This window comes from Stenotrophomonas sp. 1337 (genome assembly GCF_031455455.1).
Lineage (GTDB): Bacteria > Pseudomonadota > Gammaproteobacteria > Xanthomonadales > Xanthomonadaceae > Stenotrophomonas > Stenotrophomonas indicatrix.
Genome location: NZ_JAVDSR010000011.1, coordinates 112,879 through 159,256 on the forward strand (window position 1 = coordinate 112,879; position 46,378 = coordinate 159,256).

44 protein-coding genes (1 of these 44 cut by a window edge) are annotated in these 46,378 nt (G+C 66.4%); 21 read left to right on the forward strand and 23 right to left on the reverse strand.

Going from position 1 to position 46,378, the window contains the following annotated elements:
- The 6 genes from trpC to J2X70_RS15675 form a co-directional block, all read right to left on the reverse strand.
- Positions 1-42: the start of an indole-3-glycerol phosphate synthase TrpC gene (trpC, locus tag J2X70_RS15650; protein WP_309911130.1), read on the reverse strand. Its footprint begins 753 nt before the window's first position; only the first 42 of its 795 coding nucleotides appear in the window; it begins with the start codon at positions 40-42; the stop codon falls past the left edge of the window.
- A gap of 74 nt (positions 43-116) precedes the next feature.
- A complete protein-coding gene (gene trpD, locus J2X70_RS15655; protein ID WP_025874615.1) occupies positions 117-1,148 on the reverse strand; it encodes an anthranilate phosphoribosyltransferase in 1,032 nt (343 codons plus the stop codon).
- Between the two features lie 16 nt (positions 1,149-1,164).
- On the reverse strand, positions 1,165-1,752 hold the full coding sequence (locus J2X70_RS15660; protein WP_025874614.1) for an aminodeoxychorismate/anthranilate synthase component II: 588 nt from the start codon (positions 1,750-1,752) through the stop codon (positions 1,165-1,167).
- Between the two features lie 2 nt (positions 1,753-1,754).
- Positions 1,755-2,534, reverse strand: coding sequence for an SIMPL domain-containing protein (locus tag J2X70_RS15665; protein ID WP_059065382.1), 780 nt, complete (start codon positions 2,532-2,534; stop codon positions 1,755-1,757).
- Between the two features lie 67 nt (positions 2,535-2,601).
- On the reverse strand, positions 2,602-4,092 hold the full coding sequence (gene trpE, locus J2X70_RS15670) for an anthranilate synthase component I (protein ID WP_059065384.1): 1,491 nt from the start codon (positions 4,090-4,092) through the stop codon (positions 2,602-2,604).
- 176 nt (positions 4,093-4,268) lie between these two features.
- Positions 4,269-6,299, reverse strand: a complete 2,031-nt coding sequence (locus J2X70_RS15675) for an XVIPCD domain-containing protein (protein WP_309911135.1) — start codon at positions 6,297-6,299, stop codon at positions 4,269-4,271.
- Positions 6,300-6,530: 231 nt separating this feature from the next.
- On the opposite strand from J2X70_RS15675, the gene J2X70_RS15680 reads away from it, so the two are divergent.
- Positions 6,531-7,634 carry an ankyrin repeat domain-containing protein gene (locus tag J2X70_RS15680; protein ID WP_256993991.1) on the forward strand — a complete coding sequence of 368 codons (1,104 nt, stop codon included), beginning with the start codon at positions 6,531-6,533 and terminating at the stop codon, positions 7,632-7,634.
- An 11-nt stretch (positions 7,635-7,645) separates the two neighbouring features.
- Positions 7,646-8,503, forward strand: coding sequence for an ankyrin repeat domain-containing protein (locus J2X70_RS15685; protein WP_059065386.1), 858 nt, complete (start codon positions 7,646-7,648; stop codon positions 8,501-8,503).
- Positions 8,504-8,511: 8 nt separating this feature from the next.
- Here the strand turns inward: J2X70_RS15685 and yegS are convergent, their stop codons facing one another.
- From yegS to J2X70_RS15710, 5 genes are all read right to left on the reverse strand, one after another.
- A complete protein-coding gene (yegS, locus tag J2X70_RS15690) occupies positions 8,512-9,444 on the reverse strand; it encodes a lipid kinase YegS (RefSeq protein WP_059065388.1) in 933 nt (310 codons plus the stop codon).
- Between the two features lie 254 nt (positions 9,445-9,698).
- Positions 9,699-10,286, reverse strand: a complete 588-nt coding sequence (locus tag J2X70_RS15695; protein ID WP_309911139.1) for a hypothetical protein — start codon at positions 10,284-10,286, stop codon at positions 9,699-9,701.
- Positions 10,287-10,312: 26 nt separating this feature from the next.
- A complete protein-coding gene (locus J2X70_RS15700; protein WP_309911141.1) occupies positions 10,313-10,792 on the reverse strand; it encodes a GNAT family N-acetyltransferase in 480 nt (159 codons plus the stop codon).
- Between the two features lie 57 nt (positions 10,793-10,849).
- Positions 10,850-11,524, reverse strand: a complete 675-nt coding sequence (rpe, locus tag J2X70_RS15705; RefSeq protein WP_025874606.1) for a ribulose-phosphate 3-epimerase — start codon at positions 11,522-11,524, stop codon at positions 10,850-10,852.
- Positions 11,525-11,581: 57 nt separating this feature from the next.
- Complete coding sequence (locus tag J2X70_RS15710) at positions 11,582-11,911, reverse strand: DnaJ domain-containing protein (protein WP_025874605.1); 330 nt, start codon at positions 11,909-11,911, stop codon at positions 11,582-11,584.
- A gap of 144 nt (positions 11,912-12,055) precedes the next feature.
- Here J2X70_RS15710 and J2X70_RS15715 point away from each other — a divergent pair, with 144 nt between their 5' ends.
- From J2X70_RS15715 to J2X70_RS15750, 8 genes are all read left to right on the forward strand, one after another.
- The gene (locus tag J2X70_RS15715; protein WP_080149676.1) at positions 12,056-12,982 is read left to right on the forward strand and encodes a phosphoribosylaminoimidazolesuccinocarboxamide synthase; all 927 of its coding nucleotides are present in this window, start codon (positions 12,056-12,058) and stop codon (positions 12,980-12,982) included.
- Positions 12,983-13,612: 630 nt separating this feature from the next.
- The gene (locus J2X70_RS15720) at positions 13,613-14,098 is read left to right on the forward strand and encodes an Mpo1-like protein (protein ID WP_025874603.1); all 486 of its coding nucleotides are present in this window, start codon (positions 13,613-13,615) and stop codon (positions 14,096-14,098) included.
- Between the two features lie 332 nt (positions 14,099-14,430).
- Positions 14,431-17,259, forward strand: a complete 2,829-nt coding sequence (locus J2X70_RS15725; protein WP_032976643.1) for a monovalent cation/H+ antiporter subunit A — start codon at positions 14,431-14,433, stop codon at positions 17,257-17,259.
- Positions 17,259-17,636, forward strand: a complete 378-nt coding sequence (locus tag J2X70_RS15730; RefSeq protein WP_025874601.1) for a Na+/H+ antiporter subunit C — start codon at positions 17,259-17,261, stop codon at positions 17,634-17,636. Before J2X70_RS15725 ends, J2X70_RS15730 begins: the two co-directional genes overlap by 1 nt.
- Positions 17,633-19,168 (forward strand): monovalent cation/H+ antiporter subunit D, encoded by a 1,536-nt coding sequence (locus J2X70_RS15735; RefSeq protein ID WP_025874600.1) that lies wholly within the window; start codon positions 17,633-17,635, stop codon positions 19,166-19,168. Before J2X70_RS15730 ends, J2X70_RS15735 begins: the two co-directional genes overlap by 4 nt.
- Complete coding sequence (locus J2X70_RS15740; RefSeq protein ID WP_025874599.1) at positions 19,165-19,671, forward strand: Na+/H+ antiporter subunit E; 507 nt, start codon at positions 19,165-19,167, stop codon at positions 19,669-19,671. Before J2X70_RS15735 ends, J2X70_RS15740 begins: the two co-directional genes overlap by 4 nt.
- Positions 19,668-19,952 (forward strand): K+/H+ antiporter subunit F, encoded by a 285-nt coding sequence (locus J2X70_RS15745; protein ID WP_025874598.1) that lies wholly within the window; start codon positions 19,668-19,670, stop codon positions 19,950-19,952. Before J2X70_RS15740 ends, J2X70_RS15745 begins: the two co-directional genes overlap by 4 nt.
- Complete coding sequence (locus J2X70_RS15750) at positions 19,949-20,335, forward strand: Na+/H+ antiporter subunit G (RefSeq protein WP_025874597.1); 387 nt, start codon at positions 19,949-19,951, stop codon at positions 20,333-20,335. Before J2X70_RS15745 ends, J2X70_RS15750 begins: the two co-directional genes overlap by 4 nt.
- 108 nt (positions 20,336-20,443) lie before the next feature.
- Here the strand turns inward: J2X70_RS15750 and J2X70_RS15755 are convergent, their stop codons facing one another.
- Entirely contained in the window at positions 20,444-21,403 is a 960-nt protein-coding gene (locus tag J2X70_RS15755) for a sodium:calcium antiporter (protein WP_025874596.1), read from the reverse strand.
- Between the two features lie 73 nt (positions 21,404-21,476).
- Positions 21,477-22,121, reverse strand: coding sequence for a hypothetical protein (locus J2X70_RS15760; protein ID WP_025874595.1), 645 nt, complete (start codon positions 22,119-22,121; stop codon positions 21,477-21,479).
- Positions 22,122-22,245: 124 nt separating this feature from the next.
- On the opposite strand from J2X70_RS15760, the gene J2X70_RS15765 reads away from it, so the two are divergent.
- Positions 22,246-22,779 carry a hypothetical protein gene (locus J2X70_RS15765; protein WP_025874594.1) on the forward strand — a complete coding sequence of 178 codons (534 nt, stop codon included), beginning with the start codon at positions 22,246-22,248 and terminating at the stop codon, positions 22,777-22,779.
- Positions 22,780-23,108: 329 nt separating this feature from the next.
- Here the strand turns inward: J2X70_RS15765 and hmgA are convergent, their stop codons facing one another.
- Both hmgA and hppD read right to left on the reverse strand, forming a co-directional pair.
- Complete coding sequence (gene hmgA / locus J2X70_RS15770; protein WP_032976636.1) at positions 23,109-24,407, reverse strand: homogentisate 1,2-dioxygenase; 1,299 nt, start codon at positions 24,405-24,407, stop codon at positions 23,109-23,111.
- 78 nt (positions 24,408-24,485) lie between these two features.
- On the reverse strand, positions 24,486-25,598 hold the full coding sequence (gene hppD / locus J2X70_RS15775; RefSeq protein ID WP_170919610.1) for a 4-hydroxyphenylpyruvate dioxygenase: 1,113 nt from the start codon (positions 25,596-25,598) through the stop codon (positions 24,486-24,488).
- Between the two features lie 129 nt (positions 25,599-25,727).
- Between hppD and J2X70_RS15780 the strand changes: the two genes are divergently transcribed.
- From J2X70_RS15780 to J2X70_RS15790, 3 genes are all read left to right on the forward strand, one after another.
- Positions 25,728-26,222: a MarR family winged helix-turn-helix transcriptional regulator gene (locus J2X70_RS15780; protein WP_049467584.1), complete on the forward strand. Its 495-nt coding sequence runs from the start codon at positions 25,728-25,730 to the stop codon at positions 26,220-26,222.
- 539 nt (positions 26,223-26,761) lie between these two features.
- Positions 26,762-26,989 (forward strand): hypothetical protein, encoded by a 228-nt coding sequence (locus tag J2X70_RS15785; RefSeq protein ID WP_033832409.1) that lies wholly within the window; start codon positions 26,762-26,764, stop codon positions 26,987-26,989.
- Between the two features lie 19 nt (positions 26,990-27,008).
- Entirely contained in the window at positions 27,009-28,070 is a 1,062-nt protein-coding gene (locus J2X70_RS15790; protein ID WP_099785660.1) for a PDDEXK nuclease domain-containing protein, read from the forward strand.
- A 54-nt stretch (positions 28,071-28,124) separates the two neighbouring features.
- Here J2X70_RS15790 and J2X70_RS15795 read toward each other — a convergent pair whose 3' ends face one another.
- The 4 genes from J2X70_RS15795 to J2X70_RS15810 all read right to left on the reverse strand — a co-directional run bounded on the left by J2X70_RS15795 (position 28,125) and on the right by J2X70_RS15810 (position 32,569).
- Positions 28,125-29,264 (reverse strand): hypothetical protein, encoded by a 1,140-nt coding sequence (locus J2X70_RS15795; protein ID WP_309911149.1) that lies wholly within the window; start codon positions 29,262-29,264, stop codon positions 28,125-28,127.
- A 131-nt stretch (positions 29,265-29,395) separates the two neighbouring features.
- The gene (locus tag J2X70_RS15800; protein WP_025874588.1) at positions 29,396-29,998 is read right to left on the reverse strand and encodes a thioredoxin family protein; all 603 of its coding nucleotides are present in this window, start codon (positions 29,996-29,998) and stop codon (positions 29,396-29,398) included.
- Between the two features lie 16 nt (positions 29,999-30,014).
- Positions 30,015-31,514: an oligopeptide:H+ symporter gene (locus J2X70_RS15805; RefSeq protein ID WP_033832413.1), complete on the reverse strand. Its 1,500-nt coding sequence runs from the start codon at positions 31,512-31,514 to the stop codon at positions 30,015-30,017.
- A 179-nt stretch (positions 31,515-31,693) separates the two neighbouring features.
- The gene (locus tag J2X70_RS15810) at positions 31,694-32,569 is read right to left on the reverse strand and encodes a tryptophan 2,3-dioxygenase family protein (protein ID WP_025874586.1); all 876 of its coding nucleotides are present in this window, start codon (positions 32,567-32,569) and stop codon (positions 31,694-31,696) included.
- 325 nt (positions 32,570-32,894) lie between these two features.
- On the opposite strand from J2X70_RS15810, the gene pdhA reads away from it, so the two are divergent.
- From pdhA to J2X70_RS15830, 4 genes are read left to right on the forward strand one after another with little or no spacing between them, the layout of a single operon-like run.
- Positions 32,895-33,977, forward strand: a complete 1,083-nt coding sequence (pdhA, locus tag J2X70_RS15815) for a pyruvate dehydrogenase (acetyl-transferring) E1 component subunit alpha (RefSeq protein ID WP_032976633.1) — start codon at positions 32,895-32,897, stop codon at positions 33,975-33,977.
- Positions 33,970-35,037, forward strand: a complete 1,068-nt coding sequence (locus J2X70_RS15820; protein WP_025874584.1) for an alpha-ketoacid dehydrogenase subunit beta — start codon at positions 33,970-33,972, stop codon at positions 35,035-35,037. The genes pdhA and J2X70_RS15820 overlap by 8 nt, the downstream gene beginning before the upstream one ends.
- Position 35,038: 1 nt before the next feature.
- Positions 35,039-35,392 (forward strand): SH3 domain-containing protein, encoded by a 354-nt coding sequence (locus J2X70_RS15825; protein ID WP_025874583.1) that lies wholly within the window; start codon positions 35,039-35,041, stop codon positions 35,390-35,392.
- Complete coding sequence (locus J2X70_RS15830; protein WP_309911154.1) at positions 35,389-36,783, forward strand: dihydrolipoamide acetyltransferase family protein; 1,395 nt, start codon at positions 35,389-35,391, stop codon at positions 36,781-36,783. Before J2X70_RS15825 ends, J2X70_RS15830 begins: the two co-directional genes overlap by 4 nt.
- A gap of 184 nt (positions 36,784-36,967) precedes the next feature.
- Here the strand turns inward: J2X70_RS15830 and J2X70_RS15835 are convergent, their stop codons facing one another.
- From J2X70_RS15835 to J2X70_RS15845, 3 genes are all read right to left on the reverse strand, one after another.
- Entirely contained in the window at positions 36,968-37,354 is a 387-nt protein-coding gene (locus J2X70_RS15835; RefSeq protein WP_088101779.1) for a VOC family protein, read from the reverse strand.
- A 251-nt stretch (positions 37,355-37,605) separates the two neighbouring features.
- Complete coding sequence (locus tag J2X70_RS15840) at positions 37,606-38,313, reverse strand: YafY family protein (RefSeq protein WP_025874579.1); 708 nt, start codon at positions 38,311-38,313, stop codon at positions 37,606-37,608.
- Positions 38,313-38,948 carry an NAD-dependent epimerase/dehydratase family protein gene (locus tag J2X70_RS15845; protein ID WP_309911158.1) on the reverse strand — a complete coding sequence of 212 codons (636 nt, stop codon included), beginning with the start codon at positions 38,946-38,948 and terminating at the stop codon, positions 38,313-38,315. The genes J2X70_RS15840 and J2X70_RS15845 overlap by 1 nt, the downstream gene beginning before the upstream one ends.
- 106 nt (positions 38,949-39,054) lie before the next feature.
- Here J2X70_RS15845 and J2X70_RS15850 point away from each other — a divergent pair, with 106 nt between their 5' ends.
- Positions 39,055-40,593 carry a GGDEF domain-containing protein gene (locus tag J2X70_RS15850; protein WP_032976627.1) on the forward strand — a complete coding sequence of 513 codons (1,539 nt, stop codon included), beginning with the start codon at positions 39,055-39,057 and terminating at the stop codon, positions 40,591-40,593.
- Positions 40,594-41,016: 423 nt separating this feature from the next.
- Here the strand turns inward: J2X70_RS15850 and J2X70_RS15855 are convergent, their stop codons facing one another.
- Positions 41,017-41,943, reverse strand: a complete 927-nt coding sequence (locus J2X70_RS15855; RefSeq protein ID WP_025874576.1) for a DUF808 domain-containing protein — start codon at positions 41,941-41,943, stop codon at positions 41,017-41,019.
- 212 nt (positions 41,944-42,155) lie between these two features.
- On the opposite strand from J2X70_RS15855, the gene J2X70_RS15860 reads away from it, so the two are divergent.
- Both J2X70_RS15860 and J2X70_RS15865 read left to right on the forward strand, forming a co-directional pair.
- Positions 42,156-43,799 (forward strand): AarF/UbiB family protein, encoded by a 1,644-nt coding sequence (locus J2X70_RS15860; RefSeq protein WP_223483053.1) that lies wholly within the window; start codon positions 42,156-42,158, stop codon positions 43,797-43,799.
- A gap of 261 nt (positions 43,800-44,060) precedes the next feature.
- On the forward strand, positions 44,061-46,166 hold the full coding sequence (locus J2X70_RS15865) for a phosphoglycerol transferase I (protein ID WP_309911162.1): 2,106 nt from the start codon (positions 44,061-44,063) through the stop codon (positions 46,164-46,166).
- The last annotated feature ends 212 nt before the right edge of the window (positions 46,167-46,378 follow it).

Here is a 46,378-nt window from a genome sequence, read left to right on the forward strand (position 1 = left end):
TTCGGCCTTGCGGGCCAGGATCGTCTGCAAGATATCGCTCATCGTCGTCGGGTCGGTGCTGGGGCGGTGAGGACGACCATTATCGGCCATCGGGTGGGTCAGGCTGAACCGCGCGCTCAGGCAACCAGCGCGCGGGTGGTATCGACATACTGCTGCAGGCGGGCACGGGCGCTGCCATCGGCGATGACCGCGCGGGCACGGGCCAGGCCGTCGCCGATATCGCTGGCTACGCCGGCCACGTACAACGCTGCGCCCGCATTCAGGGCGACGATGTCCAGCGCCGGACCCGGCTCGTTGTCGAGCACCGCGCGCAGCATGGCAATGGATTGCTCCGGGCCGTCCACGCGCAGGTTGCGGCTGGCCGACATGGCGATGCCGAAGTCTTCCGGATGGATCTCGTACTCGCGCACCTTTCCGTCGCGCAGCTCACCCACCAGGGTGCCGGCGCCCAGCGAGATCTCGTCCATGTTGTCGCGGCCCCAGACCACCATCGCACGCTCGGTACCCAGCTCGCGCAGCACGCGCGCCTGGATGCCCACCAGGTCGGGATGGAACACGCCCATCAGCACCGACGGTGCGCTGGCCGGGTTGGTCAGCGGCCCGAGGATGTTGAAGATGGTGCGCACGCCCATCTCGCGACGCACCGGCGCCACCACCTTCATCGACGGATGGTGGATCGGCGCGAACATGAAACCGATGCCGGTCTGTTCGATGGCCGCCGCCACCTGCGCCGGCTGCAGCTCGATCGCTGCGCCCAATGCCTCGACCGCATCAGCGCTGCCGGACTTGGACGACACGCTGCGGTTGCCATGCTTGGCCACGCGCGCGCCGGCGGCAGCAGCAACGAACATCGCGCAGGTGGAGATGTTGAAGGTATGCGAGCCATCGCCACCGGTGCCGACGATGTCGACCAGGTGGGTGGTATCGGCGACCGGCACGGCCAGCGCGAATTCGCGCATCACTGTCGCCGCGGCGGCGATCTCGTCGATGGTCTCCTTCTTCACACGCAGGCCGGTGAGGATGGCGGCGGTCATCATCGGCGAGACGTCGCCGCGCATGATCTGCCGCATCAGGTCGACCATTTCGTCGAAGAAGATTTCGCGATGTTCGATGGTGCGTTGCAGGGCTTCCTGGGGGGAGAAGCTCATCGGAATACTCCTTGGATCAGGCAGCCGGGCGCTGCAGGAAATTGCGCAGCAGCGCATGACCGTGTTCGGTGAGGATAGATTCGGGATGGAACTGCACGCCCTCGACCGGGAACTGGCGGTGGCGCAGGCCCATGATCTCTTCGATCGAGCCATCCTCGTTCTCGGTCCACGCAGTCACTTCCAGCGCATCGGGCAGGCTGTTCTTGTCCACCACCAGCGAGTGGTAGCGGGTGGCCTGGTAACCGTCCGGCAGGCCGGCGAATACGCCCTTGCCCTCATGGCGGATCGGCGAGGTCTTGCCGTGCATGATGTTGCCGGCACGGATGACCGTGCCGCCGTAGACCTGGCCGATACCCTGGTGGCCCAGGCACACGCCGAGGATCGGCGTGGTCGGCCCCAGGCGCCGGATCAGCTCCAGCGACACGCCCGCTTCGTTGGGCGTGCACGGGCCGGGCGAGATGACGATGCGCTCGGGTTTCTGCGCGGCGATCTCGTCCACGCTCATCGCATCGTTGCGCACCACCTTCACCTCGGCACCCAGCGTCTGCAGGTACTGCACGAGGTTGTAGGTGAAGCTGTCGTAGTTGTCGATCATCCACAACATGGTCAGGTTCCGTCGCTTATCAGGAAAATGGCGTACACGTTTTCGGTGTAGGTGATGGGGCCGGCTTCGATGGATTCGGGCAGGCGCGAGCCCGTGGTCTCGATGCTGTTCATCGGCGCCTCGGGCGAGGGCGGCGAAGGCGGCGTCACCAGATCGCCGCTGCTGGGCCAGCTGCCTGCCTGGATGCCGTAGGCGAAGTTCGGCGCCACATCGGAAATGCTGTACAGACCGCGCAGCTGGGTGCCGTAGGCCTTGGCCAGGCCCTGCGCGGACTCGCGGGTCTTGGCTGCGGCCTCGCCCTTGAGTTCACGGCGCAGCGCCACCTCGCCCGAGTACGTCGGGGCCAGGCTGCTGACCTGTACGTTCTCGTTGGCCTTCAGCGCACCCAGCACATCCTGCATCGCCTTCACGCTGGCAAAGCTGGCGCGCAGCTGGCGTGACACGCGCGTACCGATGAAGACCTGCCGGTTCTGCTCATAGCGCGTGGCGGGGCCGATGCGCAGGTTGTCCGCGCGCACGCTGCCGTCCACCGCTTTTTGCTGCTTGAACAGCGCCAGCACGCGGGCGACGTTGTCCTGCACGCGGCGACGCGCGGCATCGGCATCCATATCGGTCTCTTCGATGTTCAATTGCAGGCCGAACCGGTCGGGCATCACCAGACGGCGCGCCTCGCCCTTCACCAGCAGGTGCGGCTGCGAGGGAATGGTGTTGGCCTGCGCCCAGGCAGACGGGGCCATCGTGGCCAGCAGCGACGACCACAGCAATGCGCTCAGCAGCTTCATGCGGTACTCCTTGTCTTGAATGGAAACAGCGAGGGGTGCTGCGGCGCAGGCCACAGCACGGGGAAACTCACAGGCCCTTGGCGGCCTGGGCGACGGCACGGAACAGCGCGCGGCCCTTGTTCATCGTCTCGTCCCATTCCTTGTCCGGGTCCGAGTCGTAGACGATGCCGGCGCCGGCCTGCACGTACAGGCGGCCATCCTTGATCACGGCGGTGCGGATCGCGATCGCGGTATCGGCATCGCCGTGCCAGCCGATGTAACCGATGCTGCCGGCGTAGACATTGCGCTTGATCGGTTCCAGTTCGCGGATCACTTCCAGCGCGCGGATCTTCGGCGCGCCGCTGACCGTACCGGCCGGGAAGGTGGCGCGCAGCACGTCGGCGTAGCTCAGGCCCGGCTGCAGCTGCCCGGTCACTTCGCTGACGATGTGCATGACGTGGCTGTAGCGTTCGATCACGAACTGCTCGCCCACTTCCACGGTACCGGCTTTGGACACGCGGCCGGCGTCGTTGCGGCCCAGGTCGATCAGCATCAAGTGCTCGGCGCGTTCCTTCGGATCGGCCAGCAGCTCGACTTCCAGCGCCTGGTCCAGTTCCGGCGTGGCGCCGCGCGGGCGGGTGCCGGCGATCGGGCGCACGGTCACTTCACCCACGCCTTCATGGGTATGTTGCAGACGCACCAGGATTTCCGGCGAGGAGCCGACCACCTGCAGGTCGCCGACATCGAGGAAATACATGTACGGCGACGGATTCAGTGCACGCAGCGCGCGATACACATCCACCGGGCGCGCCTTGAACGGCACGCTCAGGCGCTGGCTGAGCACCACCTGGAAGATGTCGCCGGCACGGATGTACTCCTTGCTGCGCTGGACCGCATCGACGAAGCCTTCGCGGGTGAAACCGGAAACGAAATCGGACTCGTCCAGCACGTCGCTGGTGAGTGGTGCCGGATAGCCGGCACCCGGCGCGCGCAGCTTGGCCGCCAATGCGTCCAGGCGCGCTTGGGCCTGTTCAAAGGCGCCCGCTTGGCGCGGATCGGCATGCACGATCAGGTACAGCCGGCCCTTCAGGTTGTCGAACACCGCCAGCTCATCGGAGTGCAGCAGCAGGATGTCCGGGGTGCCCAGTTCGTCGCGGCCGGCCGGCGATGCCAGGCGCGGCTCGATGTAGCCGATGCACTCGAACCCGAACCAGCCGACCAAGCCACCGGTGAAGCCCGGCAGGCCTTCCAGCTTCGGCACCGAGTGAGCACTGCGCAGCGCCTCGACCTCGGCAAACGGATCGGCCACCTCGCGGGTTTCCACCACCTGGCCGTCCTCGCGCACCGTCAGGGTGTGGCCGTGGAAGGCGTACAAGCGACGTGCCGGCAGGCCAATGATCGAGTAACGACCAAAGCGCTCGCCGCCTTCGACGGATTCAAACAGGTAGGTATTGGGGCCGTCGGCGAGCTTCAGATAGACCGAAAGCGGCGTGTCCAGGTCGGACAGCACTTCGCGGACAACGGGAATATGGGTGTGGCCTTCAGCGGCCTGCTGCTGAAACTGAGCGTGCGAGATCAAGACGACTTTCCTTCCGGGACACAGCGTTATGGGGACGGACGACGGCAACAGGCCACCATCGCCACCAACGGCGTGCGGAAGAAAGGGTATGCGGGGTCGTCAGGCTGGACACGCAATGACTGTATCGCAGCTTTGGCCGCAGGGAAACCCTTTGGCGACGGGCGGTTTGCGCCGCCCTAGCCCATCCGCCGTGCCTGTTCCTGGGTCTCGTGCACCTGCTGCTGGGCCAGCGACACCCCCTGCGCCTGCTCGCGAGTGGCATTGATCGCGTCCATCTGGGCGGTGCTCGCGCTCAACGGCTGGGCCATGCCCGCCGCCACTTCGACGTGGGCATGTCGACGGTGCGCGGCGTTCAGGTCGGGCGTATCCACCGCGAAGGCGCGGCTGTGGTCGTCGCTGAGCACCACGTGGGAAATGGACTCCAGCCCCTCGCGCCTGGCCTGCACGGCCAGTGCGCCGGCGAGCTGGTCGCTCTGCAGGTCAGGCACCCGGTTGTGGGCGCGGTCCAGCGCGTGGACCCCGGTCTGGGCACCCACAAACAGGGGGTTGCCGGCATGGGAGGGATGATCGATGCCGATCGCCTGCGCCGAGGGTTCGGCGGCACGGCTGGCCTGCCGGCTTTCGGCGGCAGCCTGGACGTGCGGGGGCCGCTCGACCAGTTTCCGGGCGGCGGCCTCCTGCTTGATCAGTTCCGAGTCCAGGCTGGGGATGACCGTCGGATCCATGCCATGGCGGGCGGTCGCCTCACTGAAGGCCGGCATCATTCCGCGGATGACGCGTTCGGACTTGTCGAGGTTGTGGAGCTTCGCTGCGTCCAACACCAGGTTGCCGGTCGGCAAGTGGGTCGCAGCGGCAGCCCCGATGCCCACCGCAGCACCACCTACCGCGGACAGGGTGATCGGCGCCTTGTCGGTAATGCCCTTCACATGGGAGGCCACCAGGTCATAGCCGCGGTCAACATGGGCGCCGGCGGTGGCGAACCCGTTCTGCAGCTTGCCAGCGACCCATTGGCCGTCGTAGTTGATGGCGGCGGCAACGCGCTCGCCCGCCGCGCGCGTGCCTGCTGCATCGGCAAGGGCCTGTTTCGTCGCATGCTGCGCATGTTGCTCGCCGTGGTCACGGACGTCTTCGGCCTGCTTGGCAAGCCTGCCGGCGACGTTGTCCGCGCCCACCCGGTCAGCGACCCACGATAGTGCGGACAGGCCATGGGAGCGGGTCTGCGATTCGACGCGGTGCAGGGTGGATTCGATGCTTCCGGTCAGTTCGCGCCCCGAAGCAACCACCGTGCTCGTCGCCCGGGTACCCAACTGCAGGCTGGCCGAGCCCATGTTCACTACCTGGCCGATGACCATGCCCTCGGTCTTCAGCACGCGCTCGACGCCATCGCCCGTTCTGTCCAGCACCTGGGCAGTGGCAGCGCCCGCCCGCTCGACCTGCTCGCCGGCCAGCCGACCGCTACGCATGCCGTAGGCCGTGGCGTGCAGCACAGTGGACAACGGCCCCGCCAGTTCCGCCACCTGGCTGGGCGGCGCCACGTGCGGGCGATCGACGAGCGCCCCTTGCGCATCGCGGGTCTTGGGCTCAAGCAACAATTCCAGGCGCCCTGCCGCGAGCGGAATATCGCGCAGCGCCTGCTGGCCCGGCTGGCTCGCCAGTTGTTCGATGAACTGTGCAGCGGAGGTCTGCGCCCCCGGGGGCAGCATCTCGCGCAGCTTTTCACCGACGACCTTCTGCATGGCCGGATCCTTCAGCACCATGCCCAGCTCGTTGGCAAGCACGCCGTAGCCACGACGCTGCTGCTCGCTCAGGCGGTGCATGCCGTTCTGCACATCGTTCAGCACTTCACCGGTGGTCTGGTAGGTGTGCACGGTCTGCTGCGTATCGAAGGTCGGCAGGCCGTTGTCCTTGGCGAAACGCGCCGGGGTAGCCGGATGCAGGCCGGCGGCGTTGAACGTGGTGGCACGTGCGCCGGTGACTGCGGACGCGGCGGACGCCATGCCGCCACCGAGGGAGTGACCGGCGATTTCGAAGCCACCGGGCAGGCGTCTGTTCATGGCTACGGCAAGTTCCATCGCGCGATCGTAGTAATCGCTGCGCATGCCGATGCCCTGCTGGCCGTTGTTGAGGAAATCCTCGCCGCCGGATTCACGTTTTCCATCGGGCGCCAGAGGGTCAACAATCTCACCCGTAGATCCCTTGTAGACCACGACAGGTTTCGCATCCTCGCCAAAGACGCGCTTGTCCGGGATGTAGATTTCGGCACGGAATCCGGACTCAGGTGGCTGCAGCAGCTTCCGGATTGCATCGTCCGCCAGGTCGATCCCTGCCGCGCGCAGTGCTGCAGGATCCGTGCTTGCACGCGTCCACCCCAAAGGCGGCTCGCCAGCATGCTTGGCTGATTGATACACATCGGAGGCGAGTCCGGACATCTCCCGCGCGTGGTACGTCTCCTGCAAGCGATCTGCTTCTTCACCGTGGCCACTGGCACGCAGCCGCTCGACAAGTTCACGCTGTTCCTGGATTGCGCGGGCCCGCGCCTCAATGTCGGAATCCGTCATGGCAAGCTCCATTCACCTGGTAGGCGCATTTGCGCCGCGACACTTATCGATTACCAGAACCATTTGCTAATGTCACGGCTTGAGCATCATCTGATGCAGCATCAAAGAATCGGCATGCCCATTCATATTATCGAGAATGTGAAGCGACTCCCAATAACGGCGCTTTTCGTCACACTTCTATCTGTAAGTGGGTGCGCCCTGCCGTCAAGCCATGGCGCCGAGCAGTACTTCGACGGGAAAAACCTTGAGCTTGCGATATCAACCGAGAATGGCGATTCGGACACCATTCGGCACCTGATAAAGGACGAAGGCGTCGATCCAGACAAGGTCTTCGCTCGGGATGCTGGCATCCCCTTGGTGGCGTGGCCCCTTCGGGCGAAGAATCTTGATGGGCTACGTGCACTTCTGGACAACGGCGCAAATCCAAACGCACGCGCATACAAGACAGTAGATGGACGCAAGCTTGGCTACAACAATGCAATGGTCTATGCCGCCAAGATGGACGATTCCCGGTTCATTGAGCTTCTGCTGAGACACGGCGGAGACCCCAACACCCGGAACTCGGCCAATGAAACCCTGCTGTTTCAGGCTTTCGTCAGTGGAAACCAGTGGAAGAACATCCAGGTACTGATTGAGAACGGAGCCAACATCAACGAATCGAACCGCGGCCTGGGGGATGACACCGTGCTGAGCTGGTACACGGGAAGAGGCGGATTCGACTACGCCTACTGGTTGCTGGAGCATGGCGCAGACCCGACCATATCCGAGCGCGTGCCCCAGAACTCTGGCAGGACGGCTCGGCAATTGATGGTCGAAGACATTTACTGGGAAATCACCACGCCGGACAACCTGCCGTGGCAGAAGAAATGCCAGCAATGGCTGGCTGAGCGCAACATCCCCCGCCCGCCGATGCCCGACCACATCCGCAGGAAGCGCGAGGCCTTCAAATTCCCGAGCAAGGAAGAAGACATTCCGCTGCTGTAAGGAGCTCTGACATGGACGTTCACCTGCGTCGCATCATTGCGTATCCCGCCCTTCTGGCAGCAGCGCTGTTTCTGATTCCGGGCTGCACGCCACAGTCAACGCATGGTGCCAGCGACTACTTCAAGGGCAAGGCGCTTGAGCTGGCCGTTGCCAGCGAGCAAGGGGATGCCGACAAGATCACGCGCCTGGTAAAGGACGAAGGCGTCGATCCCGACAAGGTCTTCGCTCGCGATGCTGGCATCCCCTTGGTGGCGTGGCCCCTCCTGGCGAAGAATCTTGATGGGCTACGTGCACTTCTGGACAACGGCGCAGATCCGAATGCACGCGTATACAAGACGGTGGACGGGCGCAGGCTTGGTTACAACAATGCGATGGTCTACGCGGCAAAGATGGACGACCCTCGCTTCCTGGAGCTGCTCCTGAAGCATGGCGGAGACCCCAACACCCGCAACTCAGCCAACGAGACTCTACTGCTGCAGGCATTCCTCAGCGGAAATCAGTGGAAGAACATCCAGGTACTGATTGAGAACGGGGCCAACATCAATGAATCAAGCCTGGACCTGGGCGATGACACGGTCCTGAGCTGGTACACGACGCGAGGCGGCTTCGACTACGCTTACTGGCTACTGGAACATGGTGCTGATCCAGCGATTGCAAAGCCGGAAGGGTCCAGCCAGCCTGGCCGGCAGAAGATGGTCGAGGACATCTACTGGGAAATCACCACGCCGGACAACCTGCCGTGGCAGAAGAAATGCCAGCAATGGCTGGCTGAGCGCAACATCCCCCGCCCGCCGATGCCCGAACACATCCGCAGGAAGCGCGAGGCCTTCAAATTCCCGAGCAAGGAAGAAGACATTCCGCTGCTCTGATTCCTGTCTCAGCTGCCGGAAAGCAGCACGCAGTCATCCGGCAGATGCATCCGCACCCTGCCCGCCACGCAGTCAATGCGGAAGCGGCGTGCCTGCACCGGTTCGCCATCCAGGTTCAGCGTCAACGGCTGCGGTGCGTCGATCTGCAGCCACGGCAGCTGCGCGCGCGTGGCGACACGTTCCAGCGCCGCCTCCTTGCCGCCGGTCAGCATCTGTCCAAGGGTGGCTGCGACTTCACCCTCCAGTTCCGGCACCACGGTGACGTCCAGCAGGCCGTCATCGATCAGTGCCTGGGGGCACAGCTGCTGGCCGCCACCGGCCTGACGGCCGTTGCCGATACCCAGCGCGATGAACCCACCTTCCCACTGGAAGTCCGGCCCGCTCAGGCGTGCGGTGATGGGTTCGATGCGGCCGAGCTTGGCGATACCGGTGATGACATAGGCCAGTCCGCCGAGCATCTTCTTCAAGCCGGCATCGGTTTCCACCGTGACCTGGGTACCGAAGCCTCCGCTGGCGAGGTTTGCGCACCACCATGGCTTGCCGTCGGCATCGACGCGCAGCAGGTCCATGGGGCGTGGGTGGCCGCTGGCAACCAGTGCGAAGGCCTCCTGCGGCTCCACCGGAATGCCGGCAGCGGTGGCGAAATCGTTGGCGGTGCCCATCGGCACCAGCGCCAGCGAAGGCAGCGCCTCAGCCGGCTCGTCGCGATGGGCCAGCGTCTCGGCCACCGCGCTGAGCGTGCCGTCGCCGCCGGCCGCCACGATCACGTCCACGCCGTGGTCGATGGCCTCGGCGACATAGCGCTCGGCATCACCGTCTTCCCAGGTCACCCGCACTTCCAGCTGCACGCCGCGTTCGCGCCAGTGGCCCACGGCCTCGCGCAGGTCATCGTTGCCTGCGGACTTGCCGTTGAGGATCAGGCGCCAGCGGGGGGTGCTCATGCGGTGCTTCCAGGGAAGGGCGGCACAGGCTAGCAACCGCGCGTTCGGGGCCAGTGAAAGGCGGCGGCCACCGTTCAGGTCAGGGCGCTGGGCTCGCCCGCGCGGCATGTCATGCAGGTGTCATCGGCCACCGGGAGAATGGAAGGCCATAGCAGGGACGACGGATGGAGGCAGGATCAGCCTCCCACGCATGCAGCAAGGCCACGCCAGCGTTTGGCGTGGCTTTTTTTTGCTGCGCGGCGCTGCATATCGGCTTACAGGTAAGCCTCGATGGGACTGTGCAGGAGGCAGCTGTCGAAGGCATCGATGCTGCACAACATCGCTTCATCAATTGCGTACTCCTGCAACAGAAGGTTGAGCGCCGGAATTCCGGTCACGAACCTGCGTTCCACCCTGGTCTGCGCGTCCTGCATGGCGTAGTCGTAGTCGAAGCCATAGGCGGTCTCGGTGAAGCGTGCGGCATGGGTGATCATGCGCAGCTCGTAGGTGTCTTGTTCGCCAGAGATGACATGGGCGAAACAGCGCAACCCGGTGTCCGCCGAAGCCAGCTCCGCTGCCAGTGCCCATCCCTTTTCAAGCGCCGCGAATGGCCGCGGCGGCGGCGATGGGTGGCGGCGACGCCAAAGCATCATGGCGCGTTCCACGTCATGGCCAGCGGCCTGCAGCTCGATGGCGGCCTCGGCGACCCCCAACCCTGTGCGGTGCCCGTAATCGGCCACGAGCTGATCAACCACCAAGGCGTGCGCCTGTGACAGGTCACCGCCGGCAGCCTCCAGCGCCTGCCTGCAGACAGCAATCGAGGCCGGCAGCCGCTGGCGGAGTGCGGCAATGGCGTATTTCATCGGCACACCAGTCACCAGGACACGGCCTACCCGGCGAATGCCTTCAGCGCCTCACCTTCCAACCGGTACACCGTCCACTCGTCCTGCGGTCTGGCGCCGGCTGCGGTGTAGAACTCGATGGCCGGCGTGTTCCAGTCCAGCACTGACCATTCGAAGCGACCACAACCTTCAGCTACCGCCTGGCGGGCGATGTACTTCAGCAGCGCTTTGCCCGCGCCGGAGCCGCGTTTTCCCGGGCTCACGTACAGGTCTTCCAGGTAGATGCCCTTGCGCCCCAGCCAAGTGGAATAGTTGTAGAAATACACCGCGTAGCCGATGGCTTCACCGTTGGCCTCGCAGACCAGCGCGCGGGCGGTGGCGTCGGCGCCGAACAGGCTTTCGGCGATGCCGATCTCGTCGGTCTGCACCGACTGCTCGGCCTTCTCGTAGATCGCCAGTTCGCGGATGAACCGAAGGATCAGGCCGGCGTCGGCGACGGTGGCCGGGCGGATGTTCAACAGTGCCATGGGCGAAGAGGGAACGGAGGGAATTGAACGAGCTTAATCCCCTCCGTCCCCTTTTTGTCAGCGCGCTGCAGCGACGTTGGCACGCATCTGCGCGATCACGTCCTGGTAGCTGGTCTTGGCGTTGAAGATGGCCGAGCCGGCGACGAACGTGTCGGCGCCAGCGGCGGCGATCTCGCCGATGTTGTCGGCCTTCACGCCACCATCGATCTCCAGGCGGATGTCACGGCCGCTGGCATCGATCTTCTGGCGCACCACGCGCAGCTTGTCCAAGGCCGACGGAATGAAGGCCTGGCCGCCGAAGCCCGGGTTGACCGACATCAGCAGCACCAGGTCGAGGTCGTCCAGCACCCAGTCGAGGATGTCCACCGGGGTGGCCGGGTTGAGCACGATGCCCGGCTTGCAGCCCAGCGAGCGGATCAGCTGGATGGTGCGGTGCACGTGGCGGCTGGCCTCCGGGTGGAAGCTGATGTAGGTGGCACCGGCCTCGGCGAAGTCCGGGATGATGCGGTCGACCGGCTCGACCATCAGGTGCACGTCGATCGGCGCGGTGACGCCGTGCTTGCGCAGCGCCTGGCAGACCATCGGGCCGATGGTCAGGTTGGGCACGTAGTGGTTGTCCATCACATCGAAATGGACCCAGTCCGCACCTGCGGCCAGGACGTTGTCGACTTCCTCGCCCAGGCGGGCGAAGTTGGCCGAGAGGATGGAAGGAGCGATGAGGCAGTTGGACATGGCCGGGGCCTTCGGAACGGGGAAAGGGGTCTCCCGCCCGCAGGCGGGGCAATGGGGTCAGCGCTTGCGCAGGGTCTTGATGCGGTCGTAGGCGGCGTTGATGCGCCGCGACTTCTGCTCGGCCTGCTGCTGCAGCTCGGGGGCGGCGCCGCCCAGCTTGTCGGGGTGGTACTGGGAGATCAGCTTGCGGTAGGCGCGCTCGACCTCGGCATCCGTGGCCTCGGAGGTCAGCCCCAGCTCGCGGTACGGGTTCTCCTTGTTCAGGCGGAACCAGTCGCTGTCGAAGGCATGCCCCAGCAACAGGCCGACCACCGCGCCGAACAGCGGATTGGGCCGGAACAGCAGGGCGCCGGCGATGAATCCGAGCAGTTTTCCGTACCAGCGCATGGCGCTCCGGGGTCGGCCGACGAAATGGACGCTCATTTTACGTCACAGCGGGCCCGGACCGCTTTACACTAGGCCGCCCGCTGACCAGTTGCGGGCCCGCCGGGTCCCCTGGGCAGCCGTCTCGACGAAGCCCCAGGAGTGCCCGTGCCAACCACGCTGTTGCAATCCGATCTCCCCGGCCTGCCCTTGCGCCACCGCGGCAAGGTGCGTGATGTGTTCGATATCCCGCGCGAGCGACTGCCGGCCGGTACCCCACCGGGGGACTACCTCTTGATGGTCGCCACCGATCGCCTGTCGGCGTTCGATGTGGTCCTGCCCGACCCGATCCCGGGCAAGGGCGAGATGCTCTGCCAGGTGTCCAACTTCTGGTTCGCCAAGACCGCGCACCTGATGCCCAACCACCTGACCGGCATTGATGTGGCCAGCGTGCTGCCCGATGGCGTGGACGCGGCCCTGTACGCCAAGCGCGCGGTGGTCACCCGCAAGCTGAAGCCGGTACCGGTGGAAGCTATCGCCCGTGGCTACCTGATCGGCAGCGGCTGGAAGGACTACCAGCGCACCGGCAAGGTCAGCGGCATCGAGCTGCCCGACGGCCTGCGCCAGGCCGAGCAGCTGCCCGAGCCGATCTTCACCCCCTCGACCAAGGCCGCCGTTGGCGACCATGACGAGAACATCGACTTCGACGCGATGGTGAAGACGGTCGGTGCGGAAATGGCCGAGCGGGTGCGCGACGCGACGCTGCGCATCTACAAGTTCGCGGCCGATTACGCACGCGAGCACGGCATCATCCTGGCCGACACCAAGTTCGAGTTCGGTACCGACGCCGACGGTCGCCTGTACATCATGGACGAGATGCTGACGCCGGATTCCTCGCGCTATTGGCCTGCCGACGAGTACGAAGTGGGCACCAGCCCGCCGAGCTACGACAAGCAGTTCGTGCGTGACTACCTGGAGACGCTGGACTGGGGCAAGACCGCCCCGGGCCCGAGCATCCCGGCGGAGATCATCGAGCGCACCCGCGCCAAGTACGCCGAGGCGCTGCAGCGCCTGGCCGGGATCAGCGTCGACTGATTCCCCTGCGCCCCCGGCCCGCGTGGCGGGGGCGTTCTGAGTGCGGTAGTGCCGGCCGCTGGCCGGCAACCCCGGCGAACCTGCAGCCAGGCATGGCCTGGCTCTACTGCCGGTTGGTAGTGCCGGCCGCTGGCCGGCAACCTCGGCGAACCTGCAGCCAGGCGTGGCCTGGCTCTACTGGAGGTTGGCAGTGCCGGTCGCTGGCTGGCAACCCCGCGAACCTGCAGCCAGGCACGGCCTGGCTCTACTGGCGGTTGGCAGTGCCGGTCGCTGGCCGGCAACCCCGCGAACCTGCAGCCAGGCATGGCCTGGCTCTACTGGCGGTTGGTAGTGCCGGCCGCTGGCCGGCAACCCCGGCGAAACTGCAGCCAGGCATGGCCTGGCTCTACTGACGGTTGGTAGTGCCGGCCGCTGGCCGGCAACCCCGCGAACCTGCCGCCAGGCATGGCCTGGCTCTACTGGCGGTTGGTAATGCAGGCCGCTGGGCGGCAACCTCGGCGAACCTGCAGCCAGGCATGGCCTGGCTCTACTGACGGTTGGTAGTGCCGGCCGCTGGCCGGCAACCCCGCGAACATCCAGCCAGGCATGGCCTGGCTCTACTGCCAGCCCCGGCCGGGGTATGCTGGCCACATGCAGACCAGCACCCAGCTTGCGCGTCCGATCGACCGCTATTTCGCCAGCTACTCCGACGACCACCGCAATGTGGTCAACCAGCGCATCCACGTGGTGGCGGTGCCGGCGATCCTGTGGTCGGTGGTGGCCCTGCTGTGGTGCGTGCCGCCGCTGATCACCTGGTTCCAGTACGGCATCTGGTCGGCGTTCGCGATGTTCAGCGCGTGGTGCTTCTACAACAAGCTGTCGCGTCCGCTGGGCATCGGCATGCTCATCCAGTTCTTCGTGTTCGGCTGCCTGTGCCGACTGCTGGAAGCGGAAATCGGCCTGCACAACCTGCGCTCGCTGGCCATCGGCGTATTCGTCGTCGCCTGGATCGCGCAGTTCATCGGCCACAAGTTCGAAGGCCGCAAGCCCAGCTTCCTGACCGACCTGACCTACCTGCTGATCGGCCCGGCGTGGGTGATGGCCAAGGCCTATCGCAAGCTCGACTGGCGCTACTGACCAGCGTCGCCGCGTCGACGCCTTCGTTTCCTGAACGGGCAGATCCCGTCACCGACACTGCACGGCGCGCCTGCCAGCCTGCCGCGGTGACCTCCTCACCTTGCCCCGCCCAGCGGTGGCGGTCCCTGTGCGACAGGGGCTGCGCTGTCCCTGCGTGGGCGTAGGGTGGACCTGCCCACCGGGTCCTGATGGGTCATCCGCGCGGCATGCTGCATCGCAGAAAAAATGAATCAGCGCACGTTACATGCAATTGATCGCTGTTCAATGGGTTTCGGCGACATTTGGCAGCCTGTTATGCTCCCTGACCTGCTCGTGAATCATGGATTCCCTGCATGCTCCCCAGCCTGCCCCTGCTGCTGGCCCTGCCGTTCCTCATGGCAGTGGCTGTCGCAGCCTTCCCCCGTAGTTCGCGCTCGACTGCTGCCTGGCTGGCGGCGCTGGCGCCGTTGGGCGGGCTGGCGATCCTCGCCTGGCTGACCCCATCGGTGCTTGATGGCCAGGTGGTGCGCACGATGGTGCCGTGGCTGCCGCAGATCGGCCTGGACTTCACCCTGCGCCTGGATGGCCTGGCCTGGATGTTCGCGGGGCTGGTGCTGGGCATCGGCGCGCTGGTGGTGCTGTATGCGCGCTATTACCTCAGCAGCCAGGACAACGCGCACCGCTTCTATACCTACCTGTTGCTGTTCATGGGCGCCATGCTGGGCATGGTGCTGTCGGGCAACCTGTTGCTGCTGATGGTCTTCTGGGAAATGACCAGCATCAGCTCGTTCCTGCTGATCGGTTTCTGGTCGCACCGCCAGGACGCGCGCGAGGGCGCGCGGATGGCGCTGGTGATCACCGGCGGCGGCGGCTTGGCGCTGCTGGCCGGCGTGCTGCTGATCGGCCGCATCGTCGGCAGCTTCGACCTGGACGTGGTGCTGGCCGCCGGCGAGCAGATCCGCGCCAGCGCGCTGTACCCCTACGCCCTGTTCCTGGTGCTGGCGGGCATCTTCACCAAGAGCGCGCAGTTCCCGTTCCACTTCTGGCTGCCGCATGCGATGGCCGCGCCCACCCCGGTGTCGGCCTACCTGCACTCGGCCACCATGGTGAAGGCCGGTGTGTTTCTGCTGGCGCGCCTGCATCCGGCATTGGCCGGCAGCGATCTGTTCTTCTACACGGTCAGCGGCATCGGTGCGATCACCCTGCTGATCGGTGCCTGGAACGCGATCTTCCAGCATGACCTGAAGGGCCTGCTGGCCTATTCGACGATCTCGCACCTGGGCCTGATCACCCTGCTGTTCGGCCTGTCCACGCCGATGGCGGTGGTCGCCGGCGTGTTCCACATCATCAACCACGCCACCTTCAAGGCCTCGCTGTTCATGGCCGCCGGCATCATCGACCACGAGACCGGCACCCGTGACATGCGCAAGCTGGGTGGCCTGCGCAGGCTGATGCCGTTCACCAGTGCGCTGGCGATCATCGCCTCGCTGGCGATGGCCGGCATCCCGCTGCTCAACGGCTTCCTGTCCAAGGAAATGCTGTTCGCCGAAGCGCTCTCGGCGGGCGGCACCGACACCATGCGCACGGCGGTGTCGATCGCCGCACTGCTGGCCGGTGTGTTCGGCGTGGCCTACAGCCTGCGCTTCGTGCACGACACGTTCTTCGGCAAGGGCCCGCATGGCCTGGACCGCGTGCCGCATGAGCCGCCGCGCTGGATGAAGGTGCCGGTGGAGATCCTGGTGGTGATCTGCGTGGCGGTGGGTATCGCCCCGGCCGTGACCGTGGCCCCGGTATTGCACGCGGCAGCCGCCTCGATCCTCGGCAGCGCGATGCCCGAGTACAACCTGTCGATCTGGCATGGCTTCAACCTGCCGCTGGCGATGAGCGCCGCTGGCGTGGTCGGTGGCGTGGCCCTCTACTTCGGCCTGCGCAAGCTGATCGATCTGCACGCGGTAACCAACACCACGCCGGGACGCAACGTCTTCCACCACCAGCTGGACCTGCTGTCGGCCGGTGCGCAGCGGTTGACCGCCGGCATCGCCAACGGCAGCCTGCAGCGCATGCTGCTGGGCCTGGTGCTGGTGGCGATCGTGGTCGCCGCCGCGCCCTACATCGCCAACCCGGCCTCGCCGGAATGGACCAGACCGCAGCCGATACCGCTGCTGGGCTGGGCATTGTGGCTGGTGATGATGTCCTGCGCGGTGGCGACCCTGCGCATGTACAAGCAGCGCCTGCTGGCCGTGCTGCTGGTCGGCGGCGTCGGCCTGATGGTGGCGCTGACCTTCGTGTTCCTGTCCGCACCGGACCTGGCGCTGACCCAGCTGCTGGTGGAAATGGTGACCCTGGTGCTGATGCTGCTGGGCATGAACTACCTGCCGGCACAGTCCGGCCCGGAGCGGCCGCGCTGGCGCAAGCGCCGTGATGCGCTGATCGCGATCGTGGCCGGTGCCGGCCTGGGCGCGCTGGCCTACAGCGCGATGACCCTGCCGCCGAACACCATGGCCGGCGAGCTGCTTGCCCGCGCCCTGCCCGAGGCGTACGGCCAGAACGTGGTCAACGTGATCCTGGTCGACTTCCGCGGCTTCGATACCTTCGGCGAGATCACCGTGTTCGGCATTGCCGCACTGGTCGTGCATGCGCTGCTGCGTCGCACGCGGATGGCGCCGGAGCAGATCATGCCCGGTCCGCCGATCAAGCTGCCGGTGCCGGCCGATCTGGCCCAGATCATGTTCCCGCTGACCCTGACGGTCTCCATCTTCCTGTTCCTGCGCGGCCACAACGCGCCGGGCGGCGGCTTCATCGCCGGCCTGGTGCTGGCAGTGCCGCTGCTGATCCAGTACGTGATCCAGGGCACCGCCTCGGTGGAGTCACGCTTCGGCTTCGACTACATCCGCTGCATCGGTACCGGCCTGCTGATCGCCATCCTCAGTGGCGCCGCGTCGATGCTGTTCGGCGTGCCGTTCCTGACCAGCGGCCACCTGGACCTGCACCTGCCGTTGATCGGCGATGTACCGCTGGCCAGCGCGATTGGTTTTGATATCGGCGTGTACCTGGTGGTGTTCGGTGGCGCGATGCTGATGCTGTCGATGATGGCCACCGTCAAACCCTCGCGGACGCGCACCGCGCGCAAGGGCGAGATCGACCTGCAACGCCGCTCGGCACGAACGGGGGAGATGCACTGATGGAACTGGCCCTGGCCTCTGCGATCGGCGTGCTGACCGCCATCGGCATCTACCTGCTGCTGCGCGCGCGCAGCTTCGATGTGATCCTCGGCATGACCTTCCTGTCCTACGCCACCAACCTGCTGATCTTCGCCGGCGGCCGCGTGGTGCAGGGCAAGGCGCCGGTGCTGCAGGAAGGCGTGGAGAGCCACCTGGGCAACTACACCGATCCGCTGCCACAGGCGCTGGTGCTGACCGCCATCGTCATTGCCTTTGCGATGACCGCCGTCAGCATCGTGCTGGCCATGCGCAGCCGCAGCGACAACCACAGTGACCACGTGGACGCGCACGAGCCGGACGACGATGCACCGCCGCGCCGGGGCGAGGACCGCGCATGAATCATCTGGTGATCCTGCCGATCCTGGTACCGCTGCTCGGCGCTGCGCTGTCGCTGTTCGTCGAACACCGCCGCTATGGGCCGAAGGTGCAACGCGCCGTGGCGTGGACCGCGCTGGGCGCGCTGGCGGTGGTGGTCGGCCTGTTGTTCGCCGACACCGCTGGCGGCGACATCCGCGTGTACCTGCTGGGTGACTGGCCGTCGCGCCTGGGCATCGCACTGGTGGCCGACCGGCTGTCGGCGTGGATGCTGCTGACCACCCTGCTGCTGGCCATCCCCTGCCTGCTGCATGCGTGTTCGGGTTGGGACCGGCGCGCGCCGCACTTCCATGCGCTGTTCCAGTTCCAGCTGGTCGGCCTCAACGGCGCCTTCCTGACCGGCGACATCTTCAACCTGTTCGTGTTCTTCGAGGTGATGCTGATCGCCTCTTACGGCCTGCTGCTCAGTGGCGGCCGTGGCCTGCGCATGCGCATCGGCCTGCACTACGTGGTGTTCAACGTCACCGCCTCGACCCTGTTCCTGATCGCACTGGGCCTGCTGTACGCCTCGCTGGGTTCATTGAACATGGCCGAGCTGTCGCAGCGCATCGCCGAAGTGCCGCCTGCGCAGCTGACCCTGGTGAAGGCGACCATGGGCCTGTTGCTGCTGGTGTTCTGTGCCAAGGCCGCGCTGATGCCGCTGTACCTGTGGTTGCCCGAATCGTATGCGCGTGCGCCGGCGGCGGTGGCGGCGCTGTTCGCGATCATGACCAAGGTGGGCCTGTATGCCGTGCTGCGCATCCAGATGCTGTGGTTCGGCGAGGATGCGGGGGCGATGGCCGGCTACGGCCGCGACTGGCTGCTGTGGGCCGGCGTAGCGACGCTGGTGCTGGGTGGCCTGGGCGCGTTGGCCGCCGCGCGCCTGCGAGTGCTGATTTCGTATCTGGTCATCGTCTCGGCGGCCACGTTGTTCATCGCCTTCTCGGTGGGCACGCCTGAGGTGCTGTCGGCCGGTCTGTACTACCTGCCGCACAGCAGCTTCGTCGCCGCCGCACTGTTCCTGGTCGCCGACCTGATCCGACGCCGCCGTGGCGGCGCCAGCGACCGCAAGGAAGTGATCGCACCGATGCCCGGCAAGGAGACCCCGGCCGTGCTGTTCCTGATTGCGGCGGTGTCGGTGGCCGGCCTGCCGCCGCTGTCCGGCTTCCTGGCCAAGGCCGCGCTGTTGGCCGGCATGCCGGCGCAGTACACCGGCGCGGTGTGGACCGCAGTGCTGGTCAGCAGCCTGCTGGTCATCATGGGCCTGACCCGCGGCGGCATCCGCCTGTTCTGGCGCGTGCCGCTGCCCGATCCCGATGCACCGCCACCGCGCAAGGCACCACTGCGCCGTGTGGAGCTGTTTGCGGCCTGCATCCTGCTGGCGTACGGCATCGGCATGACCTTGTTCGCTGCCCCGCTGATGCAGCACACCGACGCCATCGCCACCCAGCTGCTGCAGCCGGGCGACTACGTGCAGCAGCTGCGCGCGACCACGCCGGAGATCCGCCAGCCATGACCGCCAAGCGTTCCCCGATCCGCCGCCTGCTGCCCTCGCCCGCGCTGAGCGTGATGGTGGTGGTGTTCTGGCTGTTGATGTCCGACAGCTTCACGCTCGGCCAGTTCCTGCTGGGCCTGCTGCTGGGCGTGGTCATTCCGCTGTTCGCCGCGCGCCTGGACCGCGAGTTCGCCCGCATCGGCACCCTGCGGCCGCTGCCGAAGCTGCTGTTCGTGACCCTGTGGGACATCCTGATGTCCAACATCCGCGTGGCCATCCAGGTGCTGGGCCCGGAAAAGAACATCCACCCTGGTTTCATCTGGCTGCCGCTGGACATCGCCAACATCCACGGCATCGCCGCGCTGACCAGCATGATCACCCTGACCCCCGGCACGGTGTCGGCCGCCCTCAGCGACGACCGCAAATTCCTGCTGGTGCACGTGCTGCACCTGGAAGACCCGCAGGAGCTGATCGACACGATCAAGCGCCGTTATGAAGCCCCGTTGATGGAGATCTTCCCATGACTGGATTCCAGATCATCCAGACCACCCTGGTGGTGTGCATGCACGTGGTCGGCCTGGCCATGCTGCTGGCCACCTGGCGCCTGCTGCGCGGGCCGACCGTGCCCGACCGCATCCTTGCACTGGATACGCTGTCGGTGACCGCCATCGCCGAGTTGATGCTGTTCGGCATGTACCTCAATTCGGCGATCTACTTCGAGGCGGCACTGATCATCGCCATGCTCGGCTTCGGCAGCACCGTGGTGCTGAGCAAGTTCGTGTTGCGCCGGGACATCGTCGAATGATCACCTTCATCCAGATCGCGCTGTCGATCCTGCTGCTGTTCGGCTGCTTCTTCATCCTGGTCGGCGCACTGGGCCTGGTGAAGCTGTCCACCTTCTTCAAGCGCCTGCACGCACCGACCAAGGCCAGCACGCTGGGCGTGGGCTGCGTGCTGGTGTGCTCGGTGTGCTACCACATCTTCCTGGGCCAGGACCCGCAGCCGCGCGAGCTGCTGATCACCGTGTTCCTGTTCATCACCGCACCGATCAGCGCGCACCTGATGGCCAAGGCCGCACTGTCGCTGCTGATGGAAACGCGCCCCAGCCTGCCGGGCAACGAGCGTGCCGAAGACGAGCAGCTGCCCCCGCCGGAACCGGAGCGGGAAGAGGAAACCACCGCGCGTTGACGGTGGGTGCCGACCGTTGGTCGGCACGACCCCGGATAACCGCCAGTAGAGCCAGGCCATGCCTGGCTGCGAGTTCGCCGAGGTTGCCGGCCAGCGGCCGGCACTACCTCAGACCGGTGTGACCAGCGCGATTTCCAGCCCCAGCCAGGCCACGAACGCGCCCAGCAGCACCGCACCTTCGATGCGGCTGATGCGCAGGTCGCCGCGCAGCATCGGGTACAGCACCAGTGCGAAGGCCAGCACCGCCGGCAGTTCCAGGCGCACGAACGAGGCCGGCAACGCCAGCGGCTGCAGCAGCCCCATCGCACCGATCACCAGCATCAGGTTGACCACGCTGGAGCCGAGCACGTGGCCCAGCACCATGTCGCCGTGACCACGGCGTGCTGCCGCGACCGCGGCCGCCACCTCCGGCAACGCAGTGCCGATCGCCACCGGCAGCAGACCCACCAGCAGCGGCGTCCAGCCCAGCGCGGCGCCGAAATCAGCGGCGGCACCGACCACCAGGCGCGCGCCCCAATACAACGCCAGTGCGGCAACCAGCAGGCGCAGCACGTTCAACGGCAGGCTGGTGCGGCTCAGGGCCGACTCGGCAATGATCGCCTGTACCTCGGCGCTCTCATGGCGCCCGCGACGCAGCAGCAGCAACTGCACCACCACGAACCCGGCCACCAGCACGCCGGCCTCCCAGCGCAGCAGGCGGCCATCGAGTCCGAACACGATCAGCAGCAGGCCCGCGGCCAGCAGCCCCCACCACAGCACGGCCTGCAGGCGCGCGCGCAGCAGCAACGGCGAGACCATCGCGGCCACCGCCAGGGTCAGGCCGAGGTTGACCACGCTGCTGCCGACGGCATTGCCCAAGGCCAGCTCCGGCTGGCCCACCACCAGCGCGCGGGCGTTGACCGCCAGCTCCGGCAGCGAGGTGGTGATACCCAGCAACAGCAGGCCTGCGGTGAATGCACTGGCGCCGAAACGCTGCGCCAGGCCGGACACGGCTTTGACGATGGAGTCCCCACCCAGGGCCAGCAACAGCAGGCCGAGCAGGAACCAGGCAATGGCAATAGCGATCATCGGGCGCTCCCCAGCGGTCGTGGCGCGATTCTACGCTCGGCCCACCCGCGGCGGGTGAGCCGAGGATGGCCGATCAGCCGCAGCCTTCGGCGTAGTCCACCTGCGGGGTCCTGCCGACCCGCCAGGCGCCGACCTTGCCGTCAGCGCCGAGGGCGAAATCGATGATCGCCGCTCCGTCCTGCGCCGGGCGCACGCGCAGGTGCTGGGCCTTGTCGTCGTACTTGTCAGGACCGACGTCGGCGCGCTCGGGATAGAGCACCTGCAGCTCGCCCAGGGTCATGCCGACCCGGCCGCCACCGGGAGCGACGATGGACGGGCTGCGTACATCGTAGCGGACCAGCTTGCGCGCCTCGAACATCAGGCGCGGGTCTTCGGCCCCCTGCGGGCGCAGGAAGTAGCAGCCTTCATTGGCATCGTCGGCAGGCAGCGGCTTGCCCGTGGCGTCGGTACCCAGACCCTGCAAGGGGGTGCCGAAGCCACTGCGCACCTCGGCGATGCCTGCGCCCAGCGTGGCGCCGCCGAAGCCATCCAGGCGTGCCGGGCTGTCGCTGCGCGGATCCACCGGCGAAGCGGTGGCCAGATCGGCGTCGGCGGGAACGGAGGCATCCTTCGCCGGTGCGGTGGCCGCGGGCGGCGCTGCCGGTGCGGCGGTGTCGGGACTACGGTTGCAGGCGGCCAACGACAACAGCAGCAGGCCGGCCATCGGGAGATGCTTCATCGGTGCGGATCCTTGGCACAGGGTGGGTGCACGCTACCGCAGCCGGCGTGCAGGCGCTGCATTGTCATCCCGGTTTCATCGCCCTCATTCAGGCTGGGCGAGCACCGACTTGGCTGTCCTCCCCATGCAACCGCGCAAGACCGACCTCGCCCGAACCGCGCTGCAGGCCCACCGCGCACCGCTGGACATGCGCCAGCGACGCCTGCTGATCCTGTGTGATGGCCAGCGCAGCATCGCCGAGCTGACCGCACTGCTTGGGCAGGACGCGGCAGCGATGGTGATCCAGCTGATCCAGGGCGGCTACCTGGTGACCGCTGCGGACGCACCCGCCTCCACGCCACCTGCGCCGGTTGCGATGGCGGCTCCGCTGGCGCCGTCAGTCACTGCCGCTTCTGCGCCGGTCGAGCGCCGCCGCTCGTTGGTCGCCGCGCGCATCTATGTGCTGGGAATCCTGGAGATGCAGCGGCATCCCAACGCAGCGGCGCTGTTCCGCGACCTGCAGCAGGCGCGTGCCGAAGGCGAGGTGCTGCGGGTGATGCAATCGGCGCTGCAGGTACTGCCGGCGCTGACCTCGGAAGGGTACTGCCAGCGCGTGCGGCAGCGGCTGATGGAGGCGCTGCCGGTGGAGCATTGCAGTGCGTTCGCGGCCATTGCCTGAACCGGCGAACAGCATCCACGCATGGCGTGGATCTACTACATCACGTGCCCGGATGGATCCACGTCACGCGTGCACGCGATATCGCGCTTTCCGGTAGATCCACGCCATGCGTGGATGCGGTATCGCGCTTTCCGGTAGATCCACGCCATGCCTGGATGCGGTATCGCGCTTTCCGGTAGATCCACGCCATGCGTGGATACGGGATCGCGCTTCCCGGTAGATCCACGCCATGCGTGGATACGGTATCGCGCTTTCCGGTAGATCCACGCCATGCGTGGATACGGTATCGTGATTCCCGGTAGATCCACGCCATGCGTGGATGCAGACGATCAACGGAAATTGTTGCGCAGGCCGTTCCAGCACTGCTGGTAATCGCCCTGCCGGTGGCTTGCTGCCAGCGCCTGCGCGGTCGGGCGGATCACCCCACGGGTCTCGAACATGAAGGCCATGGTGTCCTTGATCACATCCGGCTTGGACAGGTCCGCATTGGAGGCTTTGTCGAAGGTCGGGGCATCCGGACCGTGGCCGCTCATGCAGTTGTGCAGCGACGCACCGCCCGGCACGAAGCCTTCGGCCTTGGCGTCGTAGGCACCATGCACCAGGCCCATGAACTCGCTGGCGATATTGCGGTGGAACCACGGCGGGCGGAACGTGTTCTGCGCCACCAGCCAGCGCGGCGGGAAGATCGCAAAGTCCATGTTGCTGGTGCCCGGGGTGTCGCTGGGCGAGTGCAGCACCAGGAAGATCGACGGATCCGGGTGGTCGTGGCTGATCGAGCCGATGGTGTTGAAGCGGCGCAGATCATAGCGGTACGGCGCGTAGTTGCCGTGCCAGGCGACCACGTCCAGCGGCGAATGATTGATCGGCGCACGCCACAGGCGGCCGTCGAACTTGGCAATCAGTTCGAAATCGCCGTCGACGTCTTCGAACGCGGCATGCGGAGTCTCGAAATCGCGCGGATTGGCCAGGCCGTTGGAACCGATCGGGCCCAGGTCGGGCAGCTTCAGCAGTGCGCCGAAGTTCTCGCAGATGTAGCCGCGGCTCGGGCCATCCGGCAGCTCGACGCGGAAGCGCACGCCGCGCGGAATCACCGCGATCTGCTGCGGTTCGATCTCGATCACGCCCAGCTCGGTCAGCAGGCGCAGGCTGCCCAGCTGCGGCACGATCAGCAGTTCGCCGTCGGCGTCGTAGAAGTAGCGGCCGACCATGTCACGGTTGGCCGCGTACAGATGGATGCCGACACCGGCATGCGCGTCGGGCGAGCCGTTGCCGCCCATCGTGTACAGGCCTTCGACGAAATCGGTGGGCAGTTCCGGAAGCGGCAGCGGGCTCCAGCGCAGCTGGTTAGGCGAAGCCGGCTGCGCACTGAAATCGCACTGCAGCTGCGATTGCGCAAAGGGAGTGAACTCACCGTGGGTAACCGCCGGACGGATCCGGTACAGCCAGCTGCGGCGATTGCTGCCGCGCGGTGCGGTGAATGCGGTACCGGTCAGCTGCTCGGCATACAGGCCATGGGCCACCTTCTGCGGCGAGTTCTGGCCGACGGGCAGCGCACCGGGCACGGCCTCGCTGGCGAACTCGTTGCCGAAACCGGACTGGTAGCCGCGGGCGGTGATGGAGGGAGACATGGGGGTTCCTGGAAGCCTGGGGAAAGCCGCCGGGCATGGCCCGGCGCTACCGGTGGAGAAGGTGCCGTTGTGGAAACCTTACAGCACGCCGCGGCGGATCTGGTCGCGTTCGATGCTCTCGAACAGCGCGGTGAAGTTGCCTTCGCCGAAGCCTTCGTTGCCCTTGCGCTGGATGATCTCGAAGAAGATCGGGCCGATGCAGTTCTGGGTGAAGATCTGCAGCAGCTTGCGCTGGTGGGTTTCCGGGTCGGCGTCGATCAGGATCTTGTTCTTCGCCAGGCGGGCGACGTCCTCACCGTGGTTGGGCACGCGCTGGTCGATCACATCGAAGTAGGTCTCCGGCGTGTCGAGGAAGTCCACGCCCTGCGCGCGCATGGCTTCGACCGTTTCGTAGATGTTCTCGGTGAAGCAGGCGATGTGCTGGATGCCCTCGCCCTTGTACGCGTCCAGGTACTCGTTGATCTGGCTCTTCGGGTCGGACGATTCGTTCAGCGGAATGCGCACGATGCCATCCGGCGCGGTCATCGCCTTGGACACCAGGCCGGTCTTCAGGCCCTTGATGTCGAAGTAGCGGATCTCGCGGAAGTTGAACAGGCGCTCGTAATAGTCCGACCACTGCTGCATGTTGCCGAAGTACAGGTTGTGGGTCAGGTGGTCGATGAAGGTCAGGCCGAAGCCCTTCGGGCGCAGCTCGGCGCCGGCGATCAGCTCGTAGTCGCCATCGAAGATGCTGCCGGCATCGCCGTAGCGGTCCACCAGGTACAGCATGCAGTCACCGATGCCCTTGATGACCGGGGCGTTGACCGCCTTGCTCTCCGGCTTGAAGGCGATGGCTTCGGCGCCATTGCCCAGCGCGGTCTGGTAGACCTCCGCGCCCGGCTTCTTGAAGCGGATGGCGAAGCCGCAGGCGCACGGGCCGTGCTTTTCAGCGAAGTCGGCGGCGAACGAATCGGGGTCTTCATTGACCAGGAAGTTGACGTCGCCCTGGCGATAGACGGTAATCGGACGCTGCTTGTGCTTGAGCACCGCGCTGAAGCCCATCTTGCGGAAGTACTCGTGCAGCTCGGCACCACGGCCGGCCGGTGCGGCGAATTCGACGAACTCGAAGCCGTCGATGCCCATCGGGTTTTCGAAGGTGGTGACCTGCATGCCGGGGTTGGGATGCGAGGCGGACGGGACTGCGGTATTCATGGCGTGGCTCCGAATCGGTGCCGCATCGGCACAAACCAGGTGCGGGCGGGGTTGGACCCGGCGAGAATGCAGGGTACGGACCCAACACTTATAGTTACACTTGAAACCACCAGCAAGGTGCACCGCAACATGAGCCCCGCCGATCCCGTTTCCACCCGCCTGCGTGCCTCCCACGTCCTGCTCGACCTGGAACAGTTCCTGCCGTACCGGCTGAGCGTGCTGTCCAACCGGGTCAGCGGCAACATCGCCAAGCTGTACGGCGACCGCTATGGCCTGGCCATTCCGGAGTGGCGGGTGATCACCATCCTGGCGCTGTACCCCGGGTCGTCGGCCAGCGAGGTCTCCGACCGCACGGCGATGGACAAGGTCGCGGTCAGCCGCGCGGTGGCCCGCCTGCTGGAGCGCGGTTTCATCAAGCGTGAGACGCATGGCGATGACCGCCGCCGTTCGGTGTTGGCGCTGTCGGCGGCGGGGTTCGAGGTATACGAAACGATCGCGCCGATGGTGATCGAGATCACCCGCAAGCTGATGTCGGTGCTGAGCGAGGAAGAGGAGCAGGTGCTGGAGAAGCTGATCCTGCGCCTGGCCGGCGATGGCCTGGAGCGGATGGGCGAAGGGGTCTGATCCCTTCGGGGCGGCGCCCTCGCCGCCCTTGGTAGGTGTCGACCTTGGTCGACACTTGGATCCACGCCACGCGTGGATGATGTCGCGGGCTGCGCTGTGAGGGATCCGGCGCAGGCCATTGATGACGTGCAACGCGCGGTGTTCATGGCCCGCCGACGAACGGTCTTTCGGCCGGGTTCGACTCAACGTGTCGCGTTTACCACCTGATGTTTCGGCATCGGGCCGGTAGAGTCATGACCGACGGAGCGGCTGTATCGACATTCGCGTATCGAGTGGCATTGCCTATTGGACGGCGGGCTGCACAGGCCTGAGGGTGGGAACGCAGCGGCGCTCCGCTGCCGGGGTTGAAAGCCCGTCACTCAAACGCGTAACGACGCTGCACCCATGGTGCCCATCTTACGGTGGGCGCCATTCTGCAGCCGGGTCTGCCCTATGGCGGGCGGTGCGTGGGGCCTGGTGCCCACCGTTTTCGCGTTTGAGCGGTCTTTCAACCACGCACCGCCTGCCGCCTTCCCGGCGGCCCGCTACGGAGCTTCGCCATGACACGCCCCCATCACCCCACCACCGGGCCCATCGACCGCGATGCCGACCTGCAGCGCATCGATGAGGCCTTGGCCACATTGGAAACCGTCACCGAGGCCTGGCTTGAGCATCATCGCCTGAAGGCCTGCCAGCCAGGCCTGCTGCTGTCGTTGAACCGGCTGCTTGACCTGACCAGTCTCGCCAAGGGCTATGCCAGTGCGTTGCGGGTGATTGCCGAGCCCTGACCCTGATGGAAAGCACCTCATGGATGACACACCGCGCCCCACCCTGCCGCATACCAACGACCTGCTGGCTGATATCCGGACACTGATATCCACGGCCCGCGCCGGAATGGTCAGGACCGTCAATGCCGAACTGACGCTGCTTTACTGGCGTATAGGACGTCGCATCCATGTCGATCAGATGGGTGGACATCGGGCACGCTATGGGGAGGTCCTGTTCAAGCGCATCGCAAGAACGCTGTCTACCGAGTTCGGCGGCTCGTTCGGTGAAAAGAGCCTGCGCAGGATGGTGCAGTTCTCCATCGCATTTGCCGACGAGCAGATTGTCGTATCACTGCTACGACAATTGAGCTGGACCCATTTCATCGCGCTGATTCCGCTGTCTGATCCACTCAAACGCGACTTCTACGCCCAGATGGCCAGCACGGAGGGCTGGAGTGTCCGCATGTTGCGCCAGCGCATCGATTCGATGCTGTACGAACGCACAGCACTCTCCAGCCAGCCCGAACAGACAATCGCCAATGAGCTGTCGGCGTTGCGCAGGAACCAGCAGCTCTCCCCGGGCCTGGTCCTGCGCGACCCGTACGTACTGGATTTTCTCGGGTTGAAGGACTGCTGGGACGAACAGGAACTGGAAGGCGCCATCCTGCGTGAAATGCAGGGGTTCCTGCTTGAACTCGGGGCAGGCTTCAGTTTCGTCGCCCGCCAGAAACGCATCCAGATCGACGACGATGACTTCCATCTCGACCTGTTGTTCTACAACCGCCGCCTGCGCAGGCTGGTGGCCGTCGAATTGAAGATCGGTGACTTCAAGCCAGCGTACAAGGGCCAGATGGAGCTCTATCTGCGTTGGCTGGATCGTTATGAACGAGAGGAAGGGGAAGAGGCGCCGCTGGGCATCATCCTTTGCACAGGCAAGAAGGCAGGCCAGATCGAGTTGCTGGAGCTGGACCGCTCAGGCATCCATGTGGCGGAGTACCTGACCTCCCTTCCCTCCCGGGAAGTCCTCAAGCAACGACTGCAGGCCGCCACCGAGCGTGCCCGGCAACGCATGGAACTCACTGCTGAAGACATCGATCCCTAGCCTCCACTCAGCAAGGATCGACAGATCCACGCCATGCGTGGATGACCCACTCGATCAGCTCAGATGCTTGCGCCGCGCATGGATCCACGGCACGGCAAGCGCGCCGATGGCGCCACCGGCAAAGCCCAGCGAGGCAGCAACAGTGGCCGCTTCAACCGCCCCGGGCAACGCCAGTGCGGCAGTGACCAGCAGCAGCGACGGCAGGCCGACGAAGGTGCCCAGGAAGAACGGCCAGCGCGGTGACCAGGTGTTGAGCTGCAGCAGGCTGACCGGCTGCCACGCTTCGGACGAGGCATCTTCGGCGATCTTCGCCACCACTCTGCCCAGATCCACCTCCGGCAGCAGCTTGCCTGGACGCGCGGCGGCAATCGCCTCGGCCACGGCCTCGACGGGCGGGAAGCTGCCCGGCCACGCCACCGGTGCGGGCACGCCATAGGCGGTCAGCAGCGGCACGCTCAGCCATGGCGCCACCAGCGGGCGCAGCCTGCGCCGCCCATGCACACACCAGATCTGCGGCTGGCCGTGTGCGGTCACGCTGTACAACGCCAGCTCGCTCGGCGGCGGGTAGCCCAGCATGGTCACCCGGGCCGCCAGGCTGTCCTGCTCCATCGCACGCAGGAAGCCGGGACGGCTACGCCCTTCCTGCATCCAGGCCAGGCCAAGCGCGCCGACCAGATAGGCCTCGGCGACATCCTTGCTGCCCGCGTTGGCGCGGTCATCACTGGCCAGGTACCAGGCCAGTGACTTCGGTTCGGGCACATCGACCAGGCCCCAGCGGCTGTCGTCGCCCAGTACATGGCGCACCGGAAGGCGGGCCGGTGCGGTTTCACCACGCTCAGCGGGCTGCAGGAACGGCAGCACGCCCTGCACGAAACTGGACAGGTCGATCGCACGCACGCCGTTGCCGTGCCATTCCGGCGGCAGCAGGCCGGCCAGCTGTCCTTCGGCGGCGAGTCGATCCAGCCGCGCCTTCTGTTCCACCAGCTTCTGCACCGCGCCTTTCAGCACCACGTTGTCGGGCAGGGCGATCTGCGGCAGCCGATGCCGCGGCGGTGCCAACTCCAGCGTGTCTTCGCCGGTGCCGGCGTCATCCAGCAGGGCTTCCTGCGCAGGCAGGCTCACGCCATCGGGTGCCTCTCCTTCGGCCAACGGGCTGGCAGGTTCGGGCAGGCGTTCGGCGTGGTCGCTGTGCATGGGCGCTCCGGTCGCGCCGGGTGGCGCAGTGAGGTCCTTGCCATTAACGGCCGAAGGGTAATGATCTGTAGATCCACGCCACGCGTGGATGGCCGGGCAGCGCACCGTGGGCCGCCGGGCACTGTCCAGCGCTACCGGTCAGGCGCCCACTGCTTGAGGAACGCCATCACGCGTGCGGTCTGCACGGCATTGCCCTTGCGCATTGCTTCGCTGGGCTGCGGCGCCAGCAGGGTGCCGTCGGCATCGATCACCAGCAGGTGCGGGTGCTCGCCTTCGAGCGGCGGGAACTGGCCGAGGAACGCCGCGTTCGGGTTCTCGGCGCTGTCGTTGACCTTCACCCACACGTAGTGGGCATCACGGAAGCGGCGCAGATCGCCATTGCCTTCCACGGCTTCATCCAGCGCATGGCAGGGCTCGCACGCGGCGTTGCCCACTTCCAGGATGATGCGCTTGTTGCCGCGCTGGGCCTCGACCTTGGCCGTTTCCAGGTCGGCAACGGGATTGCGGGCGGGGTCGAACTGCGCGCCAAGCCCGGCAATGGCGGCGATGTCGGCCGCCGCCGGGGTGTTGCCCGAGGCCACCGGTTCGCTGGGGTCAGCGACCGGTGGCTCGGTGGGGCGGGTGTCGAGGGGCTGCGTGGGCTCGGGGGCCGCGGGAGGTTGAGGCTGCGAACAGGCGCCGATCAGCGCCGCACACACCACTGCCACCACTGCACCACCGAACGATGTACGCATGCCCACTACCCTCTCATTACTTCACGCCATGCATCAGCTTGTTGATCAGCGGCGCGACCAGGAACAGGACCACACCCGAACCGATCAAGGCCCAGAAGCCGAAGGTATACCCCTTCAGGGCCGATTCGACCGTCATGCCGCCTTCACCGCTGACCGCACCGGCGAAGATGCCCGACAGGTTGTTGCCGATGCCGGTGGACAGGAACCAGCCGCCCATGCCGAAACCGACCAGGCGCACCGGAGCCAGCTTGGTCACCATCGACAGGCCGATCGGCGACAGGCACAGCTCACCGACCGACTGGATGACGTAGACCATGAACAGGGTCCAGAACGGGATCTTGCCGTCCACGACCATGGTCGACAGGGCGAACATCAGCAGGGCGAAGGCCGCGCCGTTGAACAGCAGGCCGAGGCCGAACTTGCGCGGGATGGACGGATTGGCGCGGCCCAGGGCCACCCAGATCCAGGCGATGATCGGCGCCAGGGTGATGATCGCCACCGAGTTGACCGACTGGAACCACGCGGTCGGGAAGGTCCAATCACCCAGCTGGCGGTTGACGATGTTCTCGGCCAGGAAGGTGAAGGAGCTGCCGGCCTGTTCGAAGAACATCCAGAACATGACGTTGAAGGCGAAGATGATCAGCATGGCGATCACGCGGTCGCGCTGCACCTTGCCCTCGCGGATGCCTTCCACCAGCAGCAGCACGGCCAGCGCGGCAAACATCACGCCGAGGATCCAGGCCAGCGCGGTGGCGCCGGTGGCGAGCAGGAAGTAGGCCACCGGAATGGCGAACAGCGAACCGACCAGCACCATGACGATGCGGCCGAAGCCTTCGGCACCGGCCGGCGGTGCGCCGATGCCCTTCAGGCCGGCACGACCGATGTAGAACCACACCAGCGAGATCAGCATGCCCACGCCGGAAGCGATGAACACGACCTTGTAGGACGGCATTTCCGAGGTGCCGAAGACCTTGCGGGCCAGGTACTCGGTCAGCACCGGAGCGATCATCGCGCCGATGTTGATGCCCATGTAGAAGATGGTGAAGCCCGAGTCGCGGCGTTCGTCCTTCAGGCCGTACAGCTTGCCGACCATGGTCGAGATGTTGGGCTTGAACAGACCGTTGCCGACGATGATCGTGGCCAGGCCGAGCTTGAAGATGTGCTCCTGCGGCAGCGAGATCATGAACAGCCCGACGGCCATGATGATCGCGCCGGTCAGGATCGATCGCTGGTACCCCAGCACGCGGTCGGCCACGTAACCGCCGAAGATGGCTGCGGCGTACACCAGCGCCAGGTAGGCGCCGTAGATGCGGCTGGCGTCGCCTTCACCGGCGGCATTGCCGTTGTAGAACTGGGCAACGATGTACAGCACCAACGCCCAGCGGATGCCGTAGAACGCAAAGCGCTCCCAGAACTCGGTCATGAACAGCATCCACAACGGGCGCGGGTGGCCCATCGTGGTGTTGAAGTCCGGCAGCGCCGGCTCTGGGGTGTTCGCAGTGGCGTTTACGCTCATGCGGAATTCCTGGTTCGGTGGATGGAGGCACGTCCGATGTGCGGTGAAGCAACGCGCGAGGATCACCGACTTCTGGCGTTCACGTCAAATACACGCCGTTTGAGGCAGGTCGCAGCCTGCTCGCTGAACTTGCATCTGAAACGATTCAGCCAGCCGCGGGCGGCCAAGCTGAATGGGGATCAGGCCAGATCCGGCGGGGGCGCGGCCTGCAGGGTGGTGCGTACCTGGAACAATTCAGGGAAGAAGGTCAGTTCCAGCGCCTTGGCCAGGAAGCCCACGCCGGACGAGCCGCCGGTGCCGCGCTTGAAGCCGATCACCCGCATCACCGTGCGCATGTGGCGGAACCGCCACAACTGGAAAGCCGTTTCCAGGTCCACCAGGTCCTCGCACAGCGCGTACTCGCGCCAGTAGCGGTCGGTGTCCTGGTAGATGCGTTCGAAGACCGGCTGCAGGCTGTCGTCGGCCACGTGTGGCTGGGTCCAGTCGTGCGCCTCGTACACCGCCGGCACGGCGTGGCCGAAGCGGGCCAGGTACTTCAGGAATTCCTCGTACAGGCTCGGCGCCTCCAGCACGGTGCGCAGCTGCGCCTGCCCGGCCGTGTCGTGCTCGAACACCTGCAGCATCTGCGCGTTCTTGTTGCCCAGCAGGAACTCGATGTAGCGGTACTGCAGCGACTGGAAGCCCGAGGACGGACCCAGCACGTCGCGGAAGCCCATGTACTCGGACGGGGTGAGCGTTTCCAGCACCGACCACTGCTCGGTCAGCTGGCGCAGCACCTGCTTGCTGCGCGCCAGCACCTTGCGGCACTGCCAGACCTCATCGCGCTGCAGGAAGCCGATCGCCGCACCCAGCTCGTGGCCCAGCAGCTTCAACCACAGCTCGGAGGTCTGGTGCTGGATGATGAAGAGCATCTCGTCGTGATGCGGCGGGTTGGACAGCGGCTGCTGCGCGCTGAGCAGCTGGTCCAGCCGCAGGTAGCCGCCGTAGGTCAGCCGCCCCTGCAGATCGGTGTGGATACCGGCTTCGAGATCGCGTTGGTTGTTGTCGACGGACATGGGCGGGACCAGATCGGGGGCGGCAAGGGTAGCGCGTTGCCGCCGCGCTGGCAGCCGTGATGACCGTACCGGGGCGTGCGGTAGGCCTGTGGAACGGTGGTTGCGCGTGGAACCGTTTGCGCCGTTCTACTGGCGCTCAGCCCAGCGTCGCTTGTGATGCTTTGCAGCAATGGCTGAATACGTTGAAGTTATTGGCATCATGCGCCCGGAAGGGGGTACAAAGGCCGGTGGGCCGTGCTGCGCCGCAGGACGGCTTTTTCGTACGCATTCCTTAACATGGCGATTCATATCATTTGTAACTTCTCTGTCGAAGGTGCAGTACGCAATGACGGTTGCCGCTGAGTTCAAGATCGAATACCTGCAGTATCTGGACACGGACGGCACGCTCGTCCGCGATGACCTGCCCGAAGCCCTGCGCGACCCACGCGCGTTGCTGCCGATGTTCAAGCAGATGCTGTTCGTGCGCGTGTTCGACGGCAAGTCGATCGCGCTGCAGCGCACCGGCAAGCTGGGCACCTACGCCGCATGCCTCGGCCACGAAGCTGCGCATGTGGGCATCGGCGCCTCGATGCAGAAGGACGACGTGTTCGCACCGTCCTACCGCGAGTACGGCGCGATGTTCATGCGTGGCGTGCGCCCGCACGACGTGCTGATGTACTGGGGCGGCGACGAGCGCGGCAACGACTACGGCGGCAATGCCGCCAAGGACTTCCCGTTCTGCGTGCCGATTTCCACCCAGTGCCTGCACGCCGCAGGCGCTGCGCTGAAGTTCAAGCTCAACAAGGAACCGCAGATCGCGGTGGCCGTATGCGGCGACGGTGGCAGTTCCAAGACCGACTTCTACGCGGCCCTGAATTCGGCCGGTGCCTACAAGCTGCCGCTGATCCTGTGCATCGTCAACAACGGCTGGGCCATCTCGGTCCCGCGTTCGGCGCAGACCGGTGCCGAGACGCTGGCACAGAAGGGCCTGGCCGGCGGCCTGCACTGCCTGCAGGTGGACGGCAACGACCTGATCGCGGTGATGGCCGCCATGCTGCAGGCGCGCGAGCGTGCGCTGGCCGGCGACGGCGGCACCGTGCTGGAGCTGATGACCTATCGCCTGTCCGACCACACCACCGCCGATGACGCCCGTCGCTACCGCGACGACGCCGAAGTGAAGGATGCCTGGCAGCGCGAGCCGATGCTGCGCCTGCGCAAGTACCTGACCAACGCCGGTGTCTGGAGCGAGGAAGAAGAAGCTGCCTGGACCGCCGAGTGCGGCAAGCGCGTGGACGAGGAAGTGAACCTGTACCTCAACACGCCGGTGCAGCCGGTCGAGGCGATGTTCGATTTCCTCTATGCCGACCCGCCGCAGGACCTGCTGGCCCAGCGTGCCCAGGCGATCGCCCTGGAGCAGCGCCATGGATGAGATCAAGAACGGCGCGTCCAGCGCGCATACCAACGCCGCCGACAGCGCTGCCGTCGCGCGCGGAGAACAGAACATGACCGACACCCCGATCACCCTCATCGAAGCCATCACCCAGGCGCTGGCCTGGGAGCTGGAGCACGACAAGTCGGTGCTGGTGCTGGGCGAAGACGTGGGCGTCAACGGCGGCGTGTTCCGCGCCACCGCCGGCCTGCAGCAGCGCTTCGGCGCCGACCGCATCCTCGACACCCCGCTGGATGAAACCACCATCGCCGGCCTCACCATCGGCCTGGCCGCACAGGGCATGAAGCCGGTGGCCGAAGCGCAGTTCGATGGCTTCATGTACCCGATGGTCGACCACATCATCTGCCACGCCGCGCGCCTGCGTTACCGCACCCGTGGCCGCCTGCACTGCCCGATGGTGCTGCGCGTGCCGTGGGGTGGCGGCATCCGTGCGCCGGAGCACCACAGCGAGGCCAACGAAGCGATCTTCACCAACGTGCCGGGCCTGCGCGTGGTGCTGCCGTCCTCGCCGCAGCGCGCCTATGGCCTGCTGCTGGCCGCGATCCGCGAGCCGGATCCGGTGATCTACATGGAGCCCAAGCGCATCTACCGCCAGTACAAGGAAGTGGTCGTCAACGACGGCGAAGCCCTGCCGCTGGACGTGTGCTTCGTGCTGCGCGATGGCACCGACGTGACCCTGGTGACCTGGGGTGCGCAGGTGAAGGAAGCGCTGGAAGCGGCCGACAAGCTGGCCGGCGAAGGCATCAGTGCCGAAGTCATCGACGTGGCTACGCTGCGTCCGCTGGACTTTGCCACCATCGCCGAGTCGGTGGCCAAGACCGGCCGCTGCGTGATCGTGCAGGAGGCCCCGAAGACCGCGGGCTTCGGCGCGGAAATCGCCGCACGCCTGGCCGAGGAATCGATCTACGACCTGCTGGCTCCGGTCGAGCGCGTCACCGGTTACGACACCCACATTCCGCTGTTCCGCCTGGAGATGAAGTATCTGCCGAGCGTGGAGCGGATCGTGGCGGCGGCCAAGCGCGCGGTGGCGGCAGGCTGACATGCGGGCCCGCCTTCTCGGGGCTTACCGCAGCCAGTATCCCAACCCGCTCCGGTTCCGCACCGGCCAGATCGTCGAAGTAGGTGTACGTGACGAGGAATGGCCGGCGTTTGCCTGGGTGCGCACCAGCGATGGGCGCGCCGGATGGGCACCGGTAGCGTGGTTGCAGCTGTTGGACGATGGTCGCGCCGAAGCCCTGCGCGACTACGACGCCCGCGAGCTGGATGTGGAGAACGGCGAGATGGTCAAGCTTCATCACGAACACGGCGGGTGGTGGTGGTCCGAGCGCGCCAATGGCGCGACGGGCTGGTTGCCTGCCCGCGAACTGGAACTGCTGGAAGAGAACTGCAAATGAGCCAGACCAAGAACTTCAACCTGCCCGACCTGGGCGAAGGCCTGCCGGACGCGACCATCGTCGAGTGGTTCGTCAAGGAAGGCGATGTGATCAAGCTGGACGAGCCGCTGGTCTCGATGGAGACCGCCAAGGCCGTCGTCGAAGTGCCCTCGCCGTTCTCCGGCACGGTGCTGAAGCTGTCCGGCGCTGCCGGCGACATCATCACGACCGGCGCTGTGCTGGCCAGCTTCGCGCTGGACCCGAACCTGCCGCAGCGTGCTGACGGCCAGGACACCGGCCACAGCCACGGCCATGCCGCTCCGGCTGCTGCGGCAGCACCGACGCCGCCGCCGCTGCCGACCGCAGCCGCCCCGGTGGCCGCTGAAGAAGCCAAGCCGGCTACCGCCGAGCGTGATGACGCCGGCACCGTGGTCGGCGCGATGCAGAGCTCCAACGCTGTGCATGCCGAACAGGCGCTGGCCGTGGGCGGCGTCAAGGCCGTGCCGGCGGTGCGGGCCACCGCGCGCAAGCTGGGCGTGGACCTGAGCCGCGTACGTGCCACCGGCGCCGATGGCGCGGTGACCATGGCCGACGTCAAACAGGCCGCCGCCGACGGCAGCGCGAAGATCGGCGCGGCTCCGGCAGCGGTTGCTGCACCGGCGGCCGCCGCACCGGCGCCGGCCCAGGTGACCGCACCGGTACAGTCCGACGCACGCACCCCGCTGTCTGCTGCCGGCAAGCCGATGCGCACCCAGCCGCCGGGCGTGGTCGCCAAGGGCCAGCCGGAACCGCTGAAGGGCGTGCGCCGCAACATGGCCCGCGTCATGGCCGATGCGCACAGCAAGGTCGTGCCGACCACGCTGAACGACGACGCCGACATCCACGCCTGGTTGCCGGGCAACGACGTCACCGCGCGCCTGGTGCGCTCGATCGTGGTCGCCGCGCAGAAGGTGCCGGCGATGAACGCCTGGTTCGACGGTGAAGCGCTGACCCGCACACTGCACGCGCAGGTGGACATCGGCATCGCCGTGGATACCGACGACGGCCTGTTCGTGCCGGCCCTGCGCAACGCCGACATGCTCGACGCCCGTGGCATCCGCGAAGGCGTGAACCGTCTGCGCGAGCAGGTGGAAGCGCGTTCGATCGCGGCCTCGGAGCTGAGCGGCTACACCATCTCGCTGTCCAACTTCGGCATGTTCGCCGGCCGCTACGCGACCCCGGTCGTGGTGCCGCCGTGCGTGGCCATCGTCGGTGCCGGCCGTGCCCGCCACCAGATGACCCCGGTGATGGGCGGCGTGGAAGCGCACAAGGTCATTCCGCTGTCGGTGACCTTCGACCACCGCGCCGCCACCGGCGGTGAAGCGGCCCGCTTCCTGCGCGCGATGATGGACGATCTGGCGCTGGCCAGCTGACCGGTAGGTGCCAACCTTGGTTGGCACATGAGTTGAAAAACGCCGGGCATTGCCCGGCGTTTTTTTGTGCCTGCTCCACTATGTCGCCCAGCCATGCTCGGCTGCTTTTCAGTAGATCCACGCCATGCGTGGATGAAGGCATGAAACAAGCCGAGCTTGGGCTCTGCTATACGAAATTCCTGGATCAATCGCGCGCGACCATGCCCTCGGCGCGGCTGTAGACACGCAGGCGGTGGCCATCGGGGTCGACACCGACGAAGGTGTGCCCGAATTCCAGCGTTACCGGCGCCTGGGCGATCTGCACACCGAGTGCGCGCCAGGCATCGTGCAACTGCCGCACTTCATCAGGATTGGCCACCACCATCGCCAGCTCGGCTGCACCGCCCTCCGCATCCACCGGCGGCTGCACGTCATCGCGCTGCCACAGGCCGAGTGCGGCGCCATCGCCGAGCAGGAACAGGGCAAAGCCGGGTGACTGTTCGACCGGTGCCGTGCCGAGGATGCCGCTGTAGAAGGTGGCGCTGGTGGCAACGTCGCGCACGTACTGCAGCAGGGTGCTTGGCTTGAACATGGGAAAGCTCCGTGGTTGGGAGCGGTCATGGTGGCCCTGCCCTGCTGACAGATCCTGTCAGCAGTGTCGAGCAGGCTCGACTGCCTTTGCTCTGGCTTTGGTAGATGTCGAGCTTGCTCGACTGCTGCTTCCGCTTTGGTAGATGTCGAGCTTGCTCGACTGCTCTCCGCGAAGAGCAAGAGCGTCGAGCAAGCTCGACACCTACCAAAGCCAGAGCAACGACCAGAAGCGGTCGAGCAAGCTCGACCTCGTCACGAACGGTCCAGCCAGTCCGGAGCGATGCCCTGCGCCTTCTGCCAGCGCCGCAACAAGGTCGCGCGTGGCACCAGGTAGTGCTCTTCCAACGCACGCACATGGCGAATGCGATCCAAGCGGAAATGACGGAAGTCTTCGCGGCCCTCGCACCACGCCGCCAGCATCGGCACTTCATCGAAGTACCCCAGTGCGAACGGCCAGACCACGCGCTCGGTACGCCGGCCCTGCGCATCTTCATAGGCGAACTGCAGCCGCTGCTGCGTGCCCACCGCTTCGCGTACGGCCTGCAGCCGCGCCGGGGGTACCTTGGCCGTCGTTCGCGATGGCCCCACCCGCAGGCCGCTGTCACGCAGCGCATCGCGTCGCGCCGCCGGCAGCACATGCGCAATGCGCGCCAGGGCATCACGCGCGGCCTCGGCCAGGGCCGGCTCGGTGCGTGCCGCCACCCAGCGCAGGCCAAGCACCAGCGCGTCGATCTCGGCCGGTGGCAAGGTCAGCGGCGGCAGCACATCGCCCGGTTCCAGCTGGTAGCCGACACCGGCTTCCCCGCGCAGATCGGCGCCCTGCTCGCGCAGCGTTTCAATATCGCGGTACAGCGTACGCAGGCTGATGCCCAGTTCTTCGGCCAGCGCCTGCCCGGCCACCGGCCGGCGATGGCGGCGCAGCACCTGCAGCAGCTGGTTCAGGCGCAGCGCGCGGGACATCAGCCGACCAGATCGCGCGACGGCACCACGTGCTCGCCCGGCTTTGCCGCCAGCGCCGCATCCACCAGCACGTGTGCAATCTCCGGTGCCGGATTGATCCGCCAAGCACGTGGCAACATCGGCCCCAGCACACCCAGCACCTGCAGCGCGAAGTGTTCGCCACGGCGGACCTCCTGCCGCTCACCGCCGATCAGCCCCGGCCGCACCAGCGTCAGCGACGGGAAACCCAGCGCGCGCAGGTCGCGCTCCAGCTCGCCTTTGACCCGGCTGTAGAAGATCGACGAACGCGGGTTGGCGCCTGCGGCCGAGTTCAGCGCGAAGGCCTGGGCACCCTGCGCAAGGGCCAGGCGGGCGAAGGCCAGCGGATAGTCGTGGTCGATGCGATGGAACGCCTCGCGGCTGCCGGCCTGGGCGATGGTGCTGCCCAGGGCGCAGATCACCGCGTCCACCCGGGCCCAGTCCGGCGCATCGGGCAGCCGGGCGAAGTCGAGCACCGGGTTGTGCAGTTTCCCGTGCGGCGCAGCCAGCGGGCGACGGCTGGGCGCGACCACGGCGCTGCAGCGGGGGTCGGCCAGCAGCTGCGACAGGGCGTGGCCTCCGACCAGTCCCGTCGCCCCCAGCAACATCACACGCATACCCACCTCCACTGCGGCATCCTGTCACCCATCCTATCGGTTCAAGCCACCGCCGGTTGCGCCGATATGCTGTGACCAGCCCCCCTGCCATCCCAGGATGCGTTCCATGACGGACCAGCCCGACCCCCGCCCTGCCCCCGGCACCGCCATCGGGCCGCCTGCGCGCGTGCGCGCGGTGGTCGATGACGGGCGCGGCGATCGGGTGGTACTGCAGGGCGGTAGCAGCGTGGCGTTGCAGCAGCTGTTTGCCGGGGCCGATGCCCCCGAGCCGCTGCTGGCCGCCTTCGCCAATGGCATGGCCACCCTGCCGGGTGAGCTGGGCGACATGGGTGATCGCCTGCAATCGGCGCAGGCCAGTGCCGACTGGCCGCGCTATGGCCGGGCGATGCGGCAGCTGATCGATAAATACATCCGCACCATCGACCAGCACTCGCCCGATGGCCAGCCCGACAGCCTGCGCCTGTCCGAGCAGCTGCGGTTGCTGCTGGGCGGCGCGGTGGTCGCGCTGCTGCAGCACGATCCCGACCTGCGCGAGCAGGCGCAGGCCCTGGCCGTACGCCTGCGCCAATGGCAACCGGGCGCGGCACTGGAACCGATCGAACAGGGCGCGCGCGAGCTGGGCCACCAGATCGGCGTGCGCGCCGAAAGCTGGCAGGAACAGCAGGCGTTGTTGCTTGAGTTGTTCGCCCTGCTGCTGGAGAACGTCAGCGAGCTGCTGGATGACCGCAGTTGGCTGCAGGGCCAGATCGCGGCCGTGCGCCAGTTGCTGGCCGGGCCGCTGGAAGCCGAATCGGTCGAGCGCACCCGCGCCGAGCTGCGCGAGGTGATCTACAAGCAGGGCCTGCTGCGGCAGGGAATCGACGATTCGAAAGCGGCCATGCGTAGCTTGATGGGCGAGTTCATCGAGCGCATGGATGGCATGGCTGCCAGCACCGGTGAATACCACGACCGCATCGGCAGCTACGCGCTGCAGTTGCGCGAGGCGCGCAGCATCGCCGACCTCAACCACCTGCTGCAGGAAGTGATGCAGGACACCGGCAAAGTGCAGCAACAGGCGGCGCAGGCGCGCGATCACCTGGCCAGCGCGCGGCAGGAAGTGGAACGCGCCGAACAGCGCATCAACCAGCTGGAACAGGATCTGCGCGCGGCCGGCGATCTGGCGCGTATCGATCCGTTGACCCAGGCCCTGAACCGGCGTGGCCTGGATGAACTGCTGCAGCGCGAGCTGGCCCGCGCCGCACGCAACCACTCGCCGCTCGGACTGGCGGTGATCGACCTGGATGATTTCCACCAGACCAACGACGAACACGGCCATGCCGGCGGCGACGCGCTGCTGCAGCACTTGGTGGCGGTGTGCCGCCTGCTGCTGCGTGCCACTGATGGCATCGCCCGGCTGGGCGGCGACGAGTTCGTGCTGGTGCTTCCCGAAACCCCCGGCGCGGACAGCATGGCCACGGTGCAGCGGCTGCAGCGCTCACTGGCGCATCGCGTGCTGACCCTGCAGGAGCGGCGCATCCCCGTGCATTTCAGCGCGGGCCTGGCGCAATGGCAGCCGGGAGACGATGCCGATACGCTGCTGCGGCGCGCCGATGACGCGCTGTACGCGGCCAAGCGCCAAGGCAAGAACCGGGTACACGCGGGCTAGCTCGCGGGTGGGTGCCAACCTTGGTTGGTGCTTGCGGGAACAAAACCGCCGACCAAGGTCGGCCTCTACCGGGCAAGGCGCCGGAAACCGCTGGGTAGGTGCCAACCTTGGTTGGCACGCGCGGACAACAAACCGCCGACCAAGGTCGGCCTCTACCGGGCAAGGCGCCGGAAACCGCTGGGTAGGTGCCAACCTTGGTTGGCACGTGCGGGCAACAAACCGCCGACCAAGGTCGGCCTCTCGCCAAAAACCGCTGGGTAGGTGCCAACCTTGGTTGGCACGTGCGGGCAACAAACCGCCGACCAAGGTCGGCCTCTACCGGGCAAGGCGCCGGAAACCGCTGGGTAGCTGCCAACCTTGGTTGGCACGCGCGGACAACAAACCGCCGACCAAGGTCGGCCTCTTCCGGGCAGCGGGCCGCGCTTACTTGCCGCGCAGCTTCTGGAACCCGGTCACCGCCGCCAGCACGATGGCACCGGCGATGATGCCGACCACCATGTTGCCCAGCGCGTTGACCAGCCAGCCCCACTGGCCTTCGCCGCCCAGCGCCTGCACCGCGTGGTGCAGCGCCGGCACGTTGTGCACCAGGATGCCGCCACCAACCAGGAACATCGCTGCGGTACCGGCCACCGACAGGAACTTCATCAGCCACGGTGCCGACACCAGCAGGCCACGGCCGACTGCCGCCAGCGCCGCGCCCTTGCGCGACAGGTACAGGCCCAGGTCGTCCAGCTTGACGATGCCGGCGACCAGCCCGTAGACGAACACGGTCATCGCCAGCGCGATCACCACCAGGGTGCTGACCTGGTTGATGAACGACGCCGTGGCAACCACGCCCAGCGACAGCACGATGATTTCGGCCGAGAGGATGAAGTCGGTGCGGATGGCGCCCTTCACCTTGTCCTTTTCCCACGCGACCATGTCCACCTGCGCATCGGCCAGCGCCTTGCGCCGCTCGGCCTGGTGTTCGGCGTCCTCATCGGCCGAATGCAGGAACCGGTGCGCCAGCTTCTCCACGCCCTCGAAGCACAGGAAGGCGCCGCCGATCATCATCAGCGGCACGATCAGCGGCACGTTCCAGCCGCGGCTGTGCAGCCAGGCTTCCAGCGCGCTGATCGCCAGCGCCGCCGGCACCAGGATCACCTTGTTCACCAGCGAGCCCTTGGCCACCGCCCACACCACCGGCAATTCACGGTTGGCGTTGACGCCGGTTACCTGCTGCGCGTTCAGCGCCAGGTCGTCGCCCAGCACGCCGGCGGTCTTCTTGGCGGCGACCTTGGTCAGCACCGAGACGTCGTCGAGCAGGGAGGCGATATCGTCAAGCAGGGCAAACAGGCTGGCACCGGCCATGGGGGATCCAGTAAAGGGAATGAGCGGATTCTGACCGATCCGGCGCCACCTGCGGTAGCGGGTTCACCGCGCGCCCACCGGGCGGCAGGGACACTGGAAGCGTAATCCGGTCCCGCCGACGGCGGGATCACGGACATCGGGTCGTCGTCTTCGAGGAGTGTCGTTTGAGCAATCCGTCCACCGCCACAGGCAATCCGCCGCTGATCAGGGGCATGAACCGGCGCAGCCAGATCCTGCGCCTGCTGATGCGCTACCGCCATTCCGGCGTGTTCTCCGGCATGAACCTGGACGCTGCCGGCAGCCACACCGACGTGCCACCGGACGGCAATCCGGAGCAGTTCGTCAGCGACCTGGAAGCGCTGGGGCCCACCTTCGTCAAGCTCGGGCAGATGCTGTCGACCCGCCCGGACATGGTGCCGGTGGAGTTCGCCACCGCGCTGGAGCGCATGCAGGAGAAGGTGGCGCCGATTCCGGTCGAACGCATCCACGCCATCGTCGAGCAGGAGCTGGGGGCGCCGGTGAACAAGCTGTTCGCCGCATTCGACCCACAACCGCTGGGCTGCGCGTCGATCGCCCAGGTGCACCGCGCGGTACTGCATGACGGCCGCGAGGTAGCGGTGAAAGTGCAGAAGCCCGAGGTAGCCGCGCAGCTGCGTTCGGATCTGGAGGTGCTGCGCAGCTTCGCCCTGGCCGCCGACCATCTGACCCAGATCGGTCGCCGCGTGCGCCTGCGCGACTGGCTCAACGAATTCGCCAAAACGCTGATGCAGGAGCTGGACTACCACGCCGAGGCCGAGAACCTGTCGCGCTTCGGCCGGCACCTGAAGCCGTTCCGACGCCTGTGGATTCCGCAGCCGCTGTGGGACTACAGCAGCCATCGCGTGCTGACCATGGAACTGGCCACCGGCGTGCGCGTGGATGCCATTCCCGATGTGCGCCGCACCGAACAGGCGATGGACCCGCTGGCGGCGGCGCTGATCCGCGGCTATCTGGACCAGATCTTCGTGCACGGCGAAATCCACGCCGACCCGCACCCCGGCAACCTGCGGGTGATGCCTGATGGGCGCTTGGCCATCTTCGACCTGGGCATGGTCGCGCACATGCCGCCGCGGCTGCGCGAGCGCCTGCTGAAGATCCTGTTTGCCGCCGTCGATGGCCGCGGCGAGGAAGTGGCCGACGACCTGATCAGCATCAGCACGCGGCTGGAGGCATTCGATGAGGAGCGCTACCTGCGCGAGACCGGTCAGCTGATCGCACGCTATGCCGCCAGCGCGAATTTCTCCGAAGGGCGCGTGGTGCTGGACATGGTGCGCATCGCTACCTCGTCCGGATTGCGTACGCCGCCGGAGCTGAGCCTGCTGGGCAAGGCACTGCTCAACCTGGAAACCGTATGCCGCCTGCTGGCACCGGATCTGGACACGCGCCGCATCGTCGAACGCCAGCTGCAGCACGTGATGCGCGCGCGCCTGAAAAAATCGCTGTCGGCCGCCAACCTGGCCAGCGAGGCGATGGAGCTGCAGCAACTGCTGCGCGACGGGCCGCGCAAGCTGTCGGACATCATGGCGCTGCTGGCCGAGAACCGCCTGCAGATGAAGGTGACCGGGCTGGAAGAATCGCGGCTGATGGAGAACCTGCAGAAGATCGCCAACCGCGTGGCCGCCGGCATCATCAGCGCCGCGTTGATCATGGCGGCGGCAATGATGATGAAGATCGACACCGGCTGGCATGTGCTGGGCTATCCCGCCATCGCACTGGTGCTGTTGCTGATCGGCGTGGTGCTTGGGCTGGGCATCGTGACCAGCGCATTGTTGTTCGATCGCCGTGCGCGTTCGCGCGAGGAACGCGGGCATCGATAGTGTCGCATCCACGCTCGACGTGGATCAGCGAAAACAGTGCATTCATGCAGGTTTTTAATGCAATCGAGCGTGAGTTTTCACGCTCGATTTACGTTCGCAGCGTGATATCGCGCGCACGATTTCAACAAACATTTCAGTCAGGTTCGTGCATGCACTATCGGGTCATCGGCCTGTCATGCAGATGTGCTTGCAGCAGCGCCGGTCGGATGGACACGCGTCGGTACGACGTCCATCGCCACCCCGTCACTGCCGAAGCTGCCTATGCTCTGGATTCTGCTGCTGTCGCTGTTGCTGCTGTCCTGGTTGTTCCTCGCGTCCGCAAAGTGGGTGTGGTGGAAAGCAGGCTTGTTCTCGCTGTTGCTGCTGGCGCTCAGTGCCTGGTGGCTGATCGACAAGCTGTCCGGTGACGGACTCAACGCCGCCACCCTGTACCACCTGGGTGCGGACATGGAAGGCGTCGGTGTCGCCGACTTCAAGGGCTATATCGCCGGCTTCAGCGTGCTGGCCGCCGTGTCGCTGCTGCCGCTGTTCGCTACGCGGGTGAAGCGTTGGCGCCGCCCCACGGCCGGTGGTGCGTGGTTTGCCGGTTTCGCCGCGCTGTGGGTGGCCACGATCATGATCAGCCCACTGGCCCGCGATGGCCAACGCCTGTACCAGCAGCTGCGCCCGGTGGATTTCGCCCGTATCGCCCCCGAATACCAGGTGCCCACGCAGGCCCTGCAGCGCCCACGCAACATCGTCTGGATCTACGGCGAGAGCCTGGAGCGCACCTATCTGGATGAGGCCGTGTTTCCCGGCCTGATGCCCAATCTCAACCGCTTGGCGGCCAGGTCGCTGGATGTACGCGGCCTGGCCTCGGCCGAAGGCGGTGGCTGGACCATCGCCGGCCTGGTGTCGTCGATGTGCGGCGTGCCGCTGACCACCTCGCAGGGTGATGAGAACAGCATGGACCGCATGGGCAGCTTCCTGCCCAAGGCCGTGTGCCTGGGCGATTACCTCAAGCAGCAGGGCTACACCAACCATTACCTGGGCGGTGCCAACGGCCAGTTCGCCGGCAAGGGCCAGTTCCTGGCCAGCCACGGCTTCGATGAAGTGCATGACCTTGCGTGGTTCAAGCAGCAGAAGAAGATCGGCCGTATCCACTACTCGGCGTGGGGCGTGCATGACGACGTGCTGCTGGACACCGCCTACCAGCGCTTCGAGCAGCTGTCGCGACAGGATGCGCCGTTCATGCTGACCACGCTGACCATGGACACGCACCACCCGGCCGGGCACCTGCCGGTGGCCTGCAAGGGCGAGCGCTACCAGAGCCAGTACGGCAACATCGGCATGCTCAATGCGCTCAAGTGCACCGACCGCCTGATCTCGCAGCTGGTCGAACGCATCCAGGCCAGCCCGTACGGCAAGGACACGTTGATCGTGATCGCCTCCGATCACCTGGCCATGCCCAATGACCTCAGCCATATCCTGACCACGCAGAAGCGGGAGAACCTGCTGTTGTTCCTCGGTGATGGCGTCACCCCGCGCCAGCTGGCCGCTGAAGACGGCTCGACCCTGGATTCCGGGGCCACCCTGCTCAGCCTGCTCGATCCGAACCTGCAGACGATGGGCTTTGGCCGTTCGCTGCTGGACGACAAGCGCGCGCCGAGTGCCAGCGCCGCGGCACGCCGCGATGGCGGCCGCGACTATCCGCAGTACCTGGCCTTCGCCCGCTCGCTGTGGCTGGGTGAGCCGACGCGGCAGCTGAAGATCGACGGCGACGACCAGGTGGTGGTGGGCCTGCAGCACGTGCAGCCGCCGGTGCTGCTGGAATACGACAAGGACTGGGACCTGAAATCGGTGTACCTGGAAAACACCTCGCGCCAGTTCGACGATGCCGACCCGGACAACACGCTCGCCTACGTTGATCGCTGCACCGCGTTCGAGGATGGCTCGGCCGACGGCGACTGGTGCGCGCTGCTGGTGAACCGCGACAACGGCATCAAGCTGTACCGCGACGGCCAGCTGCGCAACGGCATCGACGTGGATGCACCCCTGGATGCCTTCCAGGGCCCCCGCCCCAGCGTGCGTCAGGCACACATGATCACGCAGAAGGGCCGCCGTACCCGCGCCGGCCAGTACATGCTGCAGCTGGTGGCGAGCACGCGCCCGGATCGCGGTTTCTGGATCGAAGCGGTGTCCTCGCAGCGCAAGGTGGTGCTGGCCCAGCAGTGGGTGCAGCCTGATGCCGATGGCAAGATCAACGTGTCATTCGGGCTCGACCACGAAGTGGATGATCTGGAAATCCGCGCGTGGTTGAACCATGCCGAGAAGCTGGCGGTGGATACCTTCGCACTGGTGCCCTCGCGCGGCCGACCGCGGGGGTAAAGGGGGTTCGGCAGGGCTGCGCCCTGCACCTGCCGAAGCAGTAGTGCCGGCCGCTGGCCGGCAACCTCAACGGCAACAGCCGAAGCAACAGCAACAGCTGGGGTTCCGTGGGGTGGCGGAGCGGTGTGGGTTGGCAGGACACGCCGTAAACCCGTCCTTGGGGGCTCGATGGCGCCATCCATGGCGCCAACGGTCCTGCCAACCCACACCGC

Excerpts from the sequence above, each read along its gene's own strand:
- J2X70_RS15740 (WP_025874599.1), top strand. The coding sequence starts at position 19,165 with ATGACCGCCAAGCGTTCCCCGATCCGCCGCCTGCTGCCCTCGCCCGCG.
- J2X70_RS15730 (WP_025874601.1), top strand. The coding sequence starts at position 17,259 with ATGGAACTGGCCCTGGCCTCTGCGATCGGCGTGCTGACCGCCATCGGC.
- J2X70_RS15785 (WP_033832409.1), top strand. The coding sequence starts at position 26,762 with ATGACACGCCCCCATCACCCCACCACCGGGCCCATCGACCGCGATGCC.
- rpe (WP_025874606.1), bottom strand. The coding sequence starts at position 11,524 with ATGTCCAACTGCCTCATCGCTCCTTCCATCCTCTCGGCCAACTTCGCC.
- J2X70_RS15805 (WP_033832413.1), bottom strand. The coding sequence starts at position 31,514 with ATGAGCGTAAACGCCACTGCGAACACCCCAGAGCCGGCGCTGCCGGAC.
- J2X70_RS15835 (WP_088101779.1), bottom strand. The coding sequence starts at position 37,354 with ATGTTCAAGCCAAGCACCCTGCTGCAGTACGTGCGCGACGTTGCCACC.
- J2X70_RS15850 (WP_032976627.1), top strand. The coding sequence starts at position 39,055 with ATGACGGACCAGCCCGACCCCCGCCCTGCCCCCGGCACCGCCATCGGG.
- J2X70_RS15790 (WP_099785660.1), top strand. The coding sequence starts at position 27,009 with ATGGATGACACACCGCGCCCCACCCTGCCGCATACCAACGACCTGCTG.
- J2X70_RS15750 (WP_025874597.1), top strand. The coding sequence starts at position 19,949 with ATGATCACCTTCATCCAGATCGCGCTGTCGATCCTGCTGCTGTTCGGC.
- J2X70_RS15765 (WP_025874594.1), top strand. The coding sequence starts at position 22,246 with ATGCAACCGCGCAAGACCGACCTCGCCCGAACCGCGCTGCAGGCCCAC.
- J2X70_RS15810 (WP_025874586.1), bottom strand. The coding sequence starts at position 32,569 with ATGTCCGTCGACAACAACCAACGCGATCTCGAAGCCGGTATCCACACC.
- J2X70_RS15845 (WP_309911158.1), bottom strand. The coding sequence starts at position 38,948 with ATGCGTGTGATGTTGCTGGGGGCGACGGGACTGGTCGGAGGCCACGCC.
- J2X70_RS15685 (WP_059065386.1), top strand. The coding sequence starts at position 7,646 with ATGGACGTTCACCTGCGTCGCATCATTGCGTATCCCGCCCTTCTGGCA.
- J2X70_RS15735 (WP_025874600.1), top strand. The coding sequence starts at position 17,633 with ATGAATCATCTGGTGATCCTGCCGATCCTGGTACCGCTGCTCGGCGCT.
- hmgA (WP_032976636.1), bottom strand. The coding sequence starts at position 24,407 with ATGTCTCCCTCCATCACCGCCCGCGGCTACCAGTCCGGTTTCGGCAAC.
- J2X70_RS15710 (WP_025874605.1), bottom strand. The coding sequence starts at position 11,911 with ATGCGCTGGTACGGAAAACTGCTCGGATTCATCGCCGGCGCCCTGCTG.
- J2X70_RS15800 (WP_025874588.1), bottom strand. The coding sequence starts at position 29,998 with ATGCGTACATCGTTCGGTGGTGCAGTGGTGGCAGTGGTGTGTGCGGCG.
- J2X70_RS15720 (WP_025874603.1), top strand. The coding sequence starts at position 13,613 with ATGCAGACCAGCACCCAGCTTGCGCGTCCGATCGACCGCTATTTCGCC.
- J2X70_RS15860 (WP_223483053.1), top strand. The coding sequence starts at position 42,156 with ATGAACCGGCGCAGCCAGATCCTGCGCCTGCTGATGCGCTACCGCCAT.
- J2X70_RS15695 (WP_309911139.1), bottom strand. The coding sequence starts at position 10,286 with ATGAAATACGCCATTGCCGCACTCCGCCAGCGGCTGCCGGCCTCGATT.
- pdhA (WP_032976633.1), top strand. The coding sequence starts at position 32,895 with ATGACGGTTGCCGCTGAGTTCAAGATCGAATACCTGCAGTATCTGGAC.
- yegS (WP_059065388.1), bottom strand. The coding sequence starts at position 9,444 with ATGAGCACCCCCCGCTGGCGCCTGATCCTCAACGGCAAGTCCGCAGGC.
- J2X70_RS15780 (WP_049467584.1), top strand. The coding sequence starts at position 25,728 with ATGAGCCCCGCCGATCCCGTTTCCACCCGCCTGCGTGCCTCCCACGTC.
- J2X70_RS15825 (WP_025874583.1), top strand. The coding sequence starts at position 35,039 with ATGCGGGCCCGCCTTCTCGGGGCTTACCGCAGCCAGTATCCCAACCCG.
- J2X70_RS15725 (WP_032976643.1), top strand. The coding sequence starts at position 14,431 with ATGCTCCCCAGCCTGCCCCTGCTGCTGGCCCTGCCGTTCCTCATGGCA.
- hppD (WP_170919610.1), bottom strand. The coding sequence starts at position 25,598 with ATGAATACCGCAGTCCCGTCCGCCTCGCATCCCAACCCCGGCATGCAG.
- J2X70_RS15795 (WP_309911149.1), bottom strand. The coding sequence starts at position 29,264 with ATGCACAGCGACCACGCCGAACGCCTGCCCGAACCTGCCAGCCCGTTG.
- J2X70_RS15760 (WP_025874595.1), bottom strand. The coding sequence starts at position 22,121 with ATGAAGCATCTCCCGATGGCCGGCCTGCTGCTGTTGTCGTTGGCCGCC.
- J2X70_RS15660 (WP_025874614.1), bottom strand. The coding sequence starts at position 1,752 with ATGTTGTGGATGATCGACAACTACGACAGCTTCACCTACAACCTCGTG.
- J2X70_RS15745 (WP_025874598.1), top strand. The coding sequence starts at position 19,668 with ATGACTGGATTCCAGATCATCCAGACCACCCTGGTGGTGTGCATGCAC.
- J2X70_RS15830 (WP_309911154.1), top strand. The coding sequence starts at position 35,389 with ATGAGCCAGACCAAGAACTTCAACCTGCCCGACCTGGGCGAAGGCCTG.
- J2X70_RS15865 (WP_309911162.1), top strand. The coding sequence starts at position 44,061 with ATGCTCTGGATTCTGCTGCTGTCGCTGTTGCTGCTGTCCTGGTTGTTC.
- trpD (WP_025874615.1), bottom strand. The coding sequence starts at position 1,148 with ATGAGCTTCTCCCCCCAGGAAGCCCTGCAACGCACCATCGAACATCGC.
- J2X70_RS15840 (WP_025874579.1), bottom strand. The coding sequence starts at position 38,313 with ATGTCCCGCGCGCTGCGCCTGAACCAGCTGCTGCAGGTGCTGCGCCGC.
- J2X70_RS15665 (WP_059065382.1), bottom strand. The coding sequence starts at position 2,534 with ATGAAGCTGCTGAGCGCATTGCTGTGGTCGTCGCTGCTGGCCACGATG.
- J2X70_RS15700 (WP_309911141.1), bottom strand. The coding sequence starts at position 10,792 with ATGGCACTGTTGAACATCCGCCCGGCCACCGTCGCCGACGCCGGCCTG.
- J2X70_RS15820 (WP_025874584.1), top strand. The coding sequence starts at position 33,970 with ATGGATGAGATCAAGAACGGCGCGTCCAGCGCGCATACCAACGCCGCC.
- J2X70_RS15855 (WP_025874576.1), bottom strand. The coding sequence starts at position 41,943 with ATGGCCGGTGCCAGCCTGTTTGCCCTGCTTGACGATATCGCCTCCCTG.
- J2X70_RS15755 (WP_025874596.1), bottom strand. The coding sequence starts at position 21,403 with ATGATCGCTATTGCCATTGCCTGGTTCCTGCTCGGCCTGCTGTTGCTG.